Below are 40,569 nucleotides of genomic sequence, written 5' to 3' on the forward strand. Positions count from 1 at the left end.
GACGGGCAAACCTATCGTTTCCGGTACAAATTTACTACCAGCACCAAGAATATGGTGGCCTAGTTGAACAGCCACTATCTAAGCCTGCCCAATTCCGTTCGAGTTCAAACATCTGATTGAGTAGCTTCAAGCCCAGCGTCATCTTCTTAGTGTTCTTGAAATCATCGAAGAACTTACGCCGTACATGCGCCCAACAACCAACGCGAGTGATTGAATCACCCAGAAGATTGTAGCCGGCGTAGTCGTCGCATTGTAGGACACCAGGAAAGCCACTGTATAAGTTCTGAGCGAATTTCCCGGAGCGAGTATTCGCATAGGCATACATGACGACTGGCGTTTCGCACCGCGTGATACTACGGGCTACCCAAATATACGACTTGCTCTGCGCCGACTTGCCAGGCTCTTGAAGTACCTGATAAGGGGTCTCATCGCCTTGGAGAAAACCTTGGCTCATCAAGTGGCTACGCATCAGGTCATAAACTGGCTTCACTAACTCGGCACACTTGATGACCCAATTTGAGATTGTGGTCTCACTTAATAAGACGCCTGCACGCTGCCAATCCTTTAATTGGCGATAGAGCGGTGTCCCGAGAATGCATTTTTGATGCAAAATCGACGCGATCAACGAAGGCGTCGCAATGCTGTGGGCAATTAATGCCTTCGGCGCGTTACCACGATAGATATGACTACATCCATCTTCAAGTTCGCAAGTCGAGCACTTGTAGGTCTTCTCATAGATTTTCTCGACAAACAAACGCCCTGGGATTCGATGAACGACCTCGCGAACAAAGTGAGTGCCTACCAATTTCAATTCATGACCATGTTCACTGTGTTCATCGGTTTTGGAAACAAAGGTGGTTCTTACCGGTAGATCATTCGCCAACAACTGCTGCCGAGTAGATTTCGGCTTTCTTAGCTGCTGCGGTTCATCATCTGTTACTGCTTCGCTTTGTTGCCCAGTTTGCGACAATATCACCGATATTGTCGTCCGAATCCCCAACATCAATGTAGTTGACAGCGTTGTCCACCGATATAAAGGCATTACCGATTGCTTGCTCCATGTTCCCTTTTCCACAAATCGTAATTTTAGTCATTATACTTCGTCTCTTTCTTTTAGTGAGTTAGGAATATCCTGATTGGCTTATTTAGTCAAGGCGATATTTCGTCAACACCCAAACAACTAGCTTGGAAATTAAATCAATAAGAAGATTTCAGAAGGCTTCGAATTTCCGGCAACAAGTAGTTGTGGCGTCATACCTTAATTGCCTTACATTGGGCCTCACAATACAAATAGCGGGTCTTCCATATGCTTGCCAAATCCTTAATAGTCTGAACTTGAACGGACCTAGGTTGACCTCAACAGCGTCAAATCCGTGATCCGAATCTCTGGCACTGACTAGAGCAGATAAAGAACGCCGAGCACTTGTTACGAAAAGTGGTAGTAATAAAGCCTTTTAATCCATGTTATTCACTTCGAATGCGTTATAGGACTTACATTCCGTGTATATGTAAGCAGAAATTTGAATTGGCATAAATCGGAATTGCTTACGAGGTGTTCTACAAAGACGGTTAGTGACTTGGTGATTAGTGGAGGCTCAGAATTTTTGAGGAGCGTAAAGTGCCTTAAATATTAGGAAACCATTACATTTCAGAGCTTTGGTTTCAAATACGCTGTAAAAGCTGTCTGTATATGGTGAGAGCAAAAGTTCTCAAATCTTTTTGAAAGGAGGTAGCCTTGCCGCCGTGCGCGGCGTGCAGCGCGAAAGCCGCTAGCGCGAGCGGCGGCGGTCGGCGTTAGCCGACCGCCATCAGCCCCCAGTGTCTAATAGGGGGGCAAATACAAGTAACAAGAAATCCGACGGTAGGCATAAAGCGCCTGTGGCACGGCCTTACCGCATAGGTAGAACGCCAAATTGCTGTTAGGACGCTTGGAAAGGAGCTAACATGCTCAAAGACTTAAACTTAATTGGCGGCATGACCAACAAAGATTGGCTTGATCAAGTCCACGACGAAATGCGCGATAACAATATTACACAAGGTCAGCTTGCTGATACGGCAAATTACAGTCGGTCACACCTGAATCAACTGCTGGGTCGTAAGAAGCCACTCAACGATAAAGCCCGACTAGAACTGACGTTGGCGTTGCGTGCGTTGACCGGTCAGAATAATCTGGACGTCTGTATCGACTATCTCAGCGTCACCTTCAAGACGCACGACTACGAAGAGTTGATTAACGAACTGTTCCAAATCAGCCCGATCCATTTCAATCTCCACGACGGCGCTCACTACGGCTATTCAGCAACCTTAACATGCGGTGAGATCAAGATGATGTTATCACCTTACCAAGATGTGGATGCCGAAGATTACAACCCGAAAGACGACAGTGGCACAATGATTGAGCTGAAAGGTCAAGGTTGTCGCTACGTCGAATCGTATCTGCAATCGCAACATCGAACTTGGTACGATTTTCTCGAAACTTGTCTCAAACTGGATTGCCACTTTACCCGACTTGATTTAGCCATCAACGACCGCAACGGATTACTAGATGTGCCAACACTAATTGAGAAGTGCGACCATGATGAATTCAGCTCACGCTTTCGCGGGTTCAGGGACAACCGCACCAAACAGTGGCACGCCTCTGGGCGCACCTTGTACCTTGGTTCGCCACAAAGCGAAGTCAATTTCTGTATCTACGACAAGGCATTTGAGCAACATCAGAAACACCCAGAAATCGCCATTGAAGATCAACCGATCCGTACTCGCTTTGAAGTGCGGCTACGCCGCGAACGTGCCGCCACAGCGGTTGAACATCTATTGGCGACGCGCGATCCCGAACAAGTCGTGTTCGGCATCATCAATCAGTATCTGCGTTTCTTGACGCCAAGTCATAAACCCAGAAGTGAGTGGGTGTTAGATCCTCGTTGGGCGGCGTTCATCGGTAACAATCGGGATAAGCTGCGACTTTCCACTAATCCAGAACCGTTAAACTATGACCATATTACGCGGTGGTTGAGAAAGCAAGTCGCACCCTCACTCAAGATGTTGCAGTTGATTGACCAGTACAATAACACAAACGAACTCAAAGCCATCATCGACAGTGGTAAGTTGACGCAACGCCACTGGGACGTGATCCACCATTTTCAGCACCAACGCAACGGTGTTATGACCGATTCAAAGCAACGTGAGAAATCAAAAAAGAGCGACTACGCCGACCAAAGCAAGTAGTCACCCTTCACAGATAAAATATGGGTTCTATCTGGTTTGATTATCTCACTCCCACCAAACTTTAGGAAGTGATTTGATTGAATATTAACGTACCAGAACAGCCAGTCTTCCTGACGATGACTAGAGCTGACCTTATCAAGCTGGGGTACAGTCAATCGCAAGCAAGCCGTATCATCAAAATGGCAAAAGAGTTGTTGCTCAAACGTGGCCTTGGATGGTACGGTAAGAAAGGCGTAGACCGTGTTCCAGTGGAAGCAGTAGACGCAGTATTAGGCTTGAAACTAAGCCAACTTGAGGGTGCACCAAGTGGCCTTTCCGCAGTTAAGGAGGAACTATCTTGACTACGAAAGACCATATTACCAAACAGGCGGACGGCACTTTTAGCTTCCGCGTAAGCTTAGGAACTGACAAACGAACTGGCAAACGAATTCAAAAACGTGCCAGCGGCTTCAAAACGAAAACGGAGGCGAAAAAAGCAAGAGTTGCAATGTTGGCGGCGGGGATCGCCGATGATGAGGACATCAAGCAGACTAAGTTTGTCGACTTTATGGAAGACGTGTTCAAGCCTTGGTACAAAACCCAAGTAAAGCCACGCACCTACCGTCAGCGGCTAGTCTTGATGAACAGTGAGTATCTGACTAGGTTCAACGACATCATCATTGACCAAATTCGGCCGATTGATGTGCAACATTGGCAAGTCAGCGTACTCAAAGACTGTAAGCAATCCTATGCGCGTACCATCAACATTATGTTAGGCCAAGTGCTTGAACGTGCTAAGGCGCTTGGTATCATCAACGAGAATCCAGTACGGGTCGTTGGCCTCATCAAAAAGAAGAAAGCGAAGATCAATTTCTGGACGCAAGCCGACTTCCAAAAGGTACTCGCCAAGACGAACACCAACACGTACACTGGCCGCTTTGATTACACGATGTTGTGGTTCATGTTCATGTCTGGCTTGCGTAGCGGTGAAGCACGGGCGTTAAAGTGGACAGACGTTGATCTTGAAGCTAAGACGGTGAACATCAATAAGACCATGGACTATCACAACCGCAACTGGTTTGAAACTCCAGCGCCAAAGACTGCCGCCAGTCGCCGTACCGTGGCGCTTGATGATGATACCATTGCGTGCTTAGATGCGTGGCAGGTCGCACAAGCGGCGATGGTGACGTCCGAGTGGGTATTCTCACGTGATGGGATTCCGTGCTCTGACGGGCAATTTTTGGATATTGTGGACGCGTACAGTACACTCGCCAAAGTTCAGCGGATTACCGTGCATGGCCTCCGCCACTCGCATGTGTCGCTGTTGATCAGTCTCGGTGAAAACCCGCTCCAGATTAAAGAACGTCTGGGACATGAGGACATCGAAACGACGCTCGGCACTTACGGTCATCTTTACCCCAACAGTAACTTTGAAGTCGCAAAAAAGCTCAACGGGATATTCTCCAAGGAGGTGCCCGATGAGCCAAAATAATTTGAAAAGGGTCAAAACTGTGCCACAGTAAAATCGGTGGTGCTAGAAACCTTGATACCACGGGACGGGCGCGAGATGTGCCATTGTTCCCGGGAAATAAGCCGAGAGAGATAACTGGGATTGTAACCCAAAGCGCGCGCGGCAGCCGGCAAGGTGAGTGGCGCTGTGTAGTGGCTGCCGAGATAATCGATGATCCGGCCAAGCCGCTCGCTGCCCAGCGCAGGCGCGGCGACCAGTGGTTGGTCTAGATAGGCGTCGCACAGCATCGCGATGAGTCCGCGCACCATCAGCGGCCGGTGCAGCAACCGGCTCATGGTCGGGCGATCGGTGAGATCAAACAGGTCAAAAGCCAACGCCGGCGTTGAGGCGTGGCGTTCCCCCAATGCGGCCATGAACGTCGGCACGACACTTGGGGCAAAGGTCAGACACTGATAATGACTGCGCGGCCCGCTTTGGTAGCCATGCAGTTGGTTAGGTAAAATCAGCGCTGCATGGCCGGCCTTGAGAAGGGTCTGCTGATGCGGCTCAAGCACCGTCAACGTCCCGACCTGAAGCAAGATCATTTCCAGTGAGCGGTGAAAATGCAGCGGATAGCTGAAGTTATCAAACGCCATCACACTGATGTGGTCATCTACCCCAAACCATTTCTTCTGATACTCCATCGAACGCCACCTCCTTTAGTCGGGCTCCACGGGCCAGGGCTGGGACATTTAGCTGTCCCCACCGCTCGATGGCCAAATGCGCCATCAAGCGCTAGGGCCAAGCTAACTGCGCAGCCCAAAGCGGCCCGCTCCGCACCCTTTAGTCGGGCTCCGGTGCGCATGGTCGAGACAGCTAGGTACGCCAATCACTCGGTGGCAAGAGGCGCCACCAAGCGCTTGGCTAGCCTACCTGCTCGACCATAAACGCGCACCTGCGCACCCTTTGAGGCTACCACGAAGGTAAAATTTACGCTACTATTTCGCAAGCATTCACTATTGCTAAATCGCGCATCTTGCTATGATATGAATGAGAGCGCATTTTTCTAAGGAGGATTCCGATGACATCACTTGAGGCATTGCAACGCGCGTTTATCGATCAGCGCAACGGTATTTTTATTCATTTCAACAGCGGCACCGCGCAGTATCATGAGTCCGATATTATCGACTGGGACTACGGGGTGACGGGCAAAAACGATCCGCGCCGGCATCCATTTGATCCTGCGACCTGGAATCCGGATCGGCTTGATACGGCGCAGTGGGCCGCGGTGGCTAAGTCGGCCGGCGCGCGGTTCGCCGCGCTGACGACGAAGCATCACGAAGGCTTTTGCCTATGGCCGACGCAGACCACCACGCACTGTGTGACCAGCGGCCAGGTGACAACGGATGTCGTGGGCAGCTACCTGAAGGATTTTCGGGCGGCCGGCATCGAGGCTGGGCTGTATTTTTCCATGCTGGACCTCCAGCACGACATCACCGCGACGCACTGCACGTCGGCGGATAAGGCGATGATTCACGCGCAGCTGACGGAACTCTTAACCAATTACGGTGAGATTCCGTTTCTGATCACGGATGGCTGGAATGCGCCGTGGGGTGGCCCTTCCTATCAAGACCTCCCATTTGCCGAAGTTGATGACTGGGTCAAAAGTCTCCAGCCGAACTGCCTGCTGATGAATATTGGTAGCGTGGACGATCTGTCGACCACGGACATTCTCTTTTTTGAAAATGCGGCCGGGCAGGAAACCGCGGCGTCGTTCGCCGGGCCTGGAATCGCCTGCAATCTCTTTACCACGAGCTGGTTCTGGAAGGACCGCTATGCCACTGAGCCACTGAAGTCGGTCGACTGGGCGCTGGGCCTGGCTGACCAGTATAATCGGCAAAATGTGAACTTCATGCTCAACATCAATCCGGACGTGCATGGCCAGGTGGCGCCTAATCTGGCCGCGCAACTGGCGGCATATGGCCAGCGTTATCAACAGCCGGCCTCACTGACGGAATTGCCGGCGGGATGGCTACGGCGGTAGGCCAACCACTGTCATGTCAGCGATGCACGATGAAGGACCTGGGATAAATTTTAATCTCGGGTCTTTTTTGATTCATGGTGTGTAGGCCTGCGGGATGGTGGAACAGCTAACTAGGCCGTGGTGCTTGGGGTGCTCGGAGCCCCGAGTGACAGAGACAGTTAGATGTTTCCACCGTGCGGGCCGGCGCCTAATTTCACGGTGCGTCGGCATGCGGGATGAAGCCCAATTTCACGATGGTGGCCGGAACACAACTTCAAGGCCCTAAATTCCTCAAGATGGCGCCCGGCCGCCGCGTAAGTCGTTATCGTGGACAAGTTTTTCCATCCGGTCTATAGTCTCGAATCGACGCAGGGGATGCGTTGGGTTGGGGGAATCGGGAACTGGCACCTGTCGCCGGCAAAGGGGGGAATGACTTGCTCCGCAACGAACGACTCAAGCAGATCATGGCACTTTTGGAACGGCGTAAGCTGATGTCGATCAATGACATTCACAAGACGTTGTTCGTCAGCACGTCAACGCTACGCCGCGACATGATGATACTCGAGCAAATGGGCCTGGTGATTCACCGCTATGGGCAGATCGAGTATGTCACCAGTAACACACAGGAGCAGTCCTATTTGTTTCGCGAACAGAACAATGAACAGGAAAAAAAGCAGATCGCAGAGATCGCCAGCACCTTTTTGGCGGACAACATGGCGATTTTCATGGACTCCAGCACCACCGTTTCATTCTTGGCGCCTTATCTGCGCAATTTGCGCAACATGGTCGTGATCACCAATGGCTTGCGGCTCGCAGTGGCGCTGGATGAAATGCCGGCGGTCAAGACATTTGTCACCGGCGGCCAGCTTCGCGCGGGCACCGGCGCCTTGCTTGGCACTGGCGCCGAGGCGTATCTCAATCAGTTTCAGACCGACCTGGCCTTCATCTCATGCTCCGGGGTGACCGCCGAAACGGTGTTTATGGCGAGCACCAGTCAATCGGGCGTGAAACAGCAGATGCTGGCCCTCAGCAAGCAGGCGGTGCTGTTGGCCGACCACACTAAGGTTGGCGTGGATGGCTACTATCGGCTCATTCCCGTTGCCCAGCTGACGGCGGTGATCACGGATCGCGAACCGGAGCCCGAGATCTTGACCGCCTGGAATCAGACACCGGCTGAGGTCCTTTTTCCAGAGTGAACATTCCTGACGCAGTTTGGGCAATTTCGACCACCTCGCGTTGACTAATTACCATTTCAAGTGAAACCGCTTCCATTCTGATTTTTCGTCCTATATGATGACCCCATCTCAGTGGCACACACACATTTTTAGGAGGAGACACAATGAAAATTGGCAAACTTCTACTGGGCAGTCTGGCTGCGTTGGCCGCGGCATTACTACTGGCGGCCTGCAGTGGCAAGAGCAGCACGACTTCCAGCGATGGCAAGATCACGTTGCGCACGATGACGCGCAACAGCAAAGGGTTTGCGACCAGCGCGATCTATTTTGCGGCGCTGAAGCAGTTTGAAAAAGATCACCCGAATGTCAAGATCGTCGACAGCTCGATCGCCGATGAAAATGCCTACAACAATCTGCTCAAGACGAGCCGCGCCTCCAATGATCTGCCGGATATTTTCCGCGTGGAAGGGGTCGCGAATCTTTCTGAATATATCAAGGCCGGGTTGATCACCAACATCGACCCGATCATCAAGGCGGACCCGAAATGGGGCGACGGCCTCAGCAAGGGCGCGCTGAGTTATCTGCAGGTCCCAGGGTTCAAGGGCACATGGGGCGTCCCGCAGGAATCCGGGCTCGTCGGCGTGTATTACAACAAGGAGATCTTCAAGCGCGCAGGCTACAACGAATTTCCGCAGACGTTCTCGGAGTTTGAGGCAGCGATCAAGAAGATCCGGAGCCTCAACATCACCCCGATCGGCCTGGGGGCAAAAGACTCCTACAGTATTGGCCACATTCATAACCTGATCTTCTACCACATGGTTGGCGTCGATGCGGCTAAGGAACTGGGCGAGCGCAAGATCAAGTGGACCGACCCGAAGATCGTCGCGACGATCGAAAAGGTCAAGGAACTCAACGACATGAAGGCCTTCGCCCCAGATTCAGCCGGAATCAGCCGTGAATCCGCCTTCACCGACTTTTTGACAGGGAAGGCCGCGATGTTCATCACCGGGCCGTGGGATATCCCGAATATGCAGGATAAGAGCAAGACCAAGCTGACGGCGGACTTCGCGTTTGCCAAGTTCCCGTATTTCGAGGATGAGCCGCAGTTCAAGGACAATGACATGCAGGCAATCTCAGCCATCCAGATTCGCGGCGATCTGACCGGTGAAAAGAAGAAGATGGCGATCGAGCTGGCCAAGGCGTTGAGCAGTGAAGCCTATGCCTCCAAGATGGCAAACGAGACCAACCAGATCTTCCCGCGGACGGATTACACGGTGGCCGCAGACAAGTCCACCCCGCTGTTCCGTGAGAATGTTGAATTGGCAAAGACATCCACTAATGTCGGCGTCGATGTCTTCGGGATGGATCCGCTGCAATCGATGCAGGATGTGACGCGTAATGCGCTGGTCGGCGTCCTTCAAGGCGATTCGCCGAAAAAGGCAGCCGAGACGATTCAACAGGAGATCGATAACAGTAAATAAAAGGAGGGTCATGCATGGAGGCAACTGCCGCTTCAAAGCCGTTAAAGCCCAATCCCAGAAGACGGTCACACGCGCTGTTGACGACGCGCGACAAGGTCCAGTTAGTCGCGATGTCGAGCCCGGCGATCGTGATCTATACGGCCTTTCTGGTCATTCCGATCTTCATCGCGCTGTATTTCTCGTTTCACTCGTGGAATGGCATCAAGGGCGCGCCGCTTGAATATGTTGGCTGGCAGAATTTTGCCCGCGCCTTTGCAAGTCCGCTGTTCCAGACGTCTATGAAAAATCTGGCGCTGATGGTGACTGTTAGTGTGCTGTTTCATACCCCGATCGCGCTGGTCTTGGCGGCGGTGCTGAACACCAAGGTGCGGGGCAAACGATTTTTCAAAATGATCTACTTTGTGCCGACGATCTTTCCATTGATCGCGACCGGGCTGCTGTGGTATTTCATCTTCATGCCGACTGGCGCCTTGAACACAACGCTGACCAATCTGGGCCTGGGCTCTTGGGCCCGGGGCTGGCTCGTTGACTCGGGCACGGCCATGCCGACGATCATCTTCGTCAACATCTGGGCCGGGATCGGCTACTACATGATCATTTTGTTGGCCGGTTTGAAAAATATTCCAGAGGATGTCTACGAGGCGGCGCGTATCGATGGTGCTTCGGCGGTCCAGATCTTTTTCCGGGTCACCGTGCCGATCATGCGACCGACCATCCTTCTCTGTTTGGTGTTGGACATCATCGGCACGATCAAGGTCTTTGACTTGGTTTTCGTGATGACCGGCGGCGGGCCAAATGGGTTGACGAATCTGCCGACGACACTGGTCTACTATGAGGCGTTTCGGTATGACAATTACGGGTTAGGCTCGGCAGTAGGTGTGATTCTGTTGGTGCTGGCCATGACCCTGACGCTGTTGACTCAGTATGTGCCGAAATGGATCGCGCGAAAGCGGGTGAAGACGCATGCGTAGTCTGAAGTGGATCAAATATGCCTTTCTGTATCTGATGGTGCTGGCGTTTGTGCTACCGATGCTGTTCACCTTCATCTCGTCGTTCAAAAACAACAATGAGATCTTTTCCGCGCCATTTTCGCTGCCGAAGATCTGGCGGTTTGAGAACTGGCAGATCGCGTGGAGCTCGGCCGGGATGTCGCGGTACTTGCTCAACAGTTTTGGCCTGGCGATCGGCTCCGTTGCGCTGATTCTGATCGTCGCGTCGATGGTGGCGTATGAGATCTCGCGGTTCAACTTCCGCATCAACAAGCTACTGCTGTCGTTTTTCCTGATGGGGATGATGATTCCGATGCATGCCATCATCGTGCCGATCTCCTGGATCATCGGTAACTTGGATCTGAAAAACAATATCGGGGCGTTGATGCTGCTGTATATCGCGTTTGCCATGCCGTTCACAACGGCGGTGCTGGCCAACTTCATGCGGGCGATTCCCGTTGAGATCGAGGAAGCGGCGGTGCTTGATGGCGCCTCGAAGTTTGCAATCTATCTGCGGGTGATTCTGCCGATGAGCGGGCCGGCGCTGTCAACGGTCGCAATCTTCAACTTCTTGTCGGTGTGGAATGACGTCATGTTCCCATTGCTCTTCATCAATGATCCGTCGATGAAGACCGTCGCGCTTGGGCTGCTGAACTTTAGCGGCGAGCACGGGACGGATTATGGACCCATGATGGCGGCGATCAGCATCACCATCTCGGTGCCGTTCATTCTGTATATTTTCTTCCAGGAGCGCATCGAAAATGGCATCGCGGCTGGCGCCATCAAAGGGTAAGGGGATGAGACTGTGGTGAAGCTCAATCAACGTCAGATTCACCTGGATTTTCACACGAGTCAGTATATTCCTGAAGTCGGCGCGGCCTTTGATGCGGATGCATTTGCGGCTACCTTCAAGGCCGCGGATGTGAATTCGGTCACCGTTTTTGCCCGCGATCATCACGGCTGGATCTATTATCCATCCGAGCGGTTCGCTGAGATCGTGCACCCACATCTGGTGCAACGGGACCTGCTGCTTCAGCAGATCGATGCCCTGCACGCCCGCGACATTCGGGCGCCGATCTATGTCACGGTTCAGTGGGACCATGTGATCATGCGCGAGCATCCCGAGTGGCTGTGCCGGGATCCAGACGGCGAGCCGATCAATACGCAAAACACCCCGGAGCCAAATTTCTATGATTTTGTCTGCTTGAGTAGTCCATATCGGGATTATCTCAAACGCTTCGTCCATGATGTGATCGATGTGGCTGGCGCCGAGCGCGTGGATGGCTTTTTCTTTGACATCGTGTTGCCGGTGCCGTGTGATTGTGTCTATTGCCAGGCGCAGATGGCACGTCGCGGCATTGACCACACGGACGCGGAGGCGCGCCTTGCCTACAGCCTCGAGATGCTGCATGAGTTTAAACTAGAGATGTATCAACTGATTGAGACCCGGGTGAAGGACGCCAGCATCTTTTTCAACAGCTCGACGATCTCGCCGGCTGTGAAACAGGATCTTGCGGCCACCACGCACCTGGAGATTGAAAGTCTGCCCAGTGGCGGGTGGGGCTACGATCATTTTCCCGTGACAGCGCGTTATGCGCGGACTTTGGGGAAGCCGCTGGTGGGCATGACGGGCAAGTTTCACACGTATTGGGGGGACTTTAATTCATTAAAGGAGGCAAGTGCGCTCGCGTATGAGGTGCAGTTGATGTTGGCGCTCAATGTCGACGCTGTGTCGATCGGCGATCAGATGGATCCGACGGGGAAACTCTCGCCGGCTGCCTATGACCTGATCGGCGGGGTCTATCATCAGGTCGCGGCGTTGGCACCGCATCTGGCAGGGGATGTGCCAACTGTGGAAACGGCGGTGCTAATACCGCCGGTTCCGCCAGGCATCGATGTGGCCATGGCGGTGATCGGGGTCAAAAACCTGCTGACGGAGCTGAATGTGCAATTCGATTTTATCGATGCGGACACGCCGCTGACGCACTACCGGCTGGTCATTGTACCGGAAGGGGTGCCATATTCAAAAGCACTGTCGCTGAAGTTGCGCGCTTTCAAGGAAACGGGCGGGGCGCTCATCAGCAGCGGTGGGGGGATGCTGAACGAGCGCTCGACCTTGTTTGGCCTGACACGGCACGGCGATGACCGCTGGCAACGCAGCTTCATCGTGGCCAATGATGTGATCGGGCAGGCCCTGCCAAAAGAGCCGCTGGTCATGTACCTGCAGGCGATCGCCGTCCAAGCGGCAGGGGCAACGCCACTTCTGGAAACGCGGCGGCCGTATTTTAACCGCGAAGGCAAGACGTTCATCTCGCATCAGCATGCACCAGCCACGGAAAAGGCGGGGCAACCGGCGCTGTGGCGATATGAAAATACGTTTACGCTGACGCACCCACTGTTCACGATCTATGCGCAGTATCGGCCCGCGTGGCTCAAGGTGATGTTCCGGGATCTCCTGCGCCTGGCGCTGCCCAATCAATTGGTTCATCATGATGGCCCGGCGACGCTTCAGGTATATGTGAACGGGAATGCGGACCGGCATGTCAGCCATGTGCATTTGCTCAATTATGTGATCGTCAAGCAGGCCAGCAAGCTCTACACGGTCGATCCGGCCTATCTGACTGCCCAGCTGACGATCGATCTGACCGTGCGCACCCAAACGGTCAAAGCGGTGACCGGCTTGATCAATGGGTCGGGCATCGCCTGGTAACAAATTGGCCGCCTCTTGCAGATCAGGGTCCCGAGCCTGATTGGGTATGAGGTCCTGGAAGTGCAGTATCAGGCGTAGTTAACCGCGGCCAGCCATCGGCACGTGGCCCACGCGAAATCGGCTTCGTTGAGGCGCAAAAGACCCCCATTCAGCGAAAATGCTGAATGGGGGTCTTTGTGTTGTAGCGGTCGGCCGCAGCCGCCAACAATTCGCGGGCTATCGAGAAAAGGTCGACGAGATCGCCTTGCCATCATGGTTCTGGACGATAACTTCAAATTGGTGATATTCGGCGTCTCGATTCATAGCGGGCAGGATGCGTTGCGGGTGATAGATCTGGGCCAGTAGCGCGTCTCGATCAAAGGCTGATTGTTGGAGCACCATCAGTTGGCTGATCATGTTGCCGATGGCGCTGGCTTCAACCGGTCCGGCGTCGATCGGCAGCCCGGTGAGATCGGCGGTGAGCTGGACCAGCAGTTGGTTTTGAATGCCACCGCCAAACATGGTCAGGCGCCGAATCGGCTTGCCGGTCGTTTCGGCCAGCGCACCCAGTGTCCGTCGGTAGGAACAAGCGAGACTTTGCAACACGATGCGAATCAGATCTCCGGCCGTTTGAGGCAGCGCCTGCCCGGTCTGGCGCAAGAAAAAGCGGATCTTCGCTTCCATGTGGCCTGGGCTTGCAAACATTGGGGCATCTGGATCGATAAAGGAGGTGGTGCAAGTGCTGGCGGCGGCGAGCATCGTCATTTTGCCAAAATCGACCATGTTGCCGGCCAGCGACCAGTCGCGTTGAAGCTCCTGAATGAGCCAAAGCCCGGTCAGATTTTTCAACAAGCGGGTGTGACCGCTGAAGGTGCCTTCGTTGGTCAGGCCGGCGTTAAATGCGGCGTGTGTCAAAACAGGCTTGCTGAGCTGGCGGCCGATCAGGGACCAGGTGCCACAGCTGATGAAGGCTGTGTCCTCGTCGCGCGCACTCGGTAGGGCCAGCAAAGCAGCGGCGGTATCATGGCCGGCGCCGACCACGACCTGCATCCGGTTGTCATAGCCGATCTCGCGCTGAATTTCGGGCACAAGCGGCCCCAAGTGCTCACCGCCGAGGCGGACCGGGGCGAGCCACATCGCGGGAATAGCCAATGCGCGACTGATCTCAGGTGAGATGCTGGTTGTTCCCGCGGTCAGCAGGCCACTGGTCGAGGCGATCGTGTACTCGTTATCGGCCTTCCCAGCCAGTAAGTGGGTCACGAGGCCAGGAATCATGACCACCCTGTCCGTGAGGGGCTGCATCTCTGGATAGCGCAGTCGATCGGCGAAAAGCTGGCTGGATGTGTTGATAGGGCTGGGTTGATTGCCGCTGAGCCGAAATTGCTGCCAATCGGAAAGTTTCTCATTCAGCTGGCCCACGGTAAAAGCCGTTCGCTCATCGCGATAGCTATGCGGTTGCAGGAGCAATTCACCGCGGCTGGTCAGGTAGCCAAAATCGACACCCCAGCTATCCACAGCCAGCGACTCCGGCACGACGCCATCTTGGCTGGTGAGCTGCAGACCGTACTTGATCTCTTGGGCGATCTTGAGCACATCCCAGTAAAGGTCACGCCCGGTCGTCACTGGAAAATTGGAGAAGCGGAACTGTTCTTTGAGCGTCAATCCGGTTTCTGTCAGTTGGCCTGAAATAACGCGGCCTGAACTGGCGCCGAGGTCAACGGCAATCAGCGTTGTCTCGTTCATGAGGCGCCTCCTTTAGTGATACAGCGGGCCAAAGGTGTTGCAGGCGCGAAAATCGGCGCTTTCCGGCTCGCTGGTACCAAGACTGCTCCAGGCCCGCGGGCGGAAGATCGCCGCATCGGCCACGTTATGCATGTTGACGGGAATCCGCAACATGGCGGCCAGCGTGATGAGGTCCGCACCGATGTGGCCATAGGAGATCGCCCCGTGATTGGCGCCCCAATTGTTCATCACCGAATACACACTGGTGAACGCGCCTTTGCCTGTCAACGTTGGCACGAAGAATGTCGATGGCCAGCCCGGGTCGGTGCGCTGGTTGACGGTGTCGAAAACATTTTGCGGGAGATCGACGGCATAGCCTTCCGCGATCTGCAAAACAGGCCCGACGCCACGCACCAGATTCAGTCGTGTCATCGTCACCGGCATGCCATCCGCACCGCCTTCCGTGACATAATTACTGGAAAAACCGCCGCCGCGGAAGTAGCCGATGTTCGCCGGAATCCAGCGGGTCCGCGCCAGATTTTCCTGCGCTTCGGCCTCCGTGACCTCCCAGTACGGCTTGATAGCAGGCTGGCCGTCGCGTTTCTCGGCGCCGGTCGCATCCAGCGTCTGGGCACCGGAATTGGACAGATGCAAGAAGCCACCGGCCAATTTTCCGGTGAGGGTGGTGCCGGTCACGCGCTGGACGGCGTCGGCACTCCAATAAGTCCGCACATCCGCGAAGATTTGCGGGGTATTGGTCAGCAGGTAGTTGAACAGCATCGAGGCTCCGTTCAGCGCGTCATTTTCCGTGGCGAGAATGTGTGGGGCGTGCTGGCCGTTCCAGTCATATTGGGAGTTGAGGAGCGCCTCCATGTAATCGCCGTTTGGAAAATGGTCTGTCCATTGCCGCTGCCCCTGAAAGCCCGCCGCGATCGCTTCATGGCCGCCTGCTTCTTCTTCAAACCCGAGTTCGCTGAGCCGCTTGGAGCCGCTCATCAGGTCGCGGGTGATGAGCGTCATTTTCACGGCAAAGGCCAGCTGCGCCTCTTTGTCGGCTGCGGAAAATTGGCCGGATACACCTTCGTTGTAGAGGTCTGGACCAACCGGGGTGTTGGTTTTCGCCCAGGCAAATGCGCGCTCGAACTCAACGGGATCATAAATGCCTTCATCGATGCGGCGCACGAGCTCACTCATGTCGACATATTCGTTGCGCATGCCGAGGTAATCTTGGAAAAAGTCGGCGTCGACGATCGACCCACCGATGCCCATCGCGACACTGCCGATGGACAGGTAGCTGCGATTTTTCATCTGCCCGACCGCAAGCGCGCCTTTGGCAAACCGAATCAGTTTCGCCGCGACATCCGCTGGAATGCTGGTGTCATCGGCGTCTTGCACATCTTCGCCGTAAATGCCAAACGCCGGGATGCCCTTTTGCGTGTGGGCGGCGAGGACCGCGGCGAGGTAAACGGCGCCTGGCCGCTCGGTGCCGTTGAAGCCCCAGATCGCATGGGGGATGTCCCGGGTCATATCCATCGTTTCACTCCCGTAGCACCAGCACGGGGTGACGGTGATGGTGCCGCAAATAGCTTCCTTGTCGAATTTGGCCTTGGCCAGCGCGGCCTCGTGCACGCCGCCAATCGTGGTGTCGGCGATCACGCATTCGACGGGGGTTCCGTCTGGATAGGTCAAGGTGGCGGCTAACAGGTCCGCCACACTGTGCGCCATGGCCATGGTCTGCGCTTCAAGGGACTCGCGAATGCCGCGGCGGCGGCCATCGATGGTGGGACGAATGCCGATCTTTGGAAATGTGGTCATGATTTTTTCCTCCTAATATAGGGTCTCGACGTCTGCTTTTGCCCAGGCGGCCAAAATGTCGGCTGGCGGCTTGACATCGGTGATGATCGCACTGACATCGCCTGGGGCACATAAGCGGTAATAGGCTTGCTGACCGACCTTGGTGTGATCCGCCAGCACCAGGGTGGACTTGGCGGCACCGAGCATCTTGCGCTTGATGCTGGATTGCTCTTCGCTGGACATGAAAATGCCGTCTGCGGTGATGCCTGTGCAGGAAATAATGGCAAGATCCGCGCGGAAATTATCGAGAAAATCAACGGCGACCTCCCCCAAGATCGAGCCGGACCCGGGGCGCAGGCGGCCGCCGGTGATAAAGGTCTTCACCCCGGCCATGCCATCGAGGCTTTCGGCGAGGCGCAGGCCGTTGGTGATCACCACCATATTGTCCAATCGCTCCAGATACGTGGCCAGAAACGAGGCCGTCGAGCTGGAATCGATGAATAGCGCCTGGCCATCGCCTAAAAAAGTCGAGCAGCTTTCTGCAATCGCGCGCTTTGCCTTTTCGTTTTCCTGCTGGCGAAAAAGATAGGGAAACTCGACTGTCGCTGGCCTGACCAGTTCGACGTTGCCATAGCGGCGTGTGATCTTGCCCAATTTTTCCAGTGCCATCAGGTCCCGGCGCAGGGTGGATGAGCTGATATACAGCGAGTTGGCAAGCTCCCCGGTCGTCACCTGTTTGCGGCGCTGAAGAATCTGAAGAATCATTTCTAATCGTTCATTTTGAAGCATGGCACCACCTCCTTGAAAACGCTTCATAGTTAGCTTTAGCGTACCACGCGATCTTGCGATTCGGGTGGATTTTGACTTGGTTGCGCCGGCGGAGAAAGCCGCGCGGGCCGGAGCCCCATCAGGTGGGCAATCAGCGTGAGAAATCGGCGAATTGCGGCGCATTGACGCCGGCTTGGTGACGAATCGCCAAAAACGCCATCCAGCCGGTTGCGCGGCATCGCACCATCTTATAATTAAGGGAAGACGCAACACAGGGAGGAAAAAACAATGCTGATGATGTTTGAAGCCCAGCGCCAAGATCTGGCTGAGACGGTCCGCTTGATGTTCGACCGCAAAGATACCAATATTGCGGGCGGGAACGTCTCGATGAAAGTATTTGATGAAACGGGGAAGGCCTACATTCTGATCACCCCGAGTTTTATGTCTGAGACATTTTACGCGCGGCTTTCGCCTGCCCAGATCCTGGTGGTCGACATGGCGACCGGCGAAAAAGTGGACGGCGTGGGCACTGTGACCCGCGAGATCAACATGCATGAAGGTGCATACCGCGCCAATCCAGGCATCCGCACCGTTTTCCACGCGCATGCCCCCGAGTCGATGTTCTGGGCCACAAGCGGGTTGGAGATGCCCAATGTGACTGAAGGCACGCGGGAGCTCGGCCGCATCCGCACGTTGCCATATGCGCCGGCGACTAGCATGGCCCTGGCGAAAACAGTCAGCGACGCACTGGCAGAACTGGGCGACCGAGCGATGGAAAATGTCTTTCTGCTCAACAGTCACGGGGTCGTGATCACGGCAACGGACCTGCATATCGCGGTGCGGGTCCTTGAGACGCTGGAATGGAACGCGAAGATCGCGTATCAGCAGACCGTCTTCATTCACTTGGGACTGTTGAAGGGGTACCAGTCGTGTGGCGCGGATTATCAGCCGGTTGAAGATGAGGAGCATCCGGCGATCTCGCTACCGAATCAACCAGTGGTGGATCATCCGGCGCCACTGCCAAAGGTCAATCGGGTCACATTTGGTGGGTAACACAAACGCAGCTGGCAGAACGTGGTGCCGGCTGTTTTTTTGTGTTGAGCGCGGCGGGCCGTGCTTCCGCGACAGCCCGGCGCCGCCCCTAAGCGCCCCGCTGCGCACCCGATAGTAGGGCTCCGGCCCGCATGGTGGAAACATCTAGGCGTCTCATGCACTCGGTGGCAAGGACCGCCACCAAGTGCATGAGCCGACCTCGCTGTACCACCATCCCGCGGGCCTGCGCACCCTACAGTTGGGCTCCGGCCCGCATGGTGGGTCCATCTAACTGTCTCGTGCACTCGAGGCGAAGTGCGCCTCAAGCACCCGAGCCAAGTTAGCTGACCCACCATCCCGCGGGCCTGCGCACCCTACAGTTGGGCTCCGGCCCGCATGGTGGGTCCATCTAACTGTCTCGTGCACTCGAGGCGAAGTGCGCCTCAAGCACCCGAGCCAAGTTAGCTGACCCACCATCCCGCGGGCCTGCGCACCCTACAGTTGGGCTCCGGCCCGCATGGTGGGTCCATCTAACTGTCTCGTGCACTCGAGGCGAAGTGCGCCTCAAGCACCCGAGCCAAGTTAGCTGACCCACCATCCCGCGGGCCTGCGCACCCTACAGTTGGGCTCCGGCCCGCATGGTGGGTTCATCTAACTGTCTCGTGCACTCGAGGCGAAGTGCGCCTCAAGCACCCGAGCCAAGTTAGCTGACCCACCATCCCGCGGGCCTGCGCACCTTACAGTTGGGCTCCGCGGGGCAGGGCTGAGACAGATAGTCGTCCCAGTCGTTCGATGGCCAAGTGCGCCATCAACCGCCCAGGCCGAACTATCTGCTCAGCCCTGAGCGCCCCGCTGCGCACCCTTATTCGCAAAAGGGCCGAGACGGTTATCCAGTCTCGGCCCTTTCTGCATCTATCTATTTTCATGTCTGGCGAGGGGGCGTCAGCAATGATCGTGCGCGAGCCATGTTGGACGGGCACACATGACTGTTTTTTCTAAAATTGGCTCGCGCAGGAAAGGTAGTGCGTCTTATTTCGCGTTGTTCCAGCGATTATAAGCGTCTTGGTAGACCTTCACATACTGGTCGATGTTCATGCCCTTGATGGTGGAAACAAACTTGTCGAAGTTCGCCAGTGGCTCGACGCCGGTGATGAACTTGGCTTCCATCTGCTGCACATAGGTCTTCAAGTCGTTGGCGATCGGGGAAACGAGGTCCTGTTCGTCGTTGGTCAGATAAACCAGCGGATATGGGACGCGAACATATGGATCGATCTTCTTTTCGGTTTCAGAGATCGCAAATTTGGAGTATACATCGCCGGTTGGATCGTCGGTCTTCTTTTCCAAGATCGTGTTGGCGTATGGGTCCTTCATTTCTTCGCCAGCCAGCATTGGCGGGGTCGTGCCGTAGTTCGGAGTGATCTTGGCCGTCGCTTCACCGGCGTTAGAGGCATCGATCCCCTTGTTGTAGACCTTGGCCTTGTTGCCATCTGCGGTGGTCTCGTAGTGCCAGATCCCGTTTTCCGGGCCTTGGCCTAAGAACGTGGCACCTTCTGGGGTGTAGAAGTAGTCGACCCACCGCAGCGCAGCGGCCGGACTCTGGGCGTTTTTCGTGATAACAAAATTACCGCGGTTGATCCGTGGGTTGCCAGGCAGGACCGCTTTTTTCGAAACGGAGCTGGTCAGTGGTTGCCACATTGGGTTCTGGGCGTTTTGCTCAGGCGTTGTTTCGCCGTTGAAGCCTGGGCCGTAGCCTTGGGCAAAACCGACTTGGCTGTTCTTAAGCTTGGCGGTCAGCTGATCGCCACTTTGGGTGAAGGTGTTCTTGTCGAGCAGGCCGTTCTTGTACATCTTGTTCATGAAGGTCAGATACGCCTTGTAGTTCTTGGTGATCGGGTTGTAAACGACCTTGTCGCCGTTGTTTTGCACGTCGTTGGACAGCATGCCGAACGCGGACATGATCCAGGTGCGGCTCCAGAAATCCTTCTGGTCGGCGTATGGAATCTCATCCTTCTTGCCGTTGCCGTTTGGATCTTCGTTCTTGAAGCGGACCATCAGATCGTAAAATTCATCGACGGTCTTAGGCAGCTCGGTGACCCCGAGTTTCTTCAGCCAGGCCCCGTTGTACCACATCGGGCCAAGGTACCAGTTCGACGTTGCGCCGCGCTGGATCATTGGCAAGGAATAAATGTGGCCATCCGGTGTGGTGATGCTCTTTTTGATGTTCGGGTCTTCCTGCATCAATTTGTAGAAATTCGGTGCATATTTCTTCAGCAGGCCTTCAAGCGGCACGATCAGGCCCTGCTTGCCGTACGTGGTCTCGTTGGCCGGGGTCATGACTGAGGTCCCGGAGGCATAGATCACATCAGGCAGGTCCTGCGAGGCAAAGGCCAGGTTCAACTTGGTCGCATAGTCCGCTTGCGGCGGGGTATTGTACTTCCAGTTGATGCCAGTCTTTTTCGCATAGTCTTTCAGCACGAGCATGTCTTTATATTCGGCAAAGCCCATGTTTGGCGCCATCATCGACATGGTGATCTCTTTTTTGACGACAGGGAAGCCCTCGGTCGTCACGTTGCTGTCCGTTTTCGCCTTCGTCGTGGTGGTGTCGGCGGATTTGTTGGTGCCGCAAGCGGTCAGGGCCAAAAGAGAAACTGCGGTGATCGCGGCGACGCGTACTGCTTTTGATAACTTCATGTGAATGCTCCTCTCAACGCTTTTTTGTGTAAAACCCCTAATGAACGACTTAACCTTTGAGCGATCCGATCAGCACGCCTTTTACGAAGAAGCGCTGAAGGAATGGATAAATGAGAATGACTGGCAGCGACGACACGATCATCACCCCGTACTTGATGATCGCAGCAAGCTCGGCGCGCTGTTTCATCAGCTCGGCCGTGGATGCCGTCACCCCGCCGCCAGTGGATGCGCCTTGTTGCATATCCTGAAGGACCAGGATCTGGCGCAGGACCATCTGCAGTGGATACAGGCTCTTGTCTTGCAAGTAGACCAACGCCCCAAAATACCCGTTCCACATGCCAACGCCATAGAACAAGGCCATGACGGCGATGATTGGGGCGGACAGCGGAATCACGATACGGAAGAAGATCTGGAAATCAGACGCGCCGTCGATCTTGGCCGCTTCCTGCATTTCCCAGGGAATATTGGACTGGAAAAAGGCGCGGGTGACCACGATGTTATACACGGACACGGCCCCTGGAATGATGATCGCCCACACGGTGTTCAGCATGCCCAACGCCTTGATCAACAAGTAACTCGGAATCAAGCCGCCAGACAGGAACATCGTGATCAGCATGAAAATGGTGAACCATTTTTTCCCGGAAAAGTCTGGGCGGCTGATCGCATACGCGCAGGGGATGGTCATCACCAAGGAAACAATCGTGCCGGCGACGGTATAAAAGATGGTCATGCCGTAGCCACGCCAGATGTCCTTATAATCCATGATGACGTTGTAGCCCCGCATGGTAAAGCCCTTGGGCCAAAGCCACATCTGGCCTGAGTTCACGGCGGTCGGGTCGGAGACTGAGGCACTGATGATGTAGATCAACGGGTAAATGACGATCAAAACGGCTAACGCGATGAAGATATACAGAAAGATCTTGAAGATCTTATCCGCCTTGGTGTCTTTGACAAGCGTTGTGTTCATAACTGTGCCTCCTTTCTACCAAAGACTCGTTTCGGAAACTTTGCGGGCCAGCTGGTTGACGGCGATGAGTAAGACCGCGTTGATCAATGAGTTGAACAGGCCGACTGCCGCCGCGTAGCTATACGCCCCGTTGATCAGCCCCTGCTGATAAACGAAGGTCGCGATCACGTTGGAAGAGGACAGATTCAGCGGATTTTGCAACAGCAAGATCTTTTCATACCCCATCGAAAACAGGGAGCCGACGTTCATGATCAACAGAATGACCATTGTTGGCACGATGGCTGGCAAATTGATGTGCCAGATCCGCTGGAGCTTGGTTGCGCCATCGACGATCGCCGCTTCGTGCAGCGCCGGGTCGACCCCAGCGAGTGCGGCGAGGTAGATGACGGAACCCCAGCCGGTGCCTTGCCAAACGCCGGACAACACATACACGGTCTTGAACCAGCGCGGATCGCTCATGAACGCGATCGGCTTCATGCCCAGCAGGCCCAAGCCGTGGTTGATGATCCCGGTCGAAGGATCCAGGAAGGCGATCAGCATGCCGCCCATGACCACGACGGAAATGAAGTTTGGTGCGTAGGTGATGGTCTGGGAGAATTTTTTCCAGAAGCCATCCTTCATTTCGTTGAGGGCCAGGGCCAAGATGATTGGTAGCGGGAAGCCCACGATCAGGCCATAGATCTGAATGCCCAGGGTGTTGCGAATGAGGTCCCAGAAGTAATAGGAATTAAAAAATTGGCTGAAATACTTGAACCCCACCCATGGCGAGGCCCAGATGCCCAGGGACGGCATGTAGTTCTTGAAGGCAATGATCACCCCGTACATCGGGAAATAGGAAAAGACTAAGATACAGAGAAATGCCGGTAGTATGAGGACATAGAGCTGCCAGTTCTCTTTGAGCCGTTTGACAGAAAAGAGCCTCTTTGACTTTTTGACCCCACCCTTTGGCGGCAACTCGAGCGTTTCAGCAGGAGAAATTGCAGCCATGCGATCAACCCCTTTTCATAAATTATTTTTTGATCAGTGCAATGCCTTGTGTCAGTTTTTGGCGCAGGCCACCTGGCAAAAATAGCAGGCCGTCTTTGATCACCAGGTCGGCTTCCGCGTAGCCGAGCAGGTGGGCGGCGCTGATCGTATCCGCCAGGCCCAGCGCCTTGAGGTCGATCGCTTGCTGCGGGACCTTGCGCTGTGGAAATAGGAAGTAATGCGTCTGGTTCTGCGTGATGTAAAGGCGCTGGGCCTGCGCGTTTTCGACAAGGGCATCTGCCACGCCGCGGGTGCCGTAGATGCCTTGGCCGTTGATTGCGAGCCAGCCGCCAAGTTGCTTAAGCAGCCGCACCCCTTCGCGCGGCAGGGTGCCATCTGGCTTTGGCCCGATGCCTAAGACGATGTTGCCGCCCAGCGTGACAACTTTGAGAATATCGTCAATGATCTCATTGATCGATTTATAATCCCCATGCGGCACATACCCCCAGTCGTGGCTCAGCGGAATGTTGCTTTCCCACGGCATCGTGGGACGCGTGGCCAAGGTCGGAATCGCGCGCTCGGGGGTGACGTAATTCTCGTAGCGGCCGCCGAGCGTGCGATCAACAATCAGAATATCGGGCTGCGCCTCGCGAATTTTCGGCATCAAGGTGTCAAAGTCGAGCGGCTCCCGGTCGGTGTTGACCCAGCCCGCATCCAGCCACAACATGCCAAGCGGGCCGTAATTGCGCGCGATCTCCAGCAGCTGGGCATGGACAAAATCGACAAATCGTTGCCAACGCGCCGGATCGTCCTTGGGGTCATAATCGGCGCCGCGCCCCTTTGGCTTGTCATCGTGGCGCCAATAATCGTCATGGTGCCAGTCCGCCTTGGAGTAATAAGCGCCGGGCGTGATGCCGGCCGCCCGCATCGCCTCGGCGTAAGCCTTGAACAGATCGGCATATTTCCCGGTGGCATACGGCATGCCAGGCGCGGTGACCTTATAGTCGCTTTCCTGGGTGTCGTAAAGCGTGAAGCCGTCGTGATGCTTGGTGGTCAAAATGGTGTAGCGGATGCCCGCTTCCTTAAACAGGTTGGCCCAGGCGGCCGGGTCATAGTTTTCCGGATCGAACTGCTTGGCAAGCCCCCAGTAGTCATGCTTGAGCTGCTTCATATTCGGCCGAAACGGATGCTTGCCGCGCGCCCATGTGTCTTCGTCGGACAATTGCCACGACTCGACGATGCCCGCAACGGCATACAAGCCCCAATGCATCAATAACCCGATCTTTTGATCTTGGAACCAATCCCAGCGCTTTTGCAGCGTGGGAAATTCTGGATAATCCGCGAAGTCGGCTTCAGTCCAGTCCGCTGTTTTGGCGGTCTCAATGTCGGCTCGCGGGGTCGTTTCTTCAGTCATTGTGTGCCCCCTTTCGCCTCCGACTATAACCCGGGAAATTAAGCGCTTTCAATATGTGAGATTTTCAAGTATGTGGTTCTTATGGTTCGCTTGTGACAATTTGCCGCGCGGGGTATAGTCAAAAATGTAAACGGTTACCTATATAACGGAAGTAAAATTTTAAATTGGAGTTGAGGGTATGAATGAACTGATGGCCTACCTGGATGACGGGAAAGAATGGACGATCGATCAGCTTGAGATCGACAAGCTTGACTGCATCAATTACGCCTTCGCCAAGATCGACGGGTTGAACTTGACGCGCGAACTCAAAAAGATACACCTCGTGAACCAAGTGAAGGCGACGCGCCCCGAACTGAAAACCTGCATTAGTATCGGCGGCTGGACGGCGGATGGCTTTTCCGATGCGGTGCAGACGGACGAGACCCGGACGACTTTTTCGAAAAATATTATCCACTACATGCGCCGGTATGATTTTGATGGAGTCGATCTGGATTGGGAATATCCCGGCATGGACACCGCGGGGATCAAGGCGACGCCGGACGATGCCGCGCATTTTTTGGCCTTTGTCAAAGAACTGCGCCGCCAGCTGGATGAAGCGGGGACCCAAGATGCGCGGGAATATCGCCTGACGGTAGCAGTCGGTGCGGCCCCTGCGCTGCTAGAGACGATGAGTCCGGATGGCGCGTTTGATTATGTGCAGTATTGCGACTACATCAATCTGATGACCTATGACATGCGCGGCAGCTGGACGCATTTAGCCAGCCACCACAGCAATCTGCTGGGTTATACCGCACCAAACGGGACCCTGTCGGCGCAGGAAAGTGTCAATTACATGCTGGCCAAAGGGGTGCCGGCTGAAAAATTGGTGCTCGGGTCCGCGTTTTACAGTCGCAATTGGACCGGGTTTCCGGCAGGCACCGCGGCGCCACTGGCCACGCCGGCGGAGAGCCTCGGCGATCACACCAGCAACTACAATGAGCTCGCGCCACTACTTGCGGCCCATCCGGAAAACGTGTATTGGGATGAGGAGGCCAAGGCCCCGTATTATTTTGACGGCCAACGCTTTTCTTCCTATGATGATGCCCGCTCCATGGCGGCCAAGGCGCAATACGTGGTCGTCCATGGCTTGCGCGGCCTGATGTTTTGGGAATCCTCATTGGATCTGACCGGCACGTTGGTCGATGCGGCGGCAGCAGTCTTTGCCGCCGCGCGGTAGAAAGGAGGCGCTGGGATGCGCAAACGAACGAAACTTTTGGCCTTACTATTGGTCGCGCTCTTTATGGGCCTGGGATTGGTCTACACCTTCGCCGATCGCGAGGTGGTGGTCCAAGGCATGACAGACGCCCAGGCGACGCAGGCCCGGCGCCAGGCCAGGCAGGTCTTGGTGAAAAATATCGATGCGGTCAACGCCGGCAGCGTTTCTGAGTATCTGGAGACGGTGCCGCCCAGCAAACGCACCGAAACCGCGGCCCAAATGACAAAGGCCCTGGCCAAGCGCGATGCGACGCTGAAACTGCAGGAATTCAAAGTGCAAAAGCAGACGCGCACCTCGCTGATGGCGAAGGTCGATCAACTGCAGACCACCACCAAAACAGGCAAGAAACAGATTCTTGAATCGACAATTGAATTCGTCAATCAGGACGGGGCTTGGTACATTAAAAAATCGTTGCTGGTCAATCTCATTAAGGCGAACTGATACGGAGTGGGACAACTGTCGCTTTTGGCCCACGACACTGCTGTCACTGAAAGGAAGGCCGAATTCAGTTGCATTCTATTGTCTCGACTTTTTGTCAAAATAAAAGGAGTTCACTCATGGTCACGATCAATATTGATGCTTTACCGCAAGACTTGCGCACAGGCGCCACCGAATTAGCGGATGAAATCGGGTTTCAGATCGGTGAGACCGGGCTGGCCATTACGGCGACCTCGGCCCAGACGCTGACGGTTCAGCTGACTAACGGGCAGGCCGCGATCGGCTACCCCTTCCGCGCCGCCTTTTTCCGCGGGCTGAACGCCTTGGTGCAAGCTGCACGCACCGGGGCCGACCTGACGCTTGACGAAACGCCGCAGTTCACGACGACGGGCCTGATGGTCGATATGTCGCGCAACGCCGCGTTGTCGCTGGGCGGGCTGAAAAAGATGATCCGCCTGTCCGCCAAGCTTGGGCTCAATTCATCGCTGCTTTATATGGAAGATGTTTACGAGGTCAAAGCCTATCCGTACTGGGGTTACCAGCGGGGCCGCCTGTCGCAGACCGAGTTAAAGGCCGCCGATGACTATGCGGATGCGCTGGGCGTTGAGCTGATTCCCTGCATTCAAACACTGGGTCATTTGCTCAACCCGATGCGCTGGCCGTTCATGAATCAGATGATCGACATGCCGGGCATCCTGCTGGTCGGCGAGGACAAGACGTACGATTTTTTGGCCACCATTTTGAAAAACGCCATGGCGCCGTTTCGCACGAAGAAGATCCACATCGGCATGGATGAGGCCCATGCGCTGGGCCGTGGCCGCTATCAGGATCAACATGGCCCTGTCGATCAGACCACGATCATGCTCGAGCATGTGAATCGGGTGATCGCTCTCACGGAAAAAATGGGGCTTGAGCCGATCATGTGGAGCGATATGTGGTTCAATGCCGCCGGGTATGGCTACGGCGATCCAAAAACTGTTTTCCCGGCGAAGGTCAAAGATCAGATTCCAAACGTCAATTTGATGTACTGGGATTATTACAACAATTCCCAGGAAAACTATGAAACGGTTTTCCGCCTGCACCAGCAGCTGGGCGTGCCGGTCAGCTTTGCCACCGGCGTTTGGACGTGGAACGGCTTGGCCCCGAATTACGGCAAGACCATGCAGACCATGAAGGCTGGCATGACCGCCGCGAAAAATGTGGGGCTGGATACGGTCTATGCGACGATGTGGGGCGACGACGGCGGGGAAACACCATTTACCGCAGGCGCGCTGGGCATTCAGTATTTTGCGGAACAAATCTATCACCAAGCGGCGCCGGGCGCAGCCGCTTTGGCCACGGCCTTTGCAACCTATCAGCAAAAAACGGCGGCCACCTACCTGCTCCTGGATCAATTCGATCAGTTGCCAGAATTGACGGCCGGCAATCCGGATGCCACGAATCCCAGCAAGGTCGTGCTTTACGAAGACTTACTGCATCCGCTTTTTGCCAAAAATCTGGCCAATGTGGACCTGCTTGGACACTACACCCAATTGGCGGCGTCCTTGGCGGCGGCCTCGACGACCCCAGATGATGACGACCTGATCGCGTTTTACCGCGCCTTGGCGCAGGTGCTGGCGACGAAGGTGGCGGTGATGGATCAGATTCGGCAAACCTATGAAGCTGGAAACAAAGCGGCGATGCGGGTTGTCTTAGCCCGCCTGCCAGAATTGGCCGCCCAGTACCGCACACTGCAGCAGGCCCACCGCGCCGTTTGGTTCAACATCAACTCGCCGTTTGGTTGGGAAGTGATGGATGTGCGGTATGGCGGCCTGATTCTCAGTTGCGAGACAGCGGCTTGGCGGCTTCAGCAGTGGTGCGACGGCCAGGCAGCCCAATTGGCCGAGCTGGACGAGCCGCAATTATTGTTAGGTCAGCCAACCGCAAGCTCAGTCGGCCGCGGGTTGTACGCCGATACGGTCACCGTCAGCAAGCTTTCCGGGGTCTGATCGCTGGCGCGAAAAATCGCGACAAAATTTTTGCGAGGCTCTAAGTTGACACTGAAAAGGTTTCCACAGTAAAATGGTTTATGACCTCATCTCAGTGGCGGAAACCGGATATATAGACCACTGAACTGGTTATCGATTAATCTAAATGTTATCAATAAATAATGTCTGATGTGTTTGAGGGGAAAGGGGCGCACAAAATGCATACGACTGAGCCGCGTGGTATTGTCAAATTTTCGTTGAATCTGGGGACCATTCTGCTGTTTGCAATCAAGGTGCAAGTGCTTTTTCTCGCGTACACGCTTCGCGGGGCAATCGTCGCCGGGCTGTTTCCAGCGCTGGCCAGTGCCGTGAAGATTCTGCTTCGGCGCTTTGAAGCAGGGGGCAAACCAATGACCCATTTCACGGGGCCCACTGCGACGTTCAAGGCGCTGAATACGGAATTCGGCGGCTTTTGGCGCGCCTCCTTCAAAGAGGCCAACGCGCTGTTGTACCTGGATTTTGGGGTGCTCGCCGTGCTGTGGCTGGACCTTGGCGTCAATCGCGTTTTGATCAAATCCGCCCCGCTTCAATATGGGCTGATCGTGCTCCTTGTGATGGCGATGATCTACACACTGTATATTTTGACGATCTACGGGCGCTATGAGCTGCATTTTTGGCAGTATTTTCGCCAGGCCTTCGTGATCTCGATCGCGCATTTCAGTGACACGCTTGCGATTCTCGTTGGGACCGTCGTGGCGACCGCGCTATTGACGCTGTTTCCCGCGCTTTCGCTGGTGGCCTTGGTGCCCCTGTATCTGACGCCGATGGTTTGGTTCTCGCTGCATGCGTGCCAGTATGTTGAGACCGTGATCGGGAGTGCCGCTCATGAAAATGTCTAAGCATTTGCCCCAATGGCAGCCAAAAAAGCTGATGACGATGTACTGGGCCTTTCTCGTCGCGGCTTTTTTGCTACCGGTGATTCTACTGACCATCAACTGGGTCGTCACTGAAACGCGGCGCCAGCAAAATGCAGTGGTTACCGCCCAGGACCGCGCCTTGAATCAGGTGGCAGGCAATCTGGATAACAATATGGCCCATTTGATCACCGCAGCCCATCAGATCGCGCTGGACCCCAGTTTTGCGAAGATTCCGCAAAACGTGACGGATTATCAGGCGATTCAGGATGCGCTGGGGCGCTATAACCTGTCGTCCAGCCTGATCGACCAGACCTGGGTCAACGTGTTTCGCACGCCGGGGACGCTGTACACGGTCAAGGGTACCTATAGCCTGGACGACGCGGCCGCGAAATACGGCCTGATGCCCACCAATTTGTCGAGCCGGCAAAAACAGGCGATGATGCGCGACGCCAATCCCGAATTGTTTATCACACCGGCGCTTGCGGAAGGCCAACAGGATCAAATGACCCTGATGGTGCCGCTGATGCCGATGTCGGGCGAGCAAAAAGGGGTCGTGTATTTTTCCCTGAATCCCGTCGACATTCACGACATTTTGACCAGTGGGACCTCCAGTGACAGTCAGGTGATCGGCCTGACAGTTAACGACCGGACGCTCCAGCTCTCTAGCCCCACGCTCGCGGAGACGCCGCTGAAGGGCCTGCTCGGGCAAAAATACCAGCAGACCTACCGCTTGGCGGATGGCCATCAGCTCAGCGTGCACCGCAAGGCCAGCAGTACCGGCCTGTTTGAGGTGGTCTCGTATACCTTGCCGCCGTCCTTGTGGGTGCCATTGCGCGGCTTTTTCATCCATTACCTGTGGCTGTTTGGCATTCTGCTGACCGGCGGCCTCGTGCTGATCTCATTTTTCGCCAAACGCCAATACGCCGTGATCTCGGGACTGGAAAAGATCCTGCCGACCCCAGGCTTCAATGGCGATGGTGCAGGCGATGCGACTGAGGAAAAACGGCTCCAGCTGGCGATCGAGAATTACATCAACAATCACCAAAGCCTGATCTCGGCCTCAAAGGCGCAACTGCCCTTTGTCCGCAATCAGATTCTGCAATTGATCTTGAACGGGCGGGTGACGGATCCAGAAGTCGTGGGCCGCTTCTTGAAAACAGGTGCGATCGCCCTGCCATATCCGCATTTTGTTGTCGCGCTGGCGGATCAACCCGCCGAGTGGAACAGCAAAGGCGACGAACCGCTGGCGGGGACTAACTTCACCGCCTTGTTCATGCATCGTGTCAGTGAGGCGCAGGTGGTGGTCTTGCTGAATTTTGCCAGCGGCGAGGATCCGGTGGCGCTGCTGGACGAGATCCGGGACCGCACCCCGTTTGTCCATGCCAAAACGGCGCTGTTTATCAGTCGCACGATCGACCAACTGGCGGATCTGCATGAAGCCTATATCGAAGTGGTTTCCATGCAAGTCACCGCGCGGCCGGCCGAAGGGGACAATGTGCGCTACACCGCGACGGCCGATGTGACAGCCAATGCGGAGAACCCGTTTGATTTCAATAACGAACTGAAGCTGGATAACAGCCTGCTCCAGGGTCATTTTGAACCGGCACGTGAGGCGTTTGAGGTGCTGTTCAATTTGGCGAGCCAAAGTTATGACCCGCAGGACCGGTTCGACATCGGCATTTCCAACCTGATCTCCCGGGTGCTCAAGGCCGATTATGAAAAACACGCAGAGGTCAATGAAACCCTGGTGCATTCCCTGCGCACGATCTCGTCGTTGAGCCAGTTGCACGGAATTCTGCTGACGGCGATCAAAGACATTACCTCTGCCTCGACAGCCGATTCCGGCGCGTCGAGCGCCGAGGAGGATGTGGCTAGCCAGCTGAAACAGTATGTGACTGATCACGCTTGTTCGCCGACCTTGTCGCTGGTCGATGTGGCGGATCATTTTGGCTTTTCGGTGCCGTACACCAGCCGCTACATCAAGGAGATCACCGGTAAGACGTTCACGGCCTTCGTCACGGAACACCGACTGCTCAGCATTCAGCGCGCCTTGATCACCACCACGGCGCCGATCAAATCGATCATTGAGCAAAATGGGTACTACGATGTGGCCAACTTTACTCGCAAATTCAAGAAGATGACCGGGGTGACACCGGGCGAGTATCGCCGCATGCATAATGCCGCGGATCGCGTGGCCCAAAGCAGCTGATCATGCCGGATTGTTTCTTGTGAAACATAACACCTAGCTAGCAAAAATAGCGCGCCGCTACCTGTGCTTTTGCACAAGTGACGACGCGCTATTTATTAGGGAGAAACGGGTGCCTATCAACTGAGGATGCGGCCGCTTAGGGAGGCGGGACGCACCCTGTAGTCGGGCTCCAGCTCGCATGGTGGAAACATCTAGGCGTCTCAAGCACTCGGTGGCAAGGGACACCACCAAGCACTTGAGCCGACCTAGCTGTTCCACCATCCCGCGAGCTTCCGCACCCTGTAGTCGGGCTCCGGTGCGCATGGTTGAGACAACTTGGTACGCCAAGCACTCGGTGGCAAGAAGCACCACCAAGCGCTTGGCTAGCCTACCTGCTCGACCATAAGCGCGCACCTCCGCACCCTGTAGTCGGGCTCCAGCTCGCATGGTGGAAACATCTAGGCGTCTCAAGCACTCGGTGGCAGGGGACACCACCAAGCACTTGAGCCGACCTAGCTGTTCCACCATCCCGCGAGCTTCCGCACCCTATAGTCGGGCTCCGCGGGGCAGGGGTGAGTCATCTAACTGGTCCCGTCACTCGGGGCGAGGTGCGCCCCAAGCGCCAGGCCCAAGTTAGCTGCTCACCCCTAAACGCCCCGCTTCGCACCCTGTAGTCGGGCTCCAGCTCGCATGGTCGGGACGTCTAGCTGTCTCGTGTACTCGAGGCGAAGGGCGCCTCAAGCACCCGAGCCAAGCTACCCGCCCGACCATCCCGCGAGCTTCCGCACCCTAGGCGTTTTTTGATTCAAATGCGTTTTCGATTGCGGCGAGGGAGACTTCAGATGTTGAGGTAAAGTTCAGGTCCGCTTCGTGCAGGATCTTTGGATCGCCGATGCCGACGGAAAATTCACCGGCCGCGTTGATCGCCTGAATGCCGGCGACGGCGTCTTCCAGCCCGACTGCTTCGCTTGGCTTGATGCCGACTAATTCGGCGCCTTTCACGAAGATCTCCGGATCGGGCTTGCCGTGGCTCAGTGTGGCGGGGTCGACCATCGCATCAAAATAGTCGGCTAGGCCAAGGCGGGCGAGAATCGTCGGGGCGTTTTTCGAGGCAGAGGCCAAGGCGAGTTTGTAATCCGCCGCCTTGAGCGCCTCGAGAAAGGCCTGCATGCCTGGCAAAATATCGGCCGGGGTCATGTTCGCCAGCAGCCCGACATACTCGTTGTTTTTCTCCGTGGCAAGCGCCTCTTTTTCGGCCGGGGTGAAATCATTTTCCCGGTGGCCATGGCGCAAGATCACTTCCAGGGACTCCATGCGGCTGATGCCTTTCAGTGCCTCATTGACTGTTGGATCGATCGTGATGCCGATGCGTGCGGCGCAAGCTTTCCACGCCTGATAATGATATTGGGCGGTGTCGGTGATCACACCGTCGAGGTCAAAGACAAAACCTTTGAGCATTTGTTTCTCCTTTCTATTTTGCCCGCCAAGCTGCTGGTAAGGCGACGTTCAGCGGTGTTTCCTGCAGCGTGGTCTCCTTGCCATACAACGTCAGGGGCGTCGGCTTGGTGGCGGTCAGGGTGACGGTCTCTGCGGTCACCTTTACCTGAATGTTCGCGCCGCGATAGTTGATGCGGAACTGATAACCTTGCCAGCTGGCCGGCAGCCCCGGATTCAGGATCAGTTCCGGGCCGTCTGAGCGCAGGCCGCCGAAGCCATACACGATGTTCAACCAGGCCGCCGCGATGGAGGTCGTGTGGAGGCCATCGCGGGTGTTGCGATTGAAGTTGTCCAGATCCATGCGCGTGGCAAAGCCAAAGAAGTTGATCGCGTCATCGAACTTGTGCAATTCCTGCGCCAAGATCGAGTGAATGGAAGGGGACAGCGAGGATTCGTGGATGGTCCGCGGGGTGTAGTAATCGTAGTTGAGCCGCTTGGACCGCGCCGTGAAGTCTTGGTTATAAAGAAACTGGAACATCAGGACATCCGGCTGTTTGATCATGTCGTTGCGGAACAGGCGGTCATAGGACCAGTGATCGTACAGCGGAAAATCAGTGACCGGAATCTTGTCGACATCGATGTGTGGCAAATCATAAAACCCCTGTTGTTGCTCGATCATGCCGTTGGTGTCGCCGAGAAAGACCATGTGATCGCTGGCGTCTTGGAAGTCGGTGAGCTCCTCATCGGAAACACCGGTTTTTGCCACCAGGTCGGCATAGGCTGCCGGATCTGTTTTTGCCAGGCGCTGGGCGGTCTCAATGGTGAATTCAAAAGTCTTGAGCGCCATGTAATTCGTGTAGGCGTTGTGGTTCGTCATCACTTGGAACTCATCGGGCCCCATCACGCCATAGAAGCTGAATTCATGCTTGCGGTTCCAGGCGCCGCGCGAGTACAGGAAGCGCGAGATCTCGACCAGCATCTCGATGCCATGGGTGTTGAGAAACGCCGTGTCATCGCTGAGGTGCGCATAATGCCAGATCGCGTAGGCAACTGCAGTGCTGGGCTGCAATTGGGTGTTGGCGTGCTGCCACAGAGACGTGGATTCGTCGCCGTTGATCGTGGAGATCGGGTAGCTGGCCCCTTCGCAATCCACCATTTTCGCCCGGCGCTTGGCCGCATCCAGGGTCGAGTAGCGGAACTCGACCAGATTTTTCGCCGCCTTGAGGTCGTTGAACAGGTAAAATGGCAGGCACATCGTTTCCGTGTCCCAGAAGGCGAGGCCGCCATATGCCTCGCCGGTCAGGCCCTTGGCGCCGATGTTGTTGGTCGGGTCCTGGCCATGATAGGTCTGGGCCATTTGAAAAATACAGTAGCGGATGCCTTGTTGGTCAGCGACATCGCCTTCGATCTGAATGTCATTTTTCGCCCAAAAATCATCCCAGTACCCGGTCTGCGTTTTCAGCGCCGTCGCATAGTCGGCCTGGGCCGCGCTGGTGGTAAGGCCGCGCTGCCAGATCGCGTCGTTGGCGACCGCTTCGTCTTTTTCAACGATATTCGTGACCTGTTTGGTGAAGGTAAGCGGCTCGTTGGCGGTCAGTGGCAGTTCATAGGCGGTGCCGACAACGCGCGTCTGGTCAAGTGGTGTGCTGGTCGTCGGCGTGGCGCCGGTGAAGCTGACCTTGGCGAGGGTGAAGACACGCTTGCGGGAGGTGCGGGTCTTGCCCAAAATGCCAAATGCCGTCAGCTCATTGAAGTCGCGCACATCTTCCCAGTGTGGATCGGGATCGGCGCCATGGCGGGTGTCAAAATCGACGCGCGAGGTCAGCGTCGCACTGCCGGAAAAATTCAGCGGCGTGAGGGTGACTTGCTGATAGGCGCTGCTGGCATCGACCATGGAAATGAAGCGGGTAAAGGTCAGCTGGACTTGGCGACCGTCTGCCAGCTCCCAAACGAAGCTGCGGGTCAACACGCCGTTGCGCAGGTCGAGCTGGCGGGTGAAGTCGCTGACCGTCGCCTGGTGCAGATCGAGGCGCTCGCCATCGATCTCAAGGCTCATGGCCAGCCAGTTATCCGCATTGACCATAAAGTGGCCGCGTTTTTGAATCCCGGCGTACTGAATGCTCGGGTCCTCTGCGCCGTATTCATAGACACCGTTGAAGTAACTGCCGATCAGCGAATCGCCTGTGTAGTCTTCGTCAAAAAAGCCGCGTGCCCCGCTGTATTCATTGGCGAGTGAAAAAATCGACTCCGCCACGCGGCCATGTTTTGGATCAAAACCGGCTTCACTGACGGTCCAGGGATCGACGGTGAAGTAGCGGTCTGCAATTTTTGCCATCCTAGTTTTCCTCCACTTCGGGTTGTTCTTGTCCTGCTTTGATCGTGACGCTGTAATGCCGGCCGTGATAGCCGACGTGAAAACGCATCGCGCGCCACTGCGGCGGGAGCTGGTTCTTGAATTCAAGCTGCCCATCGCGCACCTGCATCCCGGCAAAGCCGCGCATCGCGACCAGCCAGGCGCCCCCATTTGCGGCGGGGTGGGTGCCGCCGATGTAGATCGACCCAGCCCAGTGTTTGGACTGCCCGGTCAGATCCACCGTTGCCGTTTTGACGAAAAAGTCGTGGGCGGCGTCCCCCAGCCCAAGCCGCGCCGCTTCGATCGCGTACATACTCCAGCTGAGCGAGGAGCCATGCTCGGTGCGCGGCTCATAGTAGGCATAATTTTGCTGGTGGGTTTCAGGGGAATAGTCTTGCGGGAAAAGCGCGAGCATCATCATCACATCGGCCTGCTTGATCACCTGTGTCTGCGAGGCTACGCCATACGCGCCGCCCCAATATTCACGCGGATCCAGCAGCCGGCTGCGCACGGCCTCGACCGTGGTGTCTTCGAGGCCAAAATAACCGTCGAATTGGGCGATCACGCCGTCTTTGACCAGCGGCTGTTTCAACTTCGGCAGGCTGGCCGCGATCAATTGTGGCAAGGCGGCGTAATGAAGCTGGTCGAGCATTGTCTTGAGGGCGGTCGGGGCCTGTTTTTGCAGCCAAGCGATCACCGCAAGCGCCGCGCGCCAGGTCTCCTCGATGATCTTGTTGGTGTAGGCGTTGTTGTTGACGCGTTCGTGGTATTCGTCCGGCCCGATGACGTCATCGCAAACGATCGTGTCATCCAGCAGGCCCTGTTTGACGTAATCCAGGTAAAAACGGGCACATTCCAGAATCACTTCGGCGCCGCCGGACAACAGCAGTTTCGGATCGTTCAGCCACTGGGCAGTCTGCCAGATCGACAGCGCGATCGCCCCGGAAATGTGGACCTGTTTGTCCCGAAAATACGTCCGCATCGGCCGCTTTGTGAATACATCGGTGACATTGAAATCGGAGGTGGCGTCAAAGCCATTCTCCTGGCTTTCCCAGGCGTAAAACGCGCCTTGGAAACCGTAACTAGCCGCTTTTTGCTTCGCCGCTTGCAGCCCGCGGATCCGGTAGCCCACCAAACTGCGGGCCGTTTCGGCATCCGTCGCCAGGAAAAATGGCAACATGAACATTTCCGTGTCCCAGAAAATGGCGCCTTTGTAGGTTTGCCCGGACAGGCCGCGCGCGGGAATCGACTGATCCGCAACGCCATGCGGGGCGATCGCAAGCAGCTGATAGAGGCTGTAGCGCAGGGCCCGCTGATCATCGACCGGGCCGTCGATCGCGATATCGCTTTGCGCCCACCACTTGGCCCAAACGGCTTCATGCGCCGCCTGCCACGTGGCGAAATCACTGGCCTTTACCCCGCGCATCGCCAGGGCAATCGCGTTGTCGTCGCGCTCAGTCTCGCTGACGCCGAAAAAGACGGTCAGGGTGACCGGCACGTTTGCCGTCAGGTGTAGCTGATAATTGCGGAACAAGCCGGTCGTGGCGCGCTCGATGCTGGATTCAGCCGGCGCATCCAGGAATTGCTTCTGCCAAACGGCGATCGGGACACATTTTTCCCCGGTCCGGGCGAAGACGCAGAACGTGTCATCTTGGACGGTCTGGGCGTAGTGGAATAAATGCGGCCCGTTGATGTCCCACACATCGTGATCGATGCCGGCGCGCAAGGTGAAGTCCCCGGCAAAATCCGCCTCGACGTGATATTGCAGCGCGCCGTAATGCGTGGCGGCGGCGCTCAAGAAGCGCTCGCTGGTGATCGTCACGGTACCTTCAGGGGCTTGGAAAACTGTGTGGCGGCTCACCTTGGCATGCTGGCAATCCAGGGTCATCGTGTGCGTCAGCGGGGATTGTTTGAGCACGCTGAAGGCCTGATCGCCGCGCGTCAGGGTGATCGCCATTGGGTCCGGGGCGTTGACGGTCTCACGCCATTTGTCGCCATTGCGGTCATACACGCCGCCGAGGTTCAAGGCGACCAGTTGTTTTTTGCCATACTCTTCAAGGACGCCGCGGTAGCCCATATAGCCGTTGGCGAGCATGAACCGGTTGCCCAAGCCATTGAGATCCTCGGGGTCGTAACCGGTCTGTGTAAATAGCCAATCCGAATTCATTGTCTCCTCCTAGTTAGGTTCATGCAGCCCGTACTGCATTTGGCTCAACGCGCGCGACGATCTGTTTGAAGATCAGGGACTGCAGCCAGATGCAAACGCCGAAGCCCAGGAACGTGAACCAAAAGATCAACGTCCAAATGCCAACGCTCCCGGCCATCAATAAGATCAGTGGAAAAACAGACGCAAGCACCAATAGCGCGCACCAGCCGACGTGATGCAGCAAAATGATCAGCAGATTGTGCGTCGCGTGGCCGATCGTTTCGGTGTATCGACTGAGATACGGCGGCAGCATGCTCAAGATCGCCAAGGCAAAAATGGCAAGGACGATCAAGAGATTGCCGAACACGAGATGCAGCACGACCGGCAACTTGATCAGATATTTCAGGTCAAAGAACAAAACAAGCAGTACCGCCGCCACGATCAGGCTCCAGGCAACACCTTGCTTCAGATTGGCCTTGAAATAGTGCCAGTAATCATGGATGACCTTGGTCTCCTGATTATCGTAAATGCGCGCCATCACGGCATTGCCAGCCATGAGCGAGGCCCCGATCGTCACAACTGGCAAGCTGGTGAGCAGCATGCAGAAGTGCAGGAGCCAGACGTTGGTGACATTTTCCAGAAGCCGCATGAAAGAGCTGTTGTATGAAAGAATCTGTTTCATGATTGATCTCCTATTTGAAAAGGGTGCGGAGCGGGGTGTTGCCTTTACCTTGCAAAAAGGCGAGGCGGGTTCAAAACAAAAATGTTTTGTCCACAGCCTCGCCAGTCTGTCCGCTTTACAGCAGTATTGGTTTACTTATTGATGGTCTTTTCGTAGCGGTCATAAGCCGTCTTTTGAATCTTGACAAAGTCCTTGAGACCCATCTGATTCAGCTTGGAAATGTAGCCATCCCATTCCTTATCAACGCCGCCCTTGGTGACCCACTTCGAGGACATCTGGGTGACATAGCTGCTGATATCGGTGTATTGCTGGGACGTGGTCTGCAGTTCTTCAGGCGAGAAGGTGACATTCGGGAAGGCCGGACGCGCATATTGCTTGTATTGCGCATCGAGCTGAAGCTTGGTGTAATCCCCGTTGTCCTTTGGCAGGATGACTTTCTTGTCAAATGAAGGATCGGAGTACTTCGGCCCAAAGTCGCGGAAGGAGTTGGTCCAGGCAAAAATATCACTGGATTGGCCCTTTGGCGGGGTGAGGACTTGGATGTCGCCGTTGTCGAGTTTCTTGGTCCCAACGCCGAACGAACCGTAGTAGGTCTGAATTGTGGCATCGTTGGTGTAGTACTTGTCGGCCCACTTCATCAGCTTGTCGACGTTCTTGGCATGCGTGGTCACAAGGAACTCATTGCGAGAATAGTTCCAGTGATCTGGATCTGAGTTGACGTAGCGGTTGCCATCAGGGCCTTTCAGCGGCGGCAATGCGACATACTGACTCGCGTTGGCACCGAAGATCGCATCTGCGGTCCAGCCGGCTGCAACCCCAACGATCGCGGTCTTGGCCTGAACCTTGGCTTGCGCCTGAGAAACATCTTCCGTGAAGATCTGTGGATCGATCAAACCGTTCTTATAAGCAGAGGCCATCCAGGAGATACCCTCTTTGTAGTTATCCGTGGTCGGCTGATAAACAGGGGTGTCGCCATCCATGACCATGTTTTGCGCAGAGGTGTTTGGTGAAGTGATGCCAAATGGCTGGATGAAGTTCAAGATCGCGTCATCGTTGCCGGCGCCATAAGGAATCTCGTCTTTTTTGCCGTTGCCGTTTGGATCGTCGTTCTTAAACGCGGTCAGGACTTTGATGAAGTCTTGATACGTGTCAGGCATCTTGAGGCCGAGCTTATCAAGCCAGGTCTTGTTGATGAACAGCTGGTTGGTGATCGTTGGCCGCATCGGGGACTTCTTTGGCAGGCTGTAGATATGGCCATCAGGTGAGGTGACCATGGCCTTCAAAGCCGGATCCTTTTCAAAAGCCTTCTTCAGATTCGGCATATCCTTGTCGATGTAATCTTCAAGTGCGATGAAGCTGTCCTGGTTCTTCGCAACTTCCGCGTCAGTCAAGCAGATATCGCCCCAGAAAGCATCGGGCAGATCACCGCCGGACATGACAACGGACTTCTTGTCGCCCCAGTCGGAGTTCAAATAAGTATTCCATTTAACCTTGATCTTCGAGTCCTTTTCCGTCTTGGCGACGAAGCCCTTCAGGAAGTCGTTCCCCCAATCGGACCAACGGACTGTGGCAATCGTATATGATGGCGTACCGGAAGTGGTCGTTTTGTCAGCGGATTTGTTGCCACAAGCGGCAAGCATGAGCACACTGGCAGCGGCCAAAAGACCGGCACTGAGCAATTTCTTACTCAATTTCATGACTGTATTTCCTCCCCTAATTGAAATTCCCTAATTACCCTTTAACTGAACCTAACATAACGCCCTGGTTGAAGTATTTCTGCAAAAATGGATACAGTGCCATGATCGGCAAGGTGGAGATCACGATCGATGCGTATTTCATCATGTCTGACAACTGTTGAAGCTCGGCTGCCAGCTGCCCGGTGGTGTTGCCGGCCAGTTGCTGATTGGAGATCAAGATGCGCCGCAAGATGAGCTGCAATGGCTGCAGGTTCTCGTTTTGCAAATAGATCAACGCGTTGAACCACTGATTCCAGATCCCAACGGCCGTCCATAACCCGATGACCGCAAGCACCGCCTTAGACAACGGTAACACGATACGCGCAAAATAGCGGAAGGTTCCTGAACCATCCAACTGGGCCGCTTCCCAGAGACTGTCAGGAATGCTGGACTGGAAGAACGTTCGCGCCACGATGATGTTGTAAGGTGAGACAGCGAACGGAATGATCATGACCCAGAAGTTGTTGACCAAGCCAACACTTTTGACGGTCAAATAGATCGGGACCAACCCGCCGCTGATGAACATCGGAATGACGTAAAACACGTTCAACCATTTACGCCCGCTCAGATCTTTGCGAGACAGTGCGTAGCCGGCTGGAATGTTGACCAGCAGGCCGAACAAGGTGCCAATCGCCGTGTACAAAATGGTGTTGAGATAACTGCGCCAAATGATCGGTTGTTCAAACAGCGCGTTGTACCCTTTAAACGTCCATTGCCGCGGCCAGAACCAGACCTCACCGTTCGCCACATCAGCAGGATTACTGAACGACGCAATGATGATGAACCAGAGCGGGTAGATGATCGCGAGAATCATGAGTGCAGCGACAACGTAGATGATGATCTGAAAGGCCAAGTCTTTGCCGGCCGGTTTGACGTGCATGTGTTTTTCTCGCGGCTTTTTAGAAAGCGACATTGCCATTTTTCCCCCTCCTTATCAAAATAGTGTCGTATCTGTGGTCTTTTTCGAGATCCAGTTGACTGCCAGCAGTAAGATCACGTTGATGACGGCCTGGATTATTCACCTCGGTATTTGGGACATGAAATCGCATCTGGCCGGTCTGAAAGCAACGTTTGGAGCGTTGCGA

General features: G+C 55.4%; 31 protein-coding genes. 15 read left to right on the forward strand and 16 right to left on the reverse strand.

Annotation, left to right across the window (positions count from 1 at the left end; genetic code table 11):
• Positions 1-34 precede the first annotated feature (34 nt).
• Positions 35-1,075, reverse strand: a complete 1,041-nt coding sequence (tnpC, locus tag EKM95_RS11840; RefSeq protein ID WP_225423257.1) for an IS66 family transposase — start codon at positions 1,073-1,075, stop codon at positions 35-37.
• A gap of 869 nt (positions 1,076-1,944) precedes the next feature.
• Between tnpC and EKM95_RS08475 the strand changes: the two genes are divergently transcribed.
• The 3 genes from EKM95_RS08475 to EKM95_RS08485 all read left to right on the forward strand — a co-directional run bounded on the left by EKM95_RS08475 (position 1,945) and on the right by EKM95_RS08485 (position 4,696).
• Positions 1,945-3,225, forward strand: a complete 1,281-nt coding sequence (locus tag EKM95_RS08475) for a replication initiation factor domain-containing protein (protein WP_125697465.1) — start codon at positions 1,945-1,947, stop codon at positions 3,223-3,225.
• Between the two features lie 77 nt (positions 3,226-3,302).
• A complete protein-coding gene (locus tag EKM95_RS08480) occupies positions 3,303-3,566 on the forward strand; it encodes a DUF3173 family protein (RefSeq protein WP_225419500.1) in 264 nt (87 codons plus the stop codon).
• Positions 3,563-4,696 carry a site-specific integrase gene (locus EKM95_RS08485; protein WP_082620463.1) on the forward strand — a complete coding sequence of 378 codons (1,134 nt, stop codon included), beginning with the start codon at positions 3,563-3,565 and terminating at the stop codon, positions 4,694-4,696. The genes EKM95_RS08480 and EKM95_RS08485 overlap by 4 nt, the downstream gene beginning before the upstream one ends.
• Positions 4,697-4,707: 11 nt before the next feature.
• Here the strand turns inward: EKM95_RS08485 and EKM95_RS08490 are convergent, their stop codons facing one another.
• Complete coding sequence (locus EKM95_RS08490; RefSeq protein ID WP_125697467.1) at positions 4,708-5,358, reverse strand: AraC family ligand binding domain-containing protein; 651 nt, start codon at positions 5,356-5,358, stop codon at positions 4,708-4,710.
• Positions 5,359-5,735: 377 nt separating this feature from the next.
• Between EKM95_RS08490 and EKM95_RS08495 the strand changes: the two genes are divergently transcribed.
• The 6 genes from EKM95_RS08495 (at position 5,736) to EKM95_RS08520 (ending at position 13,032) form a co-directional block, all read left to right on the forward strand.
• Complete coding sequence (locus tag EKM95_RS08495; protein WP_125697469.1) at positions 5,736-6,698, forward strand: alpha-L-fucosidase; 963 nt, start codon at positions 5,736-5,738, stop codon at positions 6,696-6,698.
• A 413-nt stretch (positions 6,699-7,111) separates the two neighbouring features.
• On the forward strand, positions 7,112-7,873 hold the full coding sequence (locus tag EKM95_RS08500; protein ID WP_125697471.1) for a DeoR/GlpR family DNA-binding transcription regulator: 762 nt from the start codon (positions 7,112-7,114) through the stop codon (positions 7,871-7,873).
• Between the two features lie 143 nt (positions 7,874-8,016).
• A complete protein-coding gene (locus EKM95_RS08505) occupies positions 8,017-9,333 on the forward strand; it encodes an ABC transporter substrate-binding protein (protein ID WP_125697473.1) in 1,317 nt (438 codons plus the stop codon).
• A 14-nt stretch (positions 9,334-9,347) separates the two neighbouring features.
• The gene (locus tag EKM95_RS08510) at positions 9,348-10,304 is read left to right on the forward strand and encodes a carbohydrate ABC transporter permease (RefSeq protein WP_225423259.1); all 957 of its coding nucleotides are present in this window, start codon (positions 9,348-9,350) and stop codon (positions 10,302-10,304) included.
• Positions 10,297-11,115, forward strand: a complete 819-nt coding sequence (locus EKM95_RS08515) for a carbohydrate ABC transporter permease (protein WP_125697475.1) — start codon at positions 10,297-10,299, stop codon at positions 11,113-11,115. Before EKM95_RS08510 ends, EKM95_RS08515 begins: the two co-directional genes overlap by 8 nt.
• A gap of 15 nt (positions 11,116-11,130) precedes the next feature.
• Positions 11,131-13,032 carry an alpha-amylase family protein gene (locus EKM95_RS08520; protein ID WP_164510144.1) on the forward strand — a complete coding sequence of 634 codons (1,902 nt, stop codon included), beginning with the start codon at positions 11,131-11,133 and terminating at the stop codon, positions 13,030-13,032.
• A gap of 216 nt (positions 13,033-13,248) precedes the next feature.
• Here EKM95_RS08520 and EKM95_RS08525 read toward each other — a convergent pair whose 3' ends face one another.
• The 3 genes from EKM95_RS08525 to EKM95_RS08535 are packed head-to-tail and all read right to left on the reverse strand — an operon-like array spanning position 13,249 to position 17,316.
• Positions 13,249-14,754, reverse strand: a complete 1,506-nt coding sequence (locus EKM95_RS08525) for a rhamnulokinase (RefSeq protein ID WP_125697479.1) — start codon at positions 14,752-14,754, stop codon at positions 13,249-13,251.
• Positions 14,755-14,766: 12 nt separating this feature from the next.
• Positions 14,767-16,548: an L-fucose isomerase gene (locus EKM95_RS08530; protein WP_125697481.1), complete on the reverse strand. Its 1,782-nt coding sequence runs from the start codon at positions 16,546-16,548 to the stop codon at positions 14,767-14,769.
• 12 nt (positions 16,549-16,560) lie between these two features.
• The gene (locus EKM95_RS08535) at positions 16,561-17,316 is read right to left on the reverse strand and encodes a DeoR/GlpR family DNA-binding transcription regulator (protein WP_125697483.1); all 756 of its coding nucleotides are present in this window, start codon (positions 17,314-17,316) and stop codon (positions 16,561-16,563) included.
• A gap of 267 nt (positions 17,317-17,583) precedes the next feature.
• On the opposite strand from EKM95_RS08535, the gene EKM95_RS08540 reads away from it, so the two are divergent.
• Positions 17,584-18,348 (forward strand): class II aldolase/adducin family protein, encoded by a 765-nt coding sequence (locus EKM95_RS08540; RefSeq protein WP_125697485.1) that lies wholly within the window; start codon positions 17,584-17,586, stop codon positions 18,346-18,348.
• A 1,008-nt stretch (positions 18,349-19,356) separates the two neighbouring features.
• Here EKM95_RS08540 and EKM95_RS08545 read toward each other — a convergent pair.
• The 4 genes from EKM95_RS08545 to EKM95_RS08560 are packed head-to-tail and all read right to left on the reverse strand — an operon-like array spanning position 19,357 to position 24,365.
• Positions 19,357-21,018 (reverse strand): type 2 periplasmic-binding domain-containing protein, encoded by a 1,662-nt coding sequence (locus EKM95_RS08545; RefSeq protein WP_125697487.1) that lies wholly within the window; start codon positions 21,016-21,018, stop codon positions 19,357-19,359.
• A gap of 49 nt (positions 21,019-21,067) precedes the next feature.
• Positions 21,068-21,985 (reverse strand): carbohydrate ABC transporter permease, encoded by a 918-nt coding sequence (locus tag EKM95_RS08550; protein WP_125697489.1) that lies wholly within the window; start codon positions 21,983-21,985, stop codon positions 21,068-21,070.
• A gap of 15 nt (positions 21,986-22,000) precedes the next feature.
• Positions 22,001-22,972: an ABC transporter permease gene (locus EKM95_RS08555; protein ID WP_125697491.1), complete on the reverse strand. Its 972-nt coding sequence runs from the start codon at positions 22,970-22,972 to the stop codon at positions 22,001-22,003.
• Between the two features lie 22 nt (positions 22,973-22,994).
• Positions 22,995-24,365: an alpha-L-fucosidase gene (locus tag EKM95_RS08560; protein ID WP_125697493.1), complete on the reverse strand. Its 1,371-nt coding sequence runs from the start codon at positions 24,363-24,365 to the stop codon at positions 22,995-22,997.
• Between the two features lie 178 nt (positions 24,366-24,543).
• On the opposite strand from EKM95_RS08560, the gene EKM95_RS08565 reads away from it, so the two are divergent.
• The 5 genes from EKM95_RS08565 to EKM95_RS08585 all read left to right on the forward strand — a co-directional run bounded on the left by EKM95_RS08565 (position 24,544) and on the right by EKM95_RS08585 (position 31,151).
• Positions 24,544-25,581, forward strand: a complete 1,038-nt coding sequence (locus EKM95_RS08565) for a glycoside hydrolase family 18 protein (protein WP_125697495.1) — start codon at positions 24,544-24,546, stop codon at positions 25,579-25,581.
• Positions 25,582-25,596: 15 nt separating this feature from the next.
• Positions 25,597-26,061 carry a hypothetical protein gene (locus tag EKM95_RS08570; protein ID WP_125697497.1) on the forward strand — a complete coding sequence of 155 codons (465 nt, stop codon included), beginning with the start codon at positions 25,597-25,599 and terminating at the stop codon, positions 26,059-26,061.
• A 116-nt stretch (positions 26,062-26,177) separates the two neighbouring features.
• Positions 26,178-28,046: a beta-N-acetylhexosaminidase gene (locus EKM95_RS08575; RefSeq protein WP_125697499.1), complete on the forward strand. Its 1,869-nt coding sequence runs from the start codon at positions 26,178-26,180 to the stop codon at positions 28,044-28,046.
• A 197-nt stretch (positions 28,047-28,243) separates the two neighbouring features.
• Complete coding sequence (locus EKM95_RS08580) at positions 28,244-28,924, forward strand: hypothetical protein (protein WP_125697501.1); 681 nt, start codon at positions 28,244-28,246, stop codon at positions 28,922-28,924.
• On the forward strand, positions 28,911-31,151 hold the full coding sequence (locus tag EKM95_RS08585; RefSeq protein WP_125697503.1) for a helix-turn-helix domain-containing protein: 2,241 nt from the start codon (positions 28,911-28,913) through the stop codon (positions 31,149-31,151). Before EKM95_RS08580 ends, EKM95_RS08585 begins: the two co-directional genes overlap by 14 nt.
• Before the next feature lie 768 nt (positions 31,152-31,919).
• Here the strand turns inward: EKM95_RS08585 and pgmB are convergent.
• The 7 genes from pgmB to EKM95_RS11845 form a co-directional block, all read right to left on the reverse strand.
• Positions 31,920-32,588 carry a beta-phosphoglucomutase gene (gene pgmB, locus EKM95_RS08590; protein ID WP_125697505.1) on the reverse strand — a complete coding sequence of 223 codons (669 nt, stop codon included), beginning with the start codon at positions 32,586-32,588 and terminating at the stop codon, positions 31,920-31,922.
• Positions 32,589-32,601: 13 nt separating this feature from the next.
• Positions 32,602-34,902 carry a glycoside hydrolase family 65 protein gene (locus tag EKM95_RS08595; protein ID WP_125697507.1) on the reverse strand — a complete coding sequence of 767 codons (2,301 nt, stop codon included), beginning with the start codon at positions 34,900-34,902 and terminating at the stop codon, positions 32,602-32,604.
• A gap of 1 nt (position 34,903) precedes the next feature.
• Entirely contained in the window at positions 34,904-37,087 is a 2,184-nt protein-coding gene (locus EKM95_RS08600) for a glycosyl hydrolase family 65 protein (protein ID WP_125697509.1), read from the reverse strand.
• A 19-nt stretch (positions 37,088-37,106) separates the two neighbouring features.
• Complete coding sequence (locus EKM95_RS08605; RefSeq protein ID WP_125697511.1) at positions 37,107-37,748, reverse strand: YesL family protein; 642 nt, start codon at positions 37,746-37,748, stop codon at positions 37,107-37,109.
• A gap of 131 nt (positions 37,749-37,879) precedes the next feature.
• A complete protein-coding gene (locus EKM95_RS08610; protein WP_125697513.1) occupies positions 37,880-39,445 on the reverse strand; it encodes a type 2 periplasmic-binding domain-containing protein in 1,566 nt (521 codons plus the stop codon).
• A gap of 34 nt (positions 39,446-39,479) precedes the next feature.
• Positions 39,480-40,364: a carbohydrate ABC transporter permease gene (locus EKM95_RS08615; protein WP_125697517.1), complete on the reverse strand. Its 885-nt coding sequence runs from the start codon at positions 40,362-40,364 to the stop codon at positions 39,480-39,482.
• Between the two features lie 19 nt (positions 40,365-40,383).
• The coding region (locus tag EKM95_RS11845; protein WP_225423261.1) for a hypothetical protein at positions 40,384-40,569 on the reverse strand (186 nt) is incomplete at its 5' end.

The organism is Lacticaseibacillus yichunensis (assembly GCF_003946405.1).
Classification (GTDB): Bacteria; Bacillota; Bacilli; order Lactobacillales; family Lactobacillaceae; genus Lacticaseibacillus; species Lacticaseibacillus yichunensis.

Bases quoted from the DNA above. Each gene is read 5' to 3' on its own strand.
- EKM95_RS08560 (WP_125697493.1), bottom strand. From the start codon at position 24,365: ATGACTGAAGAAACGACCCCGCGAGCCGACATTGAGACCGCCAAAACA.
- EKM95_RS08595 (WP_125697507.1), bottom strand. From the start codon at position 34,902: ATGGCAAAAATTGCAGACCGCTACTTCACCGTCGATCCCTGGACCGTC.
- EKM95_RS08585 (WP_125697503.1), top strand. From the start codon at position 28,911: ATGAAAATGTCTAAGCATTTGCCCCAATGGCAGCCAAAAAAGCTGATG.
- EKM95_RS08615 (WP_125697517.1), bottom strand. From the start codon at position 40,364: ATGCACGTCAAACCGGCCGGCAAAGACTTGGCCTTTCAGATCATCATC.
- EKM95_RS08535 (WP_125697483.1), bottom strand. From the start codon at position 17,316: ATGCTTCAAAATGAACGATTAGAAATGATTCTTCAGATTCTTCAGCGC.
- EKM95_RS08545 (WP_125697487.1), bottom strand. From the start codon at position 21,018: ATGAAGTTATCAAAAGCAGTACGCGTCGCCGCGATCACCGCAGTTTCT.
- EKM95_RS08490 (WP_125697467.1), bottom strand. From the start codon at position 5,358: ATGGAGTATCAGAAGAAATGGTTTGGGGTAGATGACCACATCAGTGTG.
- EKM95_RS08540 (WP_125697485.1), top strand. From the start codon at position 17,584: ATGCTGATGATGTTTGAAGCCCAGCGCCAAGATCTGGCTGAGACGGTC.
- EKM95_RS08550 (WP_125697489.1), bottom strand. From the start codon at position 21,985: ATGAACACAACGCTTGTCAAAGACACCAAGGCGGATAAGATCTTCAAG.
- EKM95_RS08555 (WP_125697491.1), bottom strand. From the start codon at position 22,972: ATGGCTGCAATTTCTCCTGCTGAAACGCTCGAGTTGCCGCCAAAGGGT.
- EKM95_RS08575 (WP_125697499.1), top strand. From the start codon at position 26,178: ATGGTCACGATCAATATTGATGCTTTACCGCAAGACTTGCGCACAGGC.
- EKM95_RS08475 (WP_125697465.1), top strand. From the start codon at position 1,945: ATGCTCAAAGACTTAAACTTAATTGGCGGCATGACCAACAAAGATTGG.
- EKM95_RS08495 (WP_125697469.1), top strand. From the start codon at position 5,736: ATGACATCACTTGAGGCATTGCAACGCGCGTTTATCGATCAGCGCAAC.
- EKM95_RS08565 (WP_125697495.1), top strand. From the start codon at position 24,544: ATGAATGAACTGATGGCCTACCTGGATGACGGGAAAGAATGGACGATC.
- EKM95_RS08570 (WP_125697497.1), top strand. From the start codon at position 25,597: ATGCGCAAACGAACGAAACTTTTGGCCTTACTATTGGTCGCGCTCTTT.
- EKM95_RS08515 (WP_125697475.1), top strand. From the start codon at position 10,297: ATGCGTAGTCTGAAGTGGATCAAATATGCCTTTCTGTATCTGATGGTG.
- pgmB (WP_125697505.1), bottom strand. From the start codon at position 32,588: ATGCTCAAAGGTTTTGTCTTTGACCTCGACGGTGTGATCACCGACACC.
- EKM95_RS08510 (WP_225423259.1), top strand. From the start codon at position 9,348: ATGGAGGCAACTGCCGCTTCAAAGCCGTTAAAGCCCAATCCCAGAAGA.
- EKM95_RS08525 (WP_125697479.1), bottom strand. From the start codon at position 14,754: ATGAACGAGACAACGCTGATTGCCGTTGACCTCGGCGCCAGTTCAGGC.
- EKM95_RS08605 (WP_125697511.1), bottom strand. From the start codon at position 37,748: ATGAAACAGATTCTTTCATACAACAGCTCTTTCATGCGGCTTCTGGAA.
- EKM95_RS08505 (WP_125697473.1), top strand. From the start codon at position 8,017: ATGAAAATTGGCAAACTTCTACTGGGCAGTCTGGCTGCGTTGGCCGCG.
- EKM95_RS08610 (WP_125697513.1), bottom strand. From the start codon at position 39,445: ATGAAATTGAGTAAGAAATTGCTCAGTGCCGGTCTTTTGGCCGCTGCC.
- EKM95_RS08600 (WP_125697509.1), bottom strand. From the start codon at position 37,087: ATGAATTCGGATTGGCTATTTACACAGACCGGTTACGACCCCGAGGAT.
- EKM95_RS08530 (WP_125697481.1), bottom strand. From the start codon at position 16,548: ATGACCACATTTCCAAAGATCGGCATTCGTCCCACCATCGATGGCCGC.
- EKM95_RS08580 (WP_125697501.1), top strand. From the start codon at position 28,244: ATGCATACGACTGAGCCGCGTGGTATTGTCAAATTTTCGTTGAATCTG.